Genomic DNA, 57,671 nt, shown 5'->3' on the forward strand with positions numbered 1-57,671 from the left:
GGCACACGGTAGGATTTGCTGCCGTGCAGTCGACTGTGGCTGGAGAGCAACCCGAACGCGCACCAGCGTTTATAGACGTGCGCCGGAGCGGTATTTTCAAAGCCGCCGATATCGTGGCTCCAGAAACCAAAGCCAGACATCCCGATAGACAGCCCACCGCGCAGGCTTTCTGCCATCGATTCGTAGTTGGCATAGCAGTCGCCGCCCCAGTGAACCGGGAATTGCTGCGCGCCGACCGACGCTGAGCGCGCAAACAGCACCGCTTCTTGCTCACCGAGTGTGTCTTTCAGCACGTTCCACACAAGCTCGTTATAGATGAACGCATAATGGTTGTGCATTTTCTGCGGATCGGAGCCGTCGTGCCACACCACGTCCGTCGGGATACGCTCACCGAAATCGGTCTTGAAGCAGTCGACGCCAATATCCACCAGGCCTTTCAACTTGTCGGCATACCACTGACACGCTTCCGGATTGGTGAAATCGTAAATCGCCAGCCCCGGCTGCCATTTATCCCACTGCCACAGCGAACCGTCCGGGCGTTTGAGCAAATAACCTTTCTCTTTCAGCTCTTTAAAGATTGGCGATTTCTGACCGATATACGGGTTAATCCACACGCAGATTTTCAGCCCTTTGGCTTTCAGGCGGCGGATCATCCCTTCCGGATCCGGGAATGTCACCGGGTCCCACTCGAAATCACACCACTGGAAGGCCTTCATCCAGAAGCAGTCGAAATGGAACACATGCAGCGGCAGATTGCGCTCAGCCATGCCGTCGATAAAGCTGTTGACCGTCGCTTCGTCGTAATTGGTGGTGAACGAGGTCGTCAGCCACAGGCCGAATGACCACGCAGGCGGCAGCGCCGGACGCCCGGTAAACTGCGTATAGCGGTTCAGCACGTCTTTCGGTGTCGGGCCATCGATCACAAAGTATTCGAGATGTTCGCCCTCGACGCTGAATTGCACTTTCGACACCTTTTCGGAGCCGACTTCGAACGACACGCACTCCGGGTGATTCACCAGCACGCCGTAACCGCGATTCGTGATGTAGAACGGGATATTTTTGTATGACTGTTCGGTGCTGGTGCCGCCGTCGCGGTTCCAGGTGTCGATGGTCTGGCCGTTGCGCACCAGCGCGGTGAAGCGCTCGCCGAGGCCATAAACGGTTTCACCCACGCCCAGGTCCAGACGTTCGAACATGTAATTGCGGTCGGTATTTGCGTCCTGCACGTAGCCGTTGTTTTTCACCTGGCTGCCAGTGATGCGCACGCCGTTACGCAGAAAATCGAGCGACCAGAACTCACCTTTGGTCACGCGCACGCAGAGATTGCCGCTTTTCAGCTCGGCAAATTCGGCGGTGTTTTGCATCTCGACTTTCACGTCCGGCTGCACGTTCAACGGGTAGTGTGGCCCGTTATCCAGCGCGCCCTGGAAGTGCTCAATGCGCACGCCGACCACGCCTTCTTGCGGGGAGAAAATGCGCAGCGTAAACAGCGGCGTATCCAGTTGCCAGGTGCGCTCACGGACATCACGCGGCGCGGCGTACACCACCATTTCGTTGCCTTGTTGTTCGACGTCGAACACCTGCAACGGGTGGATAAGATTCAGGCCAGGTTGAATGAGCCAGTTTCCATCACTGATTTTCATGCCTTGTTCCTCTTAGTTCGGTAATTCTTTGCTGACCGGAGCCTGCTCAAATTCTTGCTGATTACGGCGCGCGCCCTGCGCGATATCCGCCATGATTTTGCTTAACAGTGGGGATTTCAGCGTGTAGTAGCGCTTGGCGATAATGGCACTCAGCAGGTAACAAGCGGCTGGCACCAGGGTAAACAGAGCGATGATGATGCTGATCGTGTCGCTGTTTTGGGTTTTCGCCCCGGCGTCGTAACCGCCCGCCGCCAGCATCCAGCCAATCATCGCCCCGCCCAGCGCCAGGCCGAGTTTCAGCACGAACAGCGTACCCGCGAAGCTGATGCCGGTCAGGCGTTTGCCGTTGCACCATTCGCCGTAGTCGACGGTGTCGGACATCATGACCCACTGGATTGGCGTCACCAGCTGGTGCAGCACGCCAATCACGAAGATGAAGCCGAACATCACCAGATTGGCCTGAATCGGCACGAAGAACATCGCCACGCTCAGCACCGTCAGCGCTGCGTTGGTCCACCAGAACACGCTGACTTTGCATTTCCAGTCGGTGAGCGGTTTCGCCAGCGCCGAGCCAATCAGGTTGCCGACGCAGTAAGTGCAGAGGAACGCGGTGAACAACCCGGCGGAACCCATTATCCATGTGGCGTAATACATCATCGCGCCGCCGCGCACGCAGACCGCGAGGATGTTGAGGATGGTCAGCAGGCCGACGATGCGCCACTGATCGTTCTGCCAGATGTCGCGCAAATCTTCCCGCATCGACGAGGTGCTTGGCGGCACCTGAATGCGCTCTTTGGTGGTGAAGAAGCAGAAGGCCAGCATCAGGAACGCGACCACGGACAGCACTGCAATCCCGCCCTGGAAGCCAAAGGCTTTATCGTCGCCGCCAATCAGGTTTACCAGCGGCATCATCAATACCGTGGAGAGCATGCCGCCCGCGGTGGCCAGCACGAAGCGCCAAGATTGCAGGGAGATGCGTTGGGTTGGGTCGTCAGTGATCACACCGCCGAGCGCGCAGTAAGGGATGTTGACGACGGTGTAGAGCAGGGTGAGCAGCGTGTAAGTGACGGCGGCGTAAATCAGTTTGCCGTTGTGCGTGAGGTCTGGCGAGCTATATGCCAGCACGCAGACAAGGCCAAACGGGATGGCGCCGAACAAAATCCACGGACGGAATTTCCCCCAGCGGCTGCGGGTGCGGTCTGCCAGCAGCCCCATGCACGGGTCGGAAATGGCATCCAGCGCGCGGGCGAGCAAAAACATGGTGCCCACGAAACCGGCAGGAATACCAAAAATATCGGTATAAAAAAACATCATGTACAACATGACGTTATCAAAAATGATATGGCTGGCGGCGTCTCCCATGCCGTAGCCAATCTTCTCCTTCACGGACAACACTTCACGGGTCATTTTGAAATCCTTAGCGAGTCATCTGACGCGGTAACCGGTTACATGTTTGTAATCCATCGTCCGCGCCGATGGAATTCCGATATCTCGTTAGCGGATTACGTTTCTTGTTTTCTGTGATCGTGGTTCCGAAGAAGAATGTGTAAAAATGTAACTTGAGGATTTTGTGAGGGTTTATGGCTGATTCGTGGGGTACTGCTCAGTTAAAGTGAAATATTTACATCAAAGAGTGGGGTAACTGACTGAAAGTAGCTATAATGCGCCCCGCCTCCATGTAGCAATCGAGGCGCGGAAGGTCGTCGTCTCCGGTGAGGCGGCTGGACTTCAAATCCAGATGGGACCGCCAGCGGCCCCGGGCAGGTTCGACTCCTGTGATCTTCCGCCAATTTGCCTCTCCTGAACTCCACTGTCTCAAGTAAATCCCCTATAATACCCGCAATTACTGCTGATTATGTTCTCCCGAGGTCAACTGTCTCTACCAGAATCAAGTGCATTCTGGGGGCATAATGGGGGGCATGATTTATAGCCCCATTTTGAGATGCCCCCAATGAAGCTAACAGTCAGACAAATCGACACAGCCAAGCCCAAAGAGAAGCCGTACAAGCTATCTGATGGTGGAGGCCTCTACCTTGAAGTAACCACCAACGGCTCACGCTACTGGCGTTTAAAGTATCGTTATGCGGGTAAAGAAAAGCGCCTTGCTTTCGGAGTTTATCCTGAGGTTTCTCTCGCTCAAGCCCGTGAAAAGCGTGAAGCTGCGAAAAAGTTACTATCTGCTGGAAGCGATCCCGGAGAGCTAAAGAAAGCTGAGAAAATTGCTCAAAAACTCAACTATGAAAATACCTTCGAATCTATTGCCCGTGAATGGCATCAGCTGAGAGCAGACCGTTGGTCATTACGTTATCGCGATGAAATTATTGATACCTTTGAAAAGGATATTTTCCCCTACATCGGTAAGCGTCCCATAGCTGAAATTAAGCCCATGGAATTGCTGGAAACCCTTCGTCGTATGGAAAAGCGTGGTGCATTAGAAAAGATGCGCAAAGTCAGACAACGCTGCGGTGAAGTATTCCGTCATGCAATCGTGACCGGACGCGCTGAATACAATCCTGCACCCGATCTCGCTACAGCCCTCGCAACACCAAAGAAAACACATTTTCCTTTCCTGACTGCCGAAGAGCTCCCTCACTTTCTTAGAGATCTTGCAGGCTATACCGGGAGTGTTATTACCAAGACTGCAACTCAAATCATCATGCTTACAGGGGTACGAACTCAGGAATTACGTTTTGCCCGTTGGGATGATATCAATTTTGAAAAACGGCTGTGGGAAATCCCTGCTGAAGTGATGAAGATGAAACGGCCACATATCGTTCCAATGTCGGATCAGGTTGTCGCACTTTTTGAGTCACTGAAGCCTATTACGGGGCTATACCCGCTGGTATTTGTCGGACGTAATGATCGTACAAAGCCGATCTCAAAAGAGAGCGTTAATCAGGTGATTGAGTTGTTGGGATATAAAGGAAGGCTGACGGGGCATGGTTTCCGCCACACGATGAGTACCATTCTTCATGAAGAAGGCTTTAACTCAGCGTGGATAGAAACGCAGCTAGCGCATGTGGATAAGAACGCGATACGTGGGACTTACAACCATGCGCAGTATTTGGAGGGGCGTAGGGAGATGATGCAGTGGTACGGGAATTATCTTAACAATCTTATTGTTGATAGAGATAGTTCAATATCCTTTCCACACCTAAAAACCATCAATATGTAATGTGTTAATTATCTTTATTAATGCAGAAACCATTGATGATATTTAAAGCAGATAAAAATAAATATGGTGCATATTAAAATATGCACCAGTATTTCCTAACGATAAAGACCCTCTAGTTGGGGCAACTTGAAAAAGTAAGATGCTTCAGACTTCTTAAATGCCCCAGTCGAGTTTTGGCGTAACTCTGCATTAATTAATACGCAGCATTTCTCAGCTCTTGTAATACCAACATAATGAAGGTTTGTTTCTTGCGGAAGGCTGGGATATAGTGCTGTATTTCTATCAACTTCATTAATTGATCTATATGGAAAAGACCATTCATCCATATCCAAATGCAATACTATTTTAAATTCAAGCCCTTTAGACTTGTGAAGTGTCATTACTTGAACTTCATTTTTATCTAATGGCATAAACTGCTTTAAGTAAATATCGTTTGATATAATGTCCAAAACTGCATTATCATTAGGTATAGAAAACTGAATATTTAGCATTTCAGAGATTTCGTGGAACTTATTAATTAGTTCCTCATCTGTTAGTTTGCTCCTGAGAGTTTTAATTTTTTTTCTTAATAAAAACTGATGATTGTCATTTATAATCAAGCCATCAAATACTTTATTAATTAACTCTTGCGCAGTGCCTATGGCCTTATACCTATACGCTAGAAGGTCTTTATATAAATCTGAGCATTCTGTGCCCAACTTATCTAATGGCGTATCAATATAAACTCTAAAATTTGATGTTAATCCTGAGCATAGTAATAGCAATGATTGCTCTTTTCTTGCAAAAATAGCTATTTGGTTAGCTTGCTCCAACCCCCATTTTCCTTCATTTAACCATTTTGAAATCCATGATGATATTGTCATCGAAACATCTTTTAGGTTCCCTGATAATCTCTTTCTGTAAACATTGATGCTTTCGCTTGGTAATAACACAAAATTTGAATCGAGTAACCTAGATGCATAATTAATTATTGATGGATGACACCTATGATTTAAATTTATTTCAAAATGTGCAAACACCTGCTTATCTCTAACCAAGTCAAGTAACAGCTCAGCATTTCCACCTCGAAACTCATAAATTGATTGCCAAACATCACCAACAGCAATAGAGCATAAACCAAGTTCATTTATTTTTAGAAATAATTGATGCTGAGATAATGATGAATCTTGATATTCATCTATAAATATATGGCTATATCTCGCTTTAATATATCGCGTTGCTGCAGGAGATTCATTAAGTATTTTTAATGCTAAGGCAGCAAATGAACTCATCCAAAGCATTCCTTCATCGTACAGTTTCTTATAACCGGAATCTTCATTGATATTAACGACTGATGGTGTGCCAATAAATTTTTCCTTGAGGTAATGTTTATATGGAGACTCTAACCTCTTTAATACTTTGCATTCTGTTGGTTTACCCCCCCATATTCTTGGAAGAAATGGAATGATTATCTCCTTTAAGCAAAAACTATCAATCGTACCAAAGAAACTGTGTTTTGTATCGTGTCCTTCTGCCTTACATCTACGCTCCAGTTCTGAACTTGCTTTCCTTGTGAATGTAATTGCAATGACCCCTTTATGCTCAGGAAGACAGCCGGTAATATTTCTAATTTTTTCTTTTATAACTGTAGTTTTTCCACTTCCAGGACATGCTGTTATTACCATACTTTTAGGGTAATCAATAGCTAATATTTGCTGAGCAGTTGGAGAAAAAATACTCATTTCATTCACCTTTAACTATTTTTACAAGGTGGTATAGCGGTTTAGCCAAATCATCCGAGTTAAGATTATGAAGGTCTTTTTTGATTTTTTTCAGAAGCATACGCATTCTTATTGCTTTTTTCTTTTGTAAGTATTCAATTGCGCTTTGATTATCTTTTTTATCTAACGCATCTAATATTGAAGCACTCAATTCCTCGACAAGATCGGTTTCTAAATCAATTTTTGATAAATATACTCCCGATTTATTTATTTCCTCAGAAACTGTTTGCCAGTCACCGTTGGTAAGAGTATCTAGAGATGTTATTTTTTTGTCGCTATGCTCAAACTTTTTGATATCAACTATATCTAAACATCGGTTTATACCTGCATAGTTCCACTTCTCTTGACCTTTTAGCTTTGATATATCGTTATCAGTTCGCATTACCCATGGAATTTCTAAAGCATCAAGTATTGCTGCATATATTTTAAATGATATTCCATCCACTGAAATTAATGAAATGTTCAAATAATCTAGATCAATATTTAAACTTTTAGCCAAGGAATGGTAAAATAAAATTTCGGATGGCCCTTCGATTAAGAAAACACCATTTGAAAAGAATGATTCCGCTGGTAATATACTCATCCGATAGCTCATATCTTCCCAGCCATCTGAAATACCTTTCGAGCATCCTTCACTTGCGGCTACAGTGTGTCCATCCCGGTCAAGCAATCTTATTATTGAGTCTGGCTCGAAGTTTACCGCTATTTGGGGGGAGTGGGATGAAATGATTGTTTGACCTGGAAGTTCAGCTATCAAATAATCAGCTAATTTTCTTTGTTGATGAGGGTGTAGGTGTGCTTCAGGTTCTTCGATAACATAGAAGATAACTTCGTTATCGATATCATGTTCCTTAATACTTTTCGCTTTCCATAATGCCAGTAAGATTTGATTGTTTCGTCCGTCTCCTCCAAGCATTACGTTAGAACCATTTGTATTAGCTCCAAGTTGTAGGTTATCAATGAAGTCATTTATTCCAATTGCCCCAGTATCTAACTGTACAGAATACTCAGAGTAATGATGTGCAAGTTTTTTGAGCTCATCGTTAACTTCTTTTGTTGCTCTTTCTACATATATAAGCTGAGATATCTTATCATTAATTGACTGTAAATCTGAACTTATCTCTCCTAACAAATCGTCATCTTCTTCTCTTTCATCAGAGTTCAATGATTGTTGCGCTATTTTTAAGAGTTGCCTTTTTTCTTTGCGGATAAATCTCTCCAAATCTCGTTGTGACTGAATATATTTTAAATTAACGAACTTAAGATAATAGCGAGAGTTAATTTCTTGCAAAGACTCTAAAGAATCACCAATAAAAAGTTTGTAGCTTAGATCAGATTTTTGTGCAACGTACTTAATAAACGATTCACCTGAGTCACTGACATTCCCTTTCAAAATTGAAAGTACTGCATCTTCAATGATATCTTTAAAATGAATGATAATTTCAAACTCTTCACTAGAATTTCCATTTTCTAAATGAAAATCAAGTTCATTTGGTTCAATTTCTGAATCTGATACACTTTTATCTAATAGCATTCTTAGCGAATGCAGCATATTACTTTTGCCAACATCATTAGCTCCGATGATCAGAGTATTAGAATTAAAATTGATGTGTGCATCTTTAAAATTTCTAAAACCTGTGAGTTTCAGAGATGATATTTCCAACTTAAAATCCCTCTTTAAAGTATAAAATCTTTTTCATGATGAGGTTTCATGTAAAGTTTGCAACTGAATTGTGCTCATTTTTTGCGGCAGATCTACCCAGAACGGTTAATTACCCTAAAATGATGTTCAGACAAGTTATGCTTCTGGCACAGAGTGATAGCAGAAGGCAGATGCGCATCTTGACTCATCACCAAGTGTTATAGAAGAGTCTGAGACAGTATTGGGTACACTACATGCGGCTGAGTCCTTTCCGCTGTTTTGATGATGTTGTGATCGCACCCCATACATCCTCTGTTGATGAGGTGATGAACACAACCTGACGGATAAAGTGTAACTGCTGGTGCGATCAAGCGCAGGCCAAACCGAAGCACTTTAGTGTGCTTCGGTCTGGCGAATTTTATTTCCAACTATCCCTGTCTTCCCAGACGCTACGCAGCATTCCTGTTGTAGGTACTCTTACACTAAACCAGTCATAACTGAACACTGCCTTCTGATCGTCATCAAGTGAATCATCACCTGTTAGCACAACTTCACTTCCCGGTACACGAGTACTTTTGTTAACAACGATGCAGTTGATGGGTGGTAAGCCATTTTCAAGGCACAAATTACCCAAGATGCCCAATTGTCTCGAAAGAAACAATCCGGCATTTGGTTCCTCACGTTTCATGCAGGAAGCGACTTCACTGTACGTGATAGGTTGCACCCATCGTGGGCGGGGGTTACTGAGTTTGGAGCTTTCGATATGGCTAACCAGAATTAACCAGATTTGTTGAGCTTGCACATGAATCCTGTCACCTTTCGCAAAATGTTTTAGTTCGTACAAGTTATTCATAATAGCCACCCGTTCTTTATTGAACAAATTGTTCTATATCGACCATAAAGTTCAATATTGCACAATCCATTCTTTATTACAACATGTCAAGCCGGGTTCTGAAGACTGTTTCTGACACGACGCGGCCACGCTTAAGGGACATGACGTTTGCTGTGAGCGAGAGGCAGAAATTTATAATTGTCCCCACAGTGATGTTGAAAATATTGACATTGCTGTGTGGTACCAAGCAGGGATAAGGTCGCCAAAATCGTGCATACAGAATGCAAGCACACATGATGTCTTTCCTTTTCCTGTGACTAGGTATTGCCACATTAAAGATGACAATACCTAGAAGTGCACATTACTCAGGGGGTTGTGCTGAGACACTAGATTCAGAGTCTGACAGGTACTGGTACAGAAATACGTGGCTGTATCTCAATCAGACGAGCATCAGACTGAAGAATGCCTGCGAAAATTTCCGGATTTTTGGGGGCTTCTAGCGAAACGACGAATGCATATCGAATGCTTGCAGCTTTCGCACCGTCAATTTGATCCCCACCAGCGCGTGCCATGTAATGGATCTCAAAGCTGGGAGCGACTAAGCTCTTACCTCTTTTATTAATCTCAGCGCTTAACACCGACTCCCATTTACCCGCATCAGCACGCAGCTCTGCTTCTGTGGCGACAGATTTCTGCTTAAAAAAGGACTGAGTTTTTTCAGGATCAGGTCGAAACGTTATTTCGACACCTGCTCGCGTATACATGGACGTATCTTGCGGATCCACAGGGCTGGAAAAACAGCAGGTTGCTTTGATTTTAACGTCGCCTGTAATGCCAGTCTCCGGGATGGGGAGAGGAACGCGCAGATATTTCCCTGGTGTCAGCTCACCTTGATAAAGAATGCGGGCTGTACCTACAGGAGATTCAATTATCTGGCCAAGATCCTCTGGAATTTTTCCCCAGCCGACATCGCCTTTATCATGGCCAGAACGGTCGGCTGCATTGATCAGGAGCGCCTTGATGGCTAGTGGGGAAATATCATGACCTAATATGGCGCGAATACCCACCGCGTAACGTAATAGATAGGGAGCAGAGAAACTAGTGCCGCATGTCGGAACCAGCTTTGCGGGGTCACGATCGCTTGGCACGTGAAAATACTGGCGAGGGGTGCCACCAAATGCCACCAGATCTGGTTTGACCAACCCTGGTGATCGACCAGGCCCCACCGCGCTGTAGGAAGCACGCTTCCATCCATCTTCGATCTGGTTGGTCGCACCGACAGCTAATGCATTTACACAATCAGAAGGGACTTGTATGCGATTGAGACTCAGTGAGCTCTCACACTCACCGTTATTCCCTGCAGCAATCGTCAGGAAGGTATCCCCATCTGCCAGATAGGTGTCAATCAGCGATGTCCATGGATGGATCTCATCATCATCGATTGGTAATGCAGGACCGAGACTGAGATTGAGAAACTCATACTGACGCGACAGTAAAATGTCTTCGAGGTGGCTCAGAGTGCGATAAAGCTCATATTGGTCCTCGCCATCAATGTTATTATCGAGAATACGGTGATGGTCAACGTACGAATATGGTCGGCTGGCTGTCTCCCCTGGCCAGAGCGGGCCAAAGAGAAATGCAGAAGTCACACCTAGACCGTGCGCCGGTCCATCCGGGTGATCGTCAGCAGAAGTATCTGCATGTGAATAATTGCCTATCCAACGTTCTAGTACATGTTTATCAGGTAAACCTCCGTCAAGAATAGCCACACGTACGTCTGAGGCGTAAGGCTGAACGTCTGGCAGGTCTAGGTTCGCCCCTACAGGCACACCACGGGTAAGAGGACGAAACGAACGTAGCGACGGAAGCGGTCTCACAACACGCAGGAATGCAAAGGTGGCAAGGCGATTAAGGTCACACTCGTTACCCGCAATAGGCATAAACCAGAGGCTGCCTACCTCAATTGCCATTTTATTTTTGACAATGAATCCCAGTTCCTGCGCATAATTGATGAAAGCAGCTTTAATAAAATCATTGTTTCCGAGCGGCATCAGCTGTAGCCCCACCTCCCAAAATCCCTCAAACCCTTCCGCATTCTGCTTAATTTTTTCTGAAACGTCAGGCTCGGCAACGCTCCAGATACGAAACAAATCTGCTGCACCGCGTGTTTGCTCTGAGAAGTTATCCAACTCCTGACTGAATTCCGTCAGCCGGTCGCGTTTGCCCGCCACAAAAATCTTAGTTGTTGGGGAAGGCACGGGCTCCCCAACACGCGTCCAGCGATCAGGAAGAACATCGACGCCCTTGCTACCAATCGAGCGCACCGACATTTCTTTAAACAGAGTTCGGGGAAAATGCCCCTTCGCTATGTAGGAAGGATGAAGGGTTATCGCCGCAACCGCAAAATCTTTAGGACAAGCATCATCATCAAGCTTGTTCAGTTGACTTACCGTGTGTTTGAACTGAGGTTTAAGTCGGTCCATCACTTCAGAAAAGGTATAGATAGGCACCGAATTTGGATTCATTTTCGGAGGTGGCTTTAATGACGAGAGCAGTTCCGCTTTTCCGATTATATAATTACGTTTTTCAGCCATTGGTTAACTCCTTTGTCGCCAAACGTTTACGTATTGTTTCCCTGCTGACATTTGCAATTTTGGCCGCTTTTTGCTGTGCAAGCCCAAATTCACGTACTAGCCTGACAGCAAAGCTGATTTTTTCTGCTTTGGTTTTTGTCCCAACATCAAAATCAAGCTGCGCGATTAGGTCCGCTTCAAAACTTTCCGGACGAAGTAAGTGTAACCTGCGTAATTGGGATATCTCGCGCTTAATGTTGCTATATGACTGACCCCGCAGGCTTTCTTTCAGAAGATCATACCAAGGGGCAAAGGTTGGGAAGTCCTGAGCGGCAAAGAGACGGATCGCCTCTGCCACCTGCGCCTCATCGGGCAATTCAAAGGTCACCTCAAGGTCAAATCTGCGCCATAGGGCAGGATCCACTAACTCAGGATGGTTTGTCGCTGCTACCAACACACCGCTGCTCGGCCAGTCCTCAAGCTCCTGTAGCATGATCGTAACGAGACGCTTCAGTTCACCCACATCAGACTCATCCGTACGCTTTTTGGCGATGGCATCAATTTCATCCAGCAAAAGTATGGAGGGGTGAGATTTGGCATAATCGATCACGCTACGCAGGTTGCTACCTGTACGACCGAGGAAGCTACTCATGACCGTGGTTAGGTCAAGTGTGTAAAGGGGAAGCTCTAACTGCTGAGAGAGCCACTGCGCCGTCATCGTTTTACCCACGCCTGGAGGCCCGCTGAATATCAGTGATTTCGTTGGTATCAGGCCATGGCGTGCAAGTAAATCGCTTTTCTTCCTTTCCAGTAATACCTGCTCAAGCTGGTTCTTTACCTGACTCTGTAGCAACGGTGATTCGCAAGCGTGTTCGGTAGCAGGGACTTTAAGCATTGCCTGGGGAGACGCATCATCATGAGCGCTCCCTGGGAATTCAAATGAAGAAGCCCCTTTTCTCATGACATCATGAGAACGGGCTGGACTGAGCTTAAGCAGCTCTTCAATTTTAACAGCCATCTGCGGATCAGTTTTTCGGAGGGAGCGAATATGTTTCGCAAGATAGAGCCGTAAATCTTTATCGTTCCCTTCCAGGGATAGTTTAACTATGTTGACTAAATCTAGTTCCATTTTCACATCCTGGGCAGCACTGATTATAATCTATTGAAATAAATGAATTTAAATAACTCAACTCAATGCGCATTTTGACAATTTTATAGCATTATAGTCATTACCTGTATGGAAGTCAGTAGGTGCTGTATTTTTTTACAGTGTTACAGTTTAGGTGTTTGCGAGGAAGGTAATTGCTGTCTAGGCAGACGGAAAGCTGTAGAAGGTGGGCCTGAACTGCTTTCCCCCTTTAGCGTCTTCAGCCCAACTGCACAAAGCAGCAATGCGAGTATTCATGAGACGTCCTTCAGCAAAGTGCCGTAGTATGTGGGTGCATCAGGAGCGGTTAAAAAAGCGTCCGCTCCTGACACAAAGTAGTCGATACAGCCATTTACGCATCAGTCGCATAAATCCAGTCAGCACATTGAGGACATATCTTCTCCCCATGCCAGCAGACATGGCACCAGCAACATCGCCATTGCCGTATAGTAGTGTTAACCGGTAGAAGGCGCTTTTCTGGAGGCGGTATGGTTTGTGATGAGGTTTGCTCTTGCACTGTCTGGCGCTTGTTGAATCGACATTTTTTAAGTCGAGCGACATTGTTGATATGCCCCGGAAGGTGCACAAACGTTTTTGTAGTTGTCAGAGGGTCAAACTGAACACCGATCTGCAGTTTGCAGTAAATGCAATGCAATGAATCAAAATCAACCTGTTGAACAGAGTCTGGTGTAACCCATTCACCATTTATGGTGACGGCGTGAGTGGCTAAAACGAAATAATTCATCATGAACTCCGCAACAAATGAAAAAAACCAGCATGGTTAGCTGGCTTTGTGGACAGATGGGGGAAGGAATTACTAGCGTCTTGTACAGCGGGTTAGATTTACCGGCTTCTTTTTGTTCTCTTCCTGTTTTTCAATGAACGTACTTCTCCGCGACCAAAGGTTCTGGCATTTCCAGGGAGAACCAGACGTGCGCAGGCATCGATTTTGGTGATGTAACTTAGCGCCTTAAGCAATCCCTTATCCTTACTACTGTCACCGCGTTCCAGTTTGCCGAGGCAGCAATCCTCATAACGCGCTTTGTTAGCGTTGCAGTTGTAGTAGATGCCTTTACCTTTAGTGATGGTGTGTTTCCAGTATTCACCGAAAGCATGAGCAATCACGCCATCCTGCTGTGCCTTGTTGCCATTTAAGATAAATAGCATGTGGTAATGAAATTTACGTTGTGGTGCATATTCCAGTTTCCACACGGTCCCGAGAACATGTCGAAACAATGGATTCTTTTGCATATTGCGGAACAGTTGCTGACGGTGCTTACGGGCGTCATCAGCTGTGATATCAGCTTTATGCTCATTCGCCCATGATAAATCAACACGCAGAACCAGCAGCCGGGAATGATGCTCCTGTAGGTGTCTGATGTAATTCATCACTCCCTTCAGGTTTTTAACTGAAGCACGTTGATACTTTCTGCACGTCTGTTTAAAACCTGCCTGACTTGCAGCGAATCGGTAATCCTGTACCAGCTTGTTCAGCATTTCTGCAGTGGTTACTGTATCTGCTCCCACTATTTTCCCGTTATAAACACGTGTATATAAATCAGCGTTATTAAATAAATTCTGAAATGTAGCAATACGTGGATTAGCCATTCGTACTTTCATCGCTTCTTGCGGCAGCATATTAAGATAACGGATTGCATCAAGAATGATGACTGACTCTGCATTCTCTTTATAACCTGAACGGTTATAAAGAACGGTGAAAGGTAACTTACGTCCTCTACTGATAGTTTTAAGGCAGCTATCCAGTTGTTCTAATCTGAATCTAAACTCATTGTCATCGCATATGATGAGATGAGGGTTGTTATTCTCAATGTGATACTCAGCATGAGATAGCAGTATTGATTCTGGTAAGTCCATAATGTATTTCTCTGAAGCCAGTCAACTATTGTTGACTGGCAATATGTCAGCATAATTATTAGATGAATGTCTTTATCTGATACTAAGTATGAATAGCAATATCAGAGATTCTGCTTGTGTGATATCAAAACGTAGATGTATTAGAGTGTAGCTAGTGCGATATGAGGTGTTTGTCTGGGTTGGTGATGATTGGCTCTTGAGAGTATTAATAAATTACTGGTTAAGTAGTAATACAATAATAAATAAACCGGCTTTATAAATCACATCAAATCCATACAACGTAAGGCATGAGAGTACAAAAATATAGTGTAAAGTTAGTATCCCTTGTCATTACATCTTTAGCAGTTTTTTATTCTATCGAGTCATTAACACGAGCTTCCAGCCACTCTTTTACTTCACGCTCAATCCAGCGGGAGCTACGACCAAATTTAACAGGTTTAGGGAACTTCCCTTGCTGTGCCATTTTATAAAACCACTTATCAGATAACTTAGTCAGCTCAGTGATGAAGGCCATATCGACGAATTTGTCGTTGTGAATGTCAATCGTTTTCATACCTATCTCCAGAAGTTTGTAGTGAGAGCACCTGTCCGGCACTCCTTCACAGAAATAAGAGAAATATGTTCGATTTTACATTTTCAGCCTCCACAGCTTTCAGAACCCTACCTCACCGTGATATATCTTTATCATAGTAAACTTACCATGCTGGCATCTGTTTCATGATGCATCCACTCGTGACATCAGATCATTCAATGCGGTATGGATATATTGCCATAAAAGCCAGTTATCACAGTGTATGACAAGTAATTTAGCACTATGATTTTTACTATGATGTTTGCTATGAATTGTTGTTTGATTTAAAATGCAATTAATATTTAATACAGTAGTGAGGGCTTATTGTGATTGAGCTGCCTTGGATAGACATAAAAAACAAAAGGGATCTGGATTTCTTTCTATGGAAACATAGTAATGATATTGCCATATTCAATTACATTACGGCTCAAAATCGTTCTTTTAGTTATGACGATATTTTTAGAATGAAGCCAAAGTTGGCGGTCCTTGCAATAAATGAAGCTTATAAACTATTTTATCTGGACTCTGAAATACATAGGCTCCATGCCAAAGAATTAACAAAAATGCAAAAATTACAACTCCCTCTCAAAGAATTTGATTGGTTAAAAAGTTGCCATAATGCTTGTTACTTTGCCTGGATAAGCATTCGCACATACGGAAATAAAAACCATGAAATAGAAACTTATATTTATCACGAAGACTGTTTTTTCTATCCACGCACGCAATATTATTATCTTGGGTGTGAACTATTCCCTGAGAATCATCGCAGCAGAGTTGAGTCTATCATTGCTTTTTTTGATAGGTGTACAATGAATTTTCAGAGCAAAACTGAGTTAATTAGAAAAATTAAGTTAGAATGGCAAGAACGTAGCAGGACAGTAAGAAAGTTACCATTAAAAAGCAATGAAAAGAAAAAAACACAATGGACATGGGAGTATATTAATAAAAATAAAGGCTTGGTTGTTCATGGGCATCGTAAAAGAGAGATTCATGCACAACTGGAAAGAATAAATGAAATGGGGAATAGGCTATATAGCAAGATTATATTGACAGAAAAGCTAAGTGAAGAGATTGAACGTGACTTTACAATAGCTGGACGAGATAAGTTAACAGGCGTACATTCTGATATGTATTCCTTAAGAAAACAATTGGCCGCTGAGATAAACAATAAAAAAAGTATGGAAGTGATAAGAAAAACACATTTGCATTCACCATCATTCTTGGGTTTTTTTATGCCTGCCAGCCCTAGTGAAATGTACTTAAGCTTGGTTTGTATTTATAACTTCCTCTATTACAAAGATCTTAATTTTATCCCGAGACTATCAAAAGCCTGGGAAGCACACTCCTATCGAAAAACAAAGAAGAAAAACATAGGTCTTCATGTGAAAAGTAAAAATCAGGCTGAACTGATAAGCGATGAGCTTATTAATATTAAACTGGATGAATTGGTAGATGCGGCAATAGAAACAGAAAAAGAATTAAAAAGAGAAAAAGCTCAAGAAATAATTAATGAAATTCTTCGTAACGCACCAACGCATTCAGAAAAGCAGGATAATGATCCATTATTAGATTCCGATGCTAACCCATGGTTTGGTTAGGGACTATAATTTTGAAAGATATCCTTTCGGTATGTCAATGCGAAGTGATATACCGAACACCCTTTAATGCAGAATACTATTCCCAATTTTTTTCACACCTATATAACCCATGTGTAGCTGCGCCAGATTTTGTTACTGGTATGGCTGTTCTGCATTGATCTGTAAGACCGATCGATGTTTTGTTTGTGATAGATAAAAACTATTGAATTTAAATTATTGATCGGGATTGCAATAGATTACAACGATCAATTTCTGGAAACTGATCTGTAGTAACGATTATCCCATTCCCTCTCAAATGCATACGATCAGGTGGCCTTTTGTACAGCAAAGGGCCATTTTTCGTTTGTAAAACAACAGTAAGGAATCTCTATGTTGAAGGTCACTTCTGCACTCTTTCTCAGTGCAACCTTGTTCACCACGACTTCGCAAGCGGCCATCCAGGAACAGCAGTGGGGTAACTGGTTTGGTAATACCAGCGGAATGGAATTTTCAATAAACGCCGACAATGATGTCGGTGAGCGCATAACCCTCACCTGCACCGAAGGCCACCTGGGCATCACCTACAGCGTCCCAGCAAAGAACTATTCCATTTCTTCTGGTGCCGGGCTGAAAGAGCCGGGGCTGAACATCAACTCAACCCACTATCAATTAGGTGAAGCTGCATTTATGGCGCTCAAAAACACCAGGGATGAAGGCGTGCTGGAAGTCACTGAAGCCAGTAAACCATTGTCCAAACCGTTCAAAACCGCAGGTCTTCAGGAAGCGCTGAAAGAGGTGACCTGGCAGGACTGCATCAGCCGTTAAGCACCATTCTTCGCCTATTTTTCATAACAGCACAGTTTGCTGTTTTAACCACTTCTTGCTGGAGTTCGGATACGTCCAGCAGAGCCAACAACAAACTTCCTCAAGGTGTCACTATGACAGAGTTTATTTCACGCTTATTTATTATCTCAGTGTTTTCGTTTCCTGCTCTAAGTTTTGCCATCACCATTCCCGGTAATATTCATCCAGAGCGATACACGTTCTTTCTGACAGATAACGGCGGTGAAATGCTTCGCGAAATGAATGATGCGGCAGTCAGCGTAAAGCTCAACAATAAAGTGGGGTTTAGCGCTGAGGCACAGAGCAAGGCTGCTGCTGCGAACATATCTCCTTTGCTGTATGCAGCATCACCGCTTGAACAGAACTTTATCCGCTATGACGGTAAACCGGTTAAGGCTCTGACCTGTCTCACCACTACCCGCACGATGCCGGGTCAGAATAAAAATTACTCATGGGAGGAAACCTACTGCCTTGATGAAACCGGTGCTGCCTACATCGGCACAAAAGGCTGGCCATCACGCACCATTGTTGAAAAGAGCTGCGAGGTGGGTGCCTCCGGTTGTCCTGTATATCTTGGTCTGAACAATGATCCACCGATCCTGCGGAATGATGCTGCGCAATATATTCCTTACAGCAGTAAACGTGTAAATGGGCAGAAAGAAAGTAACTCTCAGGCAAAACCAGCAACTGGAGAAATAGTCGCAGAGCAGGATGGTTATGTGGTGAATTATGTCAAAGGTAGCAGTTGTGCTGGCAATAAACTGATTGTCAAAAACACAAGCTCCGGGAAAACCGCCGCAATTACAGGATTAAATGGTTGCTCTTTTGACCCGAAGAATAATGCCGTAATTATCTTCCCTCTAAATGAATACGTCGGCGTTTACAGTGGCCCCACAAGCGCTTCTGAGGAAATAGCCTCCGTCGATCTCCCCTAATTACTCACCCGGTCCGGTATACGCTTCCTGCGGTGCCGGACGTCTTATGGCCAGACCTATGAAAAGCCACAAACTCCCGGACGATACAGCGCTAGATACAGCGCCTCTGGATCTGACCTGGCCCGTTGTTTTCAGCGTCACGGGACTCACTCTACTAAGAAGTAAGTCGGTCGTATGCCAGACAATCGGAGCCAGCCTGATGACCTTCAGTCTGATAAGACTCATAAAAAAACTCGCCACTCTTGCCTGAAATCTGATTCTCGACAAAAGCTGAAGTGTTGCGTTGTCAAAGGGCTGGCTGCGATAGCAGAGGACCGGATTAATGATGATGCCTTTGTTTTATCTGTATGCAGCAAAGCGTATGAACACCTGCCTCCCGTCATAAGGCGAGTCGTGAAGTACGAATGGTGCTTTCGATGCTTCCAGTACGGTAAGCCCTTCATTCTGCGTCAATTACAACATCACCAGATCGACAAGCTAATCCTGCCGACATTACCTGACAGTGAACTGTCACCACAGCAAGAGCAGCCACCAGCTTCTACCTGAACATTTTCTCTTCCATCCATCGCCACTCTACTGGAGTGGCTTTTATGCCCATTTTTAAAGGAATTAACTATGACCCGTTTAGCCAGCCGCTTTGGTGCGGTCAATCTTGTTCGCCGCGACCGCCCATTAACCCGCGACGAACTGGCGCATTATGTGCCAAGCGTCTTCAGCGAAGAAAAGCATGAATCCCGTAGCGATCGCTATACCTACATTCCGACAATTACCCTTCTCGATAACTTGCAACGCGAAGGCTTCCAGCCATTCTTCGCGTGCCAGACAAGAGTCCGCGACCAGAGCAAACGAGAGCACACCAAACACATGCTGCGCCTGCGTCGCGAGGGCCAGATCACTGGCAAACAGGTGCCAGAAATCATCCTGCTTAACAGCCATGACGGTTCAAGCTCATACCAGATGTTGCCAGGGTTATTCAGATCGGTTTGCCAGAATGGGCTGATTTGCGGTGAATCTTTCGGAGAGGTACGCGTGCCGCATAAAGGCAATGTGGTGGAGAAAGTCATAGAAGGGGCTTACGAAGTACTGGGGATATTTGACCGCGTAGAAGAGAAGCGCGATGCCATGCAGTCGCTTTTGTTGCCGCCACCCGCTCAACAGGCAATGGCTAAAGCGGCATTAACCTACCGTTTTGGAGAAGAGCATCAGCCGGTGACGGAATCGCAGATACTTTCCCCACGCCGCTGGCAGGATGAAAGTAACGACCTGTGGACCACTTATCAGCGCATTCAGGAAAACCTGATTAAAGGTGGGCTGTCCGGTCGAACGACCAAAGGTCAACGCTCCCATACACGCGCCGTTAAAGGCATCGACGGAGATGTGAAGCTGAACCGTGCCCTTTGGGTGATGGCCGAGAATATGCTGCAGCTTGCCTCATGAAGCTTTTTACCAACCCTATCTTCACGCCCTGCCACTAAATCGGCGGGGCTTTTTGATTTAAGGAGCAATTATGTCCGCACTCAATTTATCCCCGGTATTCCTGCCAAATGAGCAACGCGTTATCCGTCGGGCGTTACGACTGCTGGAAAAGTATCAGCGCCAGCGGAATGATTCTTTTACCTCTACCTGCTTCATTAAGATCTGGCTTCAGCTACAAATGGCTCACCAGGAGCGGGAAGTTTTCATCGTGATGTATCTCGACAATCAGCATTGCCTGCTGGAGCGAGAAACACTGTTTACCGGCACGCTCAGCCATACCGAAGTACACCCCCGAGAGGTGGTGAAGTCAGCCCTAAAACATAACGCTGCTGCGGTCATTCTGGCGCACAACCATCCGTCCGGCACAACAGAAATCAGTCAACAGGACAAACATATTACTCAAAGGATTATGAAAGCTCTGGCACTAGTGGAAGTGCGCGTGCTGGATCATCTTGTGGTGGGAAACGAGGTGGTGTCTTTTGCTGAACTTGGTTTGCTTTAAAGGGAGGTTTTCATGTCATTAACACCAGCCCATGAATGGGGGCTAAAAAGCGATATTGTTCCACGTTTTGGTGCCAGATTAATTCAGGAAGGCAACCGGCTGCATTACCTGGCAGACAGGGCCGGGTTGAAGGGGAAATTTACCCCTGAGCAGCTGCAGGATTTAGAGCGATCTTTCCCTGCGATCACAGAACAACTTGAAAATCTGTTGCGTACTGGCGAGCTAAACCCGCGCCAGCAACACCAGGTAGTAGTTCATCTTGCCGGGTTTACCTGCATAGCAGATACCTGTGGTAGCTATGGCTACGTTTACATCACTATTTATCCTTAGCCTGGCGACAGGTAACGCTCTTCTCAACTCTTTCTTATCAGGACCCAACATGCAAATTTCAACTGCTCCGAACACCGTGCCGGTTTCGCCACGACCATCTCCTGTCAAAGTATGGCAACAATTATTAACATACCTTTTAGAGCATCATTACGGCCTGACGATCAAAGACACACCGTTCAGTGACGATACGGCGATTCTGGAACACATAGAGGCGGGAGTGAATCTTACCGATGCCGTTAACTTTCTTGTGGAGAGATTCGAGCTTGTGCGCATTGACCAGAAAGGTTTCTCCTGGCAGGATCAAGAACCTTGGCTAACACCATTGGATGTTCATCGGGCACAGTTTAACCTTGGCTTGAGGCGTTCATAAAACAGCCAGTTGGTCAGCAAGGAAAAACATGTGGGGGCACAATTGGGGGCATTAATCAAAATCGCATCTAAAAATAATCAATAAATTCAATGTGATTATCTATCAAATGCGACTCCTGTGATCTCCGCCAATTTGCTTCTACTGACGTCACTCTCTTAAATAAAATTCCTATAAATACGGCCAGAATTTCAGTCAGCGTTGGCATTTCGTCGGATTATCTTTCGCTATAATTGTAATCTGTTAATATTCCTTTATTAGAAAAATTAAGCAACAGATCCTGTTTACGGTCATTAATAAATGGGATAAGAAAATAAATACGTCGGTCAACGGTTTCCGAATGATAATGCCAATTGTCTGCATTATTATAATCAGTAGGGCTTGCAGGAACGCCAAATGCAATCAGTGCATCTCTGCGTGATGTAATTTGTGGAGTGAGTTTGCCCCTGATATCTTTCTCTGAATATTGGGCAAGCGTTGTTTCTTTTGTTTTGTCTATGTTGGAAGCACAAGAAACAATCATCAGAGAAAGACTTGCAATGATTAATTTAGATGATGTTTTCATTTGGTGATATCCTTTTCAACATACACACCGTTGATTTTATCCATGACAACTTCTTTTAAATAGAGAACACAGTATCCCGTTTTATCGCCATAACTGATATGTGCCTCATACATTTTAGCTTTACCGGGCTTGAAATCGAGGCTTACATGGCATCCTTGATATAATGAATGATAGATTGATGTATCCATATCAGGTTGGATATATGTTTCAAAATAATCATCCTTATAGTTTTTACCCGATATTTTCGGTAATCCTATATCTTTTGTTGAGCCTAAGAACGGGTTGAAATATCGACTGTGCTTTTCAACCCACCCGCCGGTTTGATTATTATTGCTATCTTTCTGATAGATCGCATAACTCATTGGTGGACCAATTAGCCTGATTTTTGCAACATCAGCATTATCCATAGGAGGTACGTAGGTTTTCTGCTCTGGGAAGAGAGAGTTACATCCTGACAAAACCACAATAATTGGTAGGAAACATAGTTTATTCATGATAATTCCATTTAAGGTTAATTGATTATAAAGTTTTGAGGTTTTTTTTGTAGATTACGAACACTGTTTATGTATCAAGGCCGACCGCGCTGGCATCGCTATCGATCGTTCTAAATCTTTTCTATACGCTTTCGGTATTGACACTTTTTGTGATAGTGCTTCGTTCTTACCTCAAAAAAACTGCTGCATACCTGCCTTCGCCATTTTATACTTGCGACCTGAGATGATGCTCAATATATGACGATTGATGTCTATACTGAACGCTATAGGGTGCGCTCTTACGCTAACCGCCGGGAGACCAAAGAGCAGCGCCCGGTTGTAGAGTTGCTAGAGCATAAAGGGCGTAGACCGATTTTCAGAATACACTTTAAGTGGTGCAGAATTAATTCTTTTTTAATGATTAAATGGCGATTATTCGGTTGAACCCATAAAAACGTAATTTAAGCTAAATTCAGATTTAAGTTTTGCCCTTCTCTGGTCGCTCTTAACCGTATTATTCGATGGAGCGCCCCACATGAAAAGATTACTCACCCTACTTTTTCCTCTCCTGCTGACCGGCTGCGCCACGATAGTGGGTGACGACGTGGAGCGGGTCTCTATTGAGAGTACCCCTAACGCGAGTTTCACCATCACTGATAACCACGGCCAGGTGGTGGCGAGCGGCACTACGCCTCAGACCATCACCCTGAAAAAGTCCGACGGCAGCTATTTTGGCAAAATGAATTACACCTTAATGCTGAAAGCGGAAGGATATAACTCGTCGATTGTGCCGCTCAGCATGCGCTTTAGCCGTTGGTATACCTTCGGCAATATCATTTTCTTTGGTGTGCCGGGCTGGCTGGTTGTCGATCCGTTCTTTGGCGGGATGTATACGTTCAAGCAGGACAAGGTGAAAACCTATCTGCGCCCTTGCCCGCGAGGGCCGTATAACTATATGTGTTCGTAGAAATGGACTATGGTCTTTAATCAGTTCATTTAGAGCGCTTAAAAATCATTGTATATCTGAATAGACTTCCCAGTTATTACTTGGGAAAGTCTATTTTTATTATATGCACTCAATCATTTATGTAATCAATAAATTTAAAGTGTATATATAAAATAAAAATGTATTCAATTACGAAAAAGGGTCATTCATCACAATTATTCTATAGGTATCAAATTACCATGACCTTTCAATTCATAAGGGGAAGTTCTATGGAAAGATATGCAAACCGTGATGGTGACTCAGGTGTTATAGCTTACGAGGTAACAGCAGACGCTATTAAGGTTCAATTTAGTGATCGTAAAATTTATGTCTATAATTCTATTCGCCCAGGGACTGCAATTGTGAATGAGATGAAAAACTTGGCTAATGCTGGGAGAGGTCTCAATAGCTATATAAATCGAATAGTCCGTAAAAACTACTACGCGATAGAGTATTAATCCACTCATATTAATTATAAAGAGTGATGCATATTAGCATCACTCTTCAATAACTTTCTAAGTTTTGCGCCTCATCGCTCAGCGCCTGCATGATGTCCTGGCTCTCATGTTCGCGCTTATTTTTATAGGTGATCAAGTCTGAGAACAAAATCCTGCGATGACGGCCGATTTTATGGAATGGAAGGTGACCTTCTTCAAGCAATTTAACCAGATGGGGGCGGGACACGTTGAGAATATTCGCCGCCTCTTGGGTGGTGAGTTCGGCGTGCACCGGGACAACTTGTACGGCATTGCCAGCCGCCAACTCACCCAGAATTTCAACCAGCATCGTGAGCGCGCTAGTGGGCAGTTCAACGGTAAGCGTTTCGTCGTTTTCACCCACGATGGCAATGCGTTGCGTTTCCAGGCGTGTCGATAAAAACGCCGTCAGCGCCTGCTGACCACGCTGAGCTAATTCGCTTTCACGACTATCAGGAAGATTAATGGTGGATTTTGATGTCATGGTCATTTACTCGGTTTGCTGCATCTGACTACAGATTAATCGAAATAAACGAAACACACAATATACGAAATAATCGAAATACATGGAGAGGAACACAAATAAATCGGGCCAGCGTCCTGCTGGCCCTTGTCGCTACGGGTGACTCACTCATTCCCAGCCGGGCACGGCCCCGCCGTTAAAGATTTTTTCTGCCGCTTTTGCCACTTCCGGTGACTGATACGACTGCATAAATTCCTTCACGTTCTCCGCGTCTTTGTTGTCTTCGCGGGTGACGAGAATGTTTACATATGGCGAATTTTTGTCTTCGATAAACACGCTGTCATGGACTGGCGACAGACCGGTCTGTTGAATATAGGTGGTGCTGATGATCGCCACATCCACTTTCGGGTCGTCGAGCACGCGCGGCAGCTGCGCACCTTCCATTTCCATAATAGTCAGCTTATGCGGATTGTCGCTGATATCCAGAGAGGTCGGCAGTAAACCTTTGCCCGGTTTGAGGGTAATTAGTTTCTCTTTTTGCAGCAGCAACAGCGCGCGCCCGAGATTCGTCGGGTCGTTAGGAATGGCGATGGTTGCGCCGTCTTTCAGTTCGGAAACGGATTTAATCTTGCGGGAATAGCCCGCCATCGGGAACACGAAGGTGTTGCCCACGGCGACTAAGTGGAAGTTATGCGCTTTGTTGTCCTGTTCCAGGAACGGACGATGCTGGAACACGTTGGCGTCCAGTTCTCCCGCGTTGGTGGCATCGTTAGGTAACAACGAACCGCTGAATCCGACTAACTCGACGTCGAGGCCGTATTTCTCTTTAGCGACTTTCTTCGCCACTTCGGCGACGTCCTGTTCTGCGCCGTTTATTACGCCGACTTTGATATGTTTGCTGGAATCACTTTTTTGGTCGCAGCCTGCCAGAAGAAGGCCAGCCAGCAGCAGTGCGCCAAGATGAGGAAGAGTCAATTTCACGCCAGAGTTCCTTTTTAAACAGTCCGTTAAAACAAGGTGTGCCTGAATGAAAAATGACTATAGCGAGTTTGTGAAAGCGGGGATAAAAACGAAAAGGAATGAGACAGAAGAAAAGATGATAAAGCGGAAATAACGCCCGGTGGTGCTTCGCGGACCGGGCCTATGCGTTGGGTTCTGTAGACCCGGCAAGCAACGCGCCGCCGGGCGTGAAGGATTATGGCTTGGCGAGCGTGTTGGCGATGGCGTTATACATTAGCGAGGCTTCCAGCGGCTGCGCGCTGAATGAAGGCTCGGCTTTCGGCCATGCAGACCACTGAACGATCACCAGCTTTTGCGCCGGATTAACCACAATCACCTGACCAAAAATACCCAGCGCCCACATCGTGTCCTGACTCGACAGACCCTCTTTTGGGCCGACATCTTTGGCATTCACCGGCACACTGTTGTTCCACCACTGGTAGCCATACATGCCGTCCGGGTGTGCTGCGGAAACAGATTTTTCTGCGGTGTTCCAGGTTCTGGCGTCTTTTACCCAATTATCTGGCAACGTTTGAGTGCCATTCGGCAGTACGCCGTTGTTCATGATAAACAGCCCGAATTTACCCCAGTCCTGAAGCGTGGCGTTAAAGCCGTGTGCGCCGACATCGTGTTTACCTTGCTGATAGCTGTGCCACACGCCGTCATGCACCATGCCGTACGGTTGCCAGATTTTCTCTTGCAGGTTTTGCGCCAGAGATTTGCCCGTTGCTTTTTCGAGCGTATCGCCCAGCAGCCACGCGCCGCCGGAAGAGTATGACCAGGCCGCGCCCGGTTTGGCATAAGCGGTGCGTTTCGGGTCTTTGACCAGCGCGTTCACGCAGTCGTAGGTGTCTTTGTTGGCTTCACATTGCGTCAGTTTCGCGAAGTCAGACTGCGGGTTGGTGTAGTCCTCATTCCACGTTACGCCGGAGGTGTGCTGCATCAGTTGGCGCACGGTCACGTGTTCCCACGCGGTGCCTTTTACGTCCGGGTTATATTTGACGAGTTCATCATCCAGCGAGGCGATTTTGCCCTCTTTCACCGCAATGCCAACCAGCGTAGATACCACCGATTTGCCGACCGAACGCGAGGTCCACAGCGTGGTGGGCGTGTTGCCGTGGCTGTAATACTGATACGCAATTTTGCCGTCTTTGATCACCATCATCCCGGTCACATCGTTACGTTTGAGGTAATCCTGTAAACCGTAGCTGTGGCCCTGATAGTCATATTTTGCCGCGCTTAACGAGCGTGTCATGACCGGGATCGGTTGGGCGTTGCCTGCTTTGAAGACATCGCCCACATAAGAGCGATAGTCGTTACGAAAGCCAATCACGCGCTGCTGCTGGTTCCAGGTCAGCATGTCTTTCACGTCAGGCAGTTTGGCATCTACAGGGGCCGGGCAGGTGGTCAATTGTGGTACGCCACACTCATTGGTGGATTGAGCCGCACTGGCCTGTAACGACACGCCGAGGCAAAGAGCGAGGAGACAGAGGGAAGTGTTCATCTTGCGCATAAACGTACCTTTCATCGTTTTGAATTATGAGATGTCGGGTTTTACTTTAGGCGAGATGCGGTGGCGAATGCAGTCAGTCTGCGGGGGAAAAACCCCCGCTGTTTGTGACAAACCCAGCGCGGGTTTTCCGGTTGACGCTTAGTGATGCGACTTTTTCAGCGGCGCTTCTTTCAACAGCCATGACAGCGCAAAGGCCAGCACCATAATACAGGCCGCCATCATGAACGCCGCGTGAATAGCTGCGCCGAACGCATCAAGATAATCGGTTCGCAGCGCTTCTGGCAGATGATGCACGGCCACCGGGTTCATCCCTCGCGGCATTTCCGCGCCTTCCGGCATCAAGCGGGTCAGATTCGATTGCAGAACGTGGGTAAATACCGCGCCAAACAGCGCCACGCCAATCGAACCGCCAATCGAACGGAACAGCGTGACGCCCGAGGTGGCAACGCCATACAAATTCGGCGCAACCGAGTTCTGCACCGCCAGCACCAGCACCTGCATCACCAGGCCAAGGCCCATACCCAGCACGCCGGTAAACAGATACAGATGCCAGGTCGGGGAATCAATGGTGATGCGGGTCAGCAGCAGCATGCCGATAAAGCCAAGCAGCGTCCCGGCGATAGGGTACAGGCGATATTTGCCGGTGCGACTGATCAGGCGTCCGCTGATAATTGACGTCACCAGCAGGCCACCCATCAGCGGGATCAGTTGTAGCCCGGCCTGCGTCGGTGTCGCACTTTTCACCACCTGCAAATAGAGCGGCAGGAATGTGACCGAGCCAAACAGCGACATGCCGATGATAAAGCCAATCAGGCTGCATAACAGGAAGCTGCGATCGCGGAACAGCGACAGCGGGATAATCGGCTCGAATGCCAGCCGTTCTTCATAAATAAACCCGGCAATGCCGACCAGGCCAAACGCCAGAATGCACCACAGCTGCGGGTCGCTCCATTCACGAACCGTGCCGCCTTCGGTGGTAAACAGCGTGATGCACAGCAGCGCCATGCTGAGATACAGCGCGCCCAGCCAGTCAATCTGATGCACTTTACGTTTGTTGGTACTGTGGAATACGGCGCCGATCACCAAAAGGGCGAACAGCCCCAGCGGCAGGTTGATGTAGAAAATCCAGCGCCAGGATGTGTGTTGCACGATGAAACCGCCAATCAGCGGGCCAATCACCGTAGCCAGACCAAACACCCCGCCGAACAGGCCTTGATAGCGCCCGCGATCGGCGGGGGGAATAACGTCTGCCACGGCCGCCATGCTGATTACCATCAGCCCACCACCGCCTAAACCTTGCAGCGCGCGCATCAGCACCAGTTGGGTCATGTTCTGCGCCAGACCGCACAGTGCGGAACCAACAAGGAACAGCACGATGGCGATTTGCAGCACCCGCTTGCGCCCAAACAGATCGCCGAATTTACCGTACAGCGGCACGACGATGGTCGACGTCAGAATATAAGCAGTGACGACCCACGACAGCTTATCGAGGCCGCCGAGTTCGCCAACAATCGTCGGCAGCGCCGTCGAGACAATGGTCTGATCCAGGGCCGACAGCAGCATCACTAAAAGCAGCGCGCTGAACAGCAGGCGGATGGATTTCACGCCCGTTGCCGGAACGTGTTGCGGTTGAGTCGTTGGAGACTCCATAACAGGCTCACTTGAAATTAATTAAATACCTAATTAATATTTGTGTAGATCACTGTTCAGGTCAAGAGATAACGCGGAAATGAAAGCACAGAATGGCAAAGAAAAATCCGAGAAACCCCGCCGCCCAGGGCGACCGCGTGGAAAAACGGCTGGGGCCGATAACCGCGAACAGTTGATGGATCTCGCGCTGGCGCTGTTCGCCCGTCAGGGGATTGCGCGTGTCTCATTGAACGCGATTGCCAAAGAAGCAGGCGTGACACCAGCGATGCTGCACTACTATTTCAACTCCCGCGAAGCGCTGATCGACCAAATCCTTGAAGAACGTTTTATGCCGCTGCGCAACCGCATCAGTACCGCCTTTACTGAACATCCTGATGACCCCGTTACTGCACTCACCATCATGGTTCGAATACTGGCGGAACTGGCAGAACAAAACGCCTGGTTTGCTCCGCTGTGGATGCAGGAAATGATCGGTGAAATGCCGGTGCTGCGTCAGCATATGCATGCGCGTTTTGGTGAAGATAAGCACCATAAATTGCTCTCTACCGTTATTCGCTGGCAGGAGAGCGGCAAACTCAATCCCGAGCTTTCGCCCGAACTTTTAATCACCACATTGATAAGCTTGGTATTGGTGCCGTTTTCTCGGTTGCGCACGGATGAGCGCATGAAATCGGTTTCCCCTGACGTCATTGTGCGTCACGCCTTGGCGATGATGGGCCAGGGGATTGGCGCTTAGAACGGTTTGCTCAGGTAGTGGCGTTGCATGCCCGCGTGCGGGAAGTCATCGAGGGAAAGTTTGAGGGTAAAGCCGTACTTCTGATAAAACGGTAGCGCCTGGAAACTGGCGGTATCCACCAATGCGTGACTGCAGCCCCATTCACGGGCACGGTTTTCCGCTTCGCGGATCAACTCACTGCCCAGTCCTTTACCGCGTGCAGTTTCGCTCACCCATAAATAGTCGATGCACAGCCAGTCGCCTTTGCGTTTACCTATCAACCCGCCGAGCATTTTACCCTCTTCATCGCGGGCATAGACCCCCAATTCAAACCAGTTGCTGGTATCAATAAACTGGCTGTTATAAGCGCGCAAACCGGTAAACAGTTCTTCCTGATCCTGTTGAGTGACTTTTTCGGTTACTTCAATTTTCATGGTCTCTCTCCGCGTTTGGGGTTATCAATTTTGTTCCATTATTGAGTGTGACAACGAAGTTCTCAATGACTAAAACCAGGTGTATTGAACGCGACCACCGCCCGTATTTAATGCCTTGTGCTATCATCGCGGGCAAAGAAATCAGGTTGTTGAGGAAAAGATGGGCTCGAGCAGAAAAGGGATGCTGAACGTTCTGATAGCCGCAGTGCTGTGGGGAAGTTCTGGCGTTTGTGCGCAATACATCATGGAGCAGAGCCAGATGTCATCGCCGTTTTTGACTATGGTTCGTCTGCTGTTTGCCGGGTTCATTCTGTTGATGCTGAGTTTTGTTCATGGCGATCACATTTTCCGCATCATGAAGAGTCGAAAAGATGCGCTCAGCCTGCTGCTGTTTTCGATTGTCGGGGCGTTAACGGTACAACTCACGTTCCTGCTGACGATTGAGAAATCGAACGCGGCCACGGCAACCGTGCTCCAGTTTCTCTCCCCGACCATTATCGTCGCCTGGTTTGCCATCGCGCGAAAATCGCGCCCCGGTATGCTGGTGTTTGCCGCTATTTTGACATCGCTGATAGGCACTTTTTTGCTGGTCACGCACGGCGACCCGACGTCACTGTCTATCTCGCCTGCCGCCTTGTTCTGGGGCATTGCATCGGCTTTTGCCGCCGCGTTCTACACGACCTATCCGTCAACGTTGATTGCCCGTTACGGCACGCTGCCGATTGTCGGCTGGAGTATGTTTATCGGCGGGGCGATTTTACTGCCGTTCTACGCCGGGGAAGGAATGCACTTTGTGATCAATGGCAGTCTGGTGCTGGCATTTTTCTATCTCGTGGTGATAGGCACGTCGCTGACATTCAGCCTGTATTTAAAAGGCGCGCAGATGATTGGCGGGCCGAAAGCCAGCGTTCTGAGCTGCGCCGAACCGCTGAGTAGCGCATTGTTATCCGTGTTGTTGCTGGGCGTGAGTTTTGCGGTTCCGGACTGGATTGGCACGTTGCTTATCCTGTCCTCAGTGGTGCTGATTTCGCTCGATTCGCGTCGTCATGCGCGCTTGAGCTAATTACATACAGCCCGCACAACTGGTACAACGCCAGTCGTCACGGTTTACCGCGCGGTAAAAGGCGCGGTAATTTTCTGCTTCCAGCGCAATGCCATTGTCAAAAAAGAGATCGGTCAGCCACTCGACGTTTTCAACAATCCAGTCGTCTTCATGCTGACCTTGAGCAAAGGTTTCATCTTCCGGGTCGATTATCGAATAAATTCCCCACGTTCCCATGTCCTTTTCGCGACGAGGTTCCGGTAGTTCGATGGGTTTTCCCTGCCATTCGAGGATCCAGTGTCCGTGGCAAAGCAAATTCCCGCCTCGACTCCAGCGGGCGGTGAAAGGGTTTAGTTCAGGCAAAACAAGCGTCTCCGGCAGAGAGTGAATGCTCATCACCTTACGCCCAATTTTTATGTGGAAATATTGACCTTATGGGGTAGATACCGTGGACTGCGCCAGAGACTGTCAATCATGCCTTCGCACGATAATTTCCATAATTGACTGATTTAGAAATAAATTATTTTTTACGCGTTTGCGTAGCGGCCGGCCAGCACATATAGTTGAAGGTACGATGTTGCAACAGAAGGGATCCCCTATGAAAGCCATTCCAGTTCTCTGTCTGCTGGCCTGCCTGGCAGCGCCTGCCGTTTATGCCAGCACTCCGTTGAAAGGGTTGCAGTTTGAGCAGCAAAAACAGCAGGTGATGAAAGACGTCAAAAAAACCTGCACGCCGAGCAAGAACATGAGCGACAACGACTTCGGCAATAAAATTCTCTCGAATGAGGACAACAAACGTCACGTGCAGGACGCGACGGTGGCGCTTGAGCGCAATAACCAGAAGTACTACTGGGACGCCATCGGGCAGATTCAGTGCCCGGATATGTGATCCGAGCGGCTGGATTATTTGTTTCGCACTTTTGTCGCGACTAACAGCGCCGTGAGCAGCATCAACGTGCCTGATAGCATTAACGGCGACAGCAGCCCAAAATGATCCAGCGCCACACCGCCCACGGCAGCGCCGCAGGTATTTGCTAACTGAATGACAGCGACCTGAATAGACCCCGCTTTTTCTGCCTGATCGGACAGTGAGCGGGTGATCCACGTTGACCAGCCTACCGGGATCAGCGCAAAGGCAAAGCCCCAGACAATCGCCACTGTTGCTGCCACCCATTTTTCACTTCCCCACAGCACTAACACTGCGGCGCTGATTGCCAGGATAAGCGGCGCGCACGCCAGCGCGACTTTGACTGAACGTTTTAGGATAACTGCCGACAGTGATGTGCCGACAAAACTCGCAATGCCAAAGCTCAGCAGTACCAGTGTCAGGCCATCGACATCAAAGCCTGCCAGAGTCGTGAACACCGGGCGAATGTAGGTAAAGAACGCGAACTGTCCGGCGAAGGCCATAAAGATGGCGCTCATCCCGGCGAGCACGCCAGGGCGTTTTAACAAGCCGAACATATTCGCTTTCTGCCCGGTTTCCCCTGGTAGGGATGGCAGCGCTTTCCAGACCCACACTACGCACAGCAATCCCATCAGCGCCGCGCCGTTAAAGACGTTGCGCCAGCCGATAATCCCGCCTAAAAAACTGCCGAGCGGGGCGGCAATAACTAGCGCGATAGAGACCGCACCGAATATCACCGAAAGCGCTTTTGGCACTAATCGGGCCGGTACTAATCGCATCGTCAGCGAGGCAGACATCGCCCAGAAGCCGCCAAGCGCCAGCCCCAGGCATGCGCGTCCAAGCAGTAACAGGCCGAAACTGGAAGCAAAAGAGACCAACAGGCAGGAAATGGTCAGTAATACGGAAAACAGGATCACGATGTAGCGGCGGTCGGTGCGACCAATCACATGCGTCACGAACAGACTGGCAAACATCGCTACGAAGGCCGTTGTGGTCACCGATTGCCCGGCAACGCCTTCGGTAATACCGAGTTCTTGCGCCATCGGCGTCAACAGACTCACAGGCAGAAATTCAACGGTAATCAGGCAGGCAACGCAGAACGCCACGGCAAAAACCGCCGACCAGTTCGGACGGGTGAGTGTCTCTTGTCGGGGGAGTGTTTCAGTACATTCGCTCATGGGGACCTGCGCAATTTCGGTGAGAAAGTTGCGCAGTGTAACATTTTGTTTGTGACGTATTTAACGTTTTGGCAACTATAGCGAGGGATTCCCTCTCCCGGCGAGAGAGGGAGATGGGTTACTGAGCGAGTGGAGCAGGCGTTGGAACAGAAGCCGGTGCTGCGTTCGTTGGCGCAGGCGCCACGGGCTGCGGCGTGCTGACTTCACCGTTAGTCATCGTCTGCGTCACTTCTTGTTTCGCCATGTTCGTCGCATGCAACTGCCCGTTGACCGTCGGTTTTAGCGGTGCGCTGGCCTGAACAGTACCCTTGGCACGCAGTTGAAGATTACCGTCACCGGTAATCGGCAAGACCGGCCAACCCCACTGTTGCAGAATATTTAACGGCACGCCGCGTCCATTAAGGCTGATGGCCGTCTGGCGTTCAGGTTGCTGGGAAACGGCCGCGGTGGCTTCCAGAATGCCTTTCTCCGTAAACGCGCTCAGTTCGTTGATGTTGACCACCGAACCGTTCGCCGTCAGCTTCACAGAAGGACGGCGAACATCCACGCGGTTGAATGTTGCCGCTGCAGCGTTCAGCGCGGCGTTTCCGTTCCAGACACCCCAGTTACCGTTTTTCGCCAACTGTAAGTTATCGCCGTAGCCATCAAGCGATGTGATTTGCCACGGGAACGCAGGATCGATGTCAATAACCAGGTTACGGCTGGCGGTGAATTTACTCAGCGTCACGTTTTGCAGCCAGTCTGGCAGTGATTCCATCCACAGCTGTTTCCAGTTAGGCGGCAGCGTGTATTCCAGCCCGGCGATAGCTGTATCGTCGAGCACCAACGCATCACCGTTGCGTAACCAGTTGCCGGAAGTGCGCACCATCCCGCCTTCCCAGCGCGAAGTAAACTGGCGCAAAGCGACGCCTTTTGGCGAAAACTCTGCGTTAAAAATAGGGTCCGTCAAATGCAACGAGCCGTAGATAAATTCGTCGGCATTCATCGACAAACGCCCACCATCGCTGTTCCAGCCGCCTTTGCTCAGCGTGATATTGCGCAGGCTGAGATCGAGATCGGCTATCGCCCAATCAGGGCCTTGCAGACGCGCATCGGTGACTTCCAGGCTACCGATAGTGAGTGACGGGACGGTGGTTAACGGGGCGAAGAAATCCGCCAATGATTTTTCGCTTTGCATACGGATGTCGGTCAGGCGCAGGCTGTCGACCAGCCAGCTGCCGTCGGCGTTACGTTTGGCGTTGCCCGTCAGCGAGCCGCGAGCGATATCCGCCCCGACGGTGCCAAGCGTAACCACCCCGTTGTCGATGCTGCCCTGCACCAGAACGTTCGTCGCAGGCATACTATTAAGCGTCATCGAACCAGCGCTCATCTGAATTTGCGCTTGTTTACCCAGCACATTGCCCGCTTCGGGTAGCCATGGCGAAACGCCGCCGGTCACGCGCTGCGCGCTGAGATCCCAACCGGTTTCCGGGCTGTTAAACGCCATATTGCTGAGCTGCAACGTATCGGCTTCAAACGGGAACGGCGCAGTAGACGGTGACAGATTCAGCGTTCCGTCCTGCAAGGTAATGGTATCGGCGTGTAGCGGATCGGTGAGCTGGCGGCTGCTCAGGCCAATATCCACCGTTTTGGCAACCAGCGTTGCGGGTTTGCCGTCACGACCAAAGGTGACGTTTTTCAGCAGAATGTGTGATGGAGAGGAAAAACGATGATCCATCGCGTCGAACGCGATGTGGTAATCGGTGTTGCTGGAAATCCAGCCGCTGACTTCACGCGCGCCCCAGCGTGTTTGCAGTAAAAAGTAGAACGCTACCACAACCAGCAGCAGGGCAATCAGCAGCCAAAGAAGCAGCTTCCCGATAAATTTCATCGTCTTCCATCCAGTGAAGGGCACATAAAGGAGTTATGCACGATTTGTGCGCATTCCTCAAGGAAGGATTCGTTTAATAAGGTTTCACGGCGGCGGTTGACACCACCGCCGTGACGGGCGTCAGCTCTTCTCTGGGGGGAAAACCAGATTCAGAACAATCGCGGTAATACCGCCCGCAGCGATACCGGAAGAGAGCAGATTTTTCAGCCAGTCAGGTGCGAATTGCAGGATCAGCGGCTGCTGAGAAACGCCAAGACCCACCGCCAGCGACAGGGCGATAATCAGGATCGCGCGGCGATTCAGCGGCTCACGGGAAACAATACGTACGCCGGAGGCCGCAATGGTGCCGAACATCACCAGCGTTGCGCCGCCGAGCACTGGCTCAGGAATGTGCTGCACAAAACCACTTACCGCAGGGAACAAGCCGAGCACGATCAGCATCAACGCCACCACGAAACCGACGTAGCGACTGGCCACGCCGGTCAACTGGATAACGCCGTTGTTTTGTCCGAAACAGGAGTTTGGGAAGGTGTTGAAAATGGCTGAAACGCAGGAGTTCAGGCCATTCGCCAGCACACCGCCTTTCAGACGTTTCATGTATAACGGGCCAGAGACGGGCTGCTCGGAGACATCGGAGGTGGCGGTGATATCACCGATGGTTTCCAGCGAGGTGATCATAAAGACCAGCATCAGCGGCAGCAGCAGATTCCAGTCGATACCGAGGCCGTAATAGAGCGGCGTTGGCACCATGATAACCGGGCTGTTGGTGGGGGCCGTTTCCGGAAGCATTCCCATAAACCACGCCGCGGCATAGCCTGCTGCCATCGCGATCACCAGTGAAGCGATGCGCAGATACGGGTTACGTTGGCGGTTAAGCACGATAATGATCGCCAGCACGATACCGGCCAACAGCAGGTTTTTCGGCGCGCCAAAAGTATGATCGGCCATCGCGGCGTAACCCCCACCGATGGACGTCAGGCCGACCTGAATCAGCGACAGGCCGATAATCATCACCACCACGCCGGAAACCAGCGGGGTGATGATACGCCGCGCCAGATGCAGTACACGGGAGAGCGCCATCTCGGTGAAACTGGCCAGCATCAGCGTGCCGAACAGCGCCGCCATCATGGTTGGTACATCCGCACCACCGGTTTTCAGCGCGGTTCCGCCCATAATTAACGGGGCGACAAAGTTAAAACTGGTGCCCTGAATCGACAGCAGCCCGGAGCCGACCGGGCCCCACGCTTTGATCTGAATAACAGAAGCCACACCGGACGCGAACAGTGACATGCTGATGATGTGCTGCGTATCGTCAGCCGGTAAGCCGAGCGCCTGGCAAATCAACAGTGCGGGCGTGATCACCGCCACAAACATCGCCAGCAGGTGCTGAAAGGCCGCAAACAGCGTTTGCGCCATCGGCGGTCTGTCTTCAAGGCGGTAGATAAGCTCGCTGTTATGCATAGGCGCAATCGGTTGCGCATTTTCGGCTTCTAAGGTGTTCACTGACATTTTCAGAGGCGGTCCGGTGGTGGGAAAGGGAGGATTTTAGCGGACTGCCAGGTAAAAGCAAACGGTTGCTTTTAATATGTTAACTATGAATAAGTACCCAGGTTTTTATGCTGTTTTTGCATGTTTTGTCGCAAAAATCGCCGCTACCCACAATTTTTCCTGTCATTATTCACTGCCTTTTGCGTAAAATCCGGCTCCTGATAATTATTGATGAGAACAATTCGCTATCGGTCACCCCCACGCGAGTCATTGGATTATGCGCTAACAAGGAGCTTTTATGTTTCATCTCGATACCTTATCGACGCTTGTTGCGGCAACACTGGTGTTGCTGTTAGGACGCAAACTGGTCCATACCGTTCCCCTCTTTAAAAAATACACCATCCCCGAACCGGTTGCTGGCGGCCTGCTGGCTGCGCTGGCGTTGCTGGTGCTGAAAAAAAGCATGGGCTGGGAAATCGACTTTGATATGAGCCTCAAAGATCCGCTGATGCTGGCATTCTTTGCGACCATTGGTCTGAACGCGAATCTCTCAAGCCTGCGTGCAGGCGGCAAAGTGCTGGGCACTTTCCTGATTGTGGTTGTCGGGCTGCTGCTGATGCAGAACGCCATCGGGATTGGCATGGCGAAAATGCTGGGCCTCGATCCGCTGATGGGTCTGTTGGCTGGCTCCATCACGCTTTCCGGCGGTCATGGCACTGGTGCGGCTTGGAGTAAGCTGTTCGTCGAGCGCTACGGTTTTGCTAATGCCACCGAAGTGGCGATGGCCTGTGCGACCTTTGGTTTAGTACTGGGCGGCCTGATTGGCGGCCCGGTGGCGCGTTACCTCGTGAAGCACTCGTCTACGCCGAACGGTCAGCCGGACGATCAGGCTGTGCCAACCGCGTTCGAAAAGCCAGAAGTGGGTCGCATGATCACTTCGCTGGTGTTGATTGAAACCATCGCGATGATTGCCATCTGTCTGACCATCGGCAAAATCGTTGCACATATGCTGGCGGGTACAACCTTTGAGTTGCCGACCTTTGTTTGTGTGCTGTTTGTTGGGGTGATCCTCAGCAACGGTCTGGCACTGCTGGGTTTTTATCGCGTCTTTGAGCGCGCCGTGTCGATTCTCGGCAACGTCTCATTATCGCTGTTCCTGGCGATGGCGCTGATGAGTCTGAAACTGTGGGAACTGGCTTCTCTGGCGCTGCCGATGCTGGCCATTTTGACCGTGCAGGCTGTGGCGATGGCGTTATACGCAGTGTTTGTGACGTATCGTATGATGGGTAAAAACTACGATGCAGCGGTGCTGGCGGCGGGTCACTGCGGTTTTGGTCTGGGGGCGACGCCAACGGCGATTGCCAATATGCAGGCGATCACCGAACGTTTCGGGCCGTCACACATGGCGTTCCTGGTCGTGCCGATGGTCGGGGCATTCTTTATTGATATCGTGAATGCGCTGGTGATTAAGCTCTATCTGCTGCTACCGATGTTCGGTTAAATCCCCGTCATCTTCCTGTGATCCGAAATCCATAGGGGATTTTGATGTTTTGATGTGTTGTACGCCCGGTCAGCGATAGCGCCACCGGGCGTATCCAGCAAAACCTTACTCGTGCTCTTCCCACGCCATTGCGCGTTTCACTGCTTTTTTCCAGCCGCTGTAACGGTAGTTACGCTCGGTGGTTTCAATCCCCGGACGGAACTCACGTTCAATCACCGCTTTTTCCTTAAGCTCATCCAGATTCTGCCAGAAGCCCACCGCCAGACCGGCGAGATACGCCGCGCCTAAAGCCGTCACTTCACGCACTTCCGGACGCTCTACGCGCGTCCCGAGAATGTCTGACTGGAATTGCATCAGGAAATTATTGGCAACTGCACCGCCGTCGACGCGCAGGGCGTGCAGACGAATACCGGAGTCAGCCTGCATCGCTTCCAGCACATCACGGGTTTGATAGGCGATGGATTCAAGCGTGGCGCGAATAATGTGGTTCGAGTTCACACCGCGCGTCAGACCGAAAATCGCACCGCGAGCATACGGGTCCCAGTACGGTGCGCCGAGGCCGGTAAACGCCGGAACCACGTACACGCCGTTGGTATCGTTCACTTTGGTTGCGAAATATTCGGAATCGAAAGCGTCGTTAATCAGCTTCATTTCATCACGCAGCCACTGAATGGATGCGCCCGCCATGAATACCGCGCCTTCCAGTGCATAATTTACTTCGCCTTTCGGGCCGCAGGCGATAGTGGTCAGCAGGCCGTGCTCTGATTTCACCGCCGTTTCCCCGGTGTTCATCAGCATAAAGCAGCCGGTGCCGTAGGTATTTTTCGCCATCCCTTCTTTCACACACAGCTGGCCGAACAGTGCCGCCTGCTGGTCACCAGCGATCCCGGCGATAGGAATACGCGTGCCGCCTTTACCGCCGATGTTGGTCTGACCGTACACTTCGGATGATTTGCGCACTTCTGGCAGCATCACGCGCGGAATATCCAGCGCGTCGAGCATCTTGTCGTCCCAGTCCAGGTCATGGATGTTGAACAGCATGGTGCGCGAGGCGTTGGTGTAATCGGTGACGTGCACGCGGCCCTGCGTCATACGCCAGATGAGCCAGGTGTCGACGGTGCCGAACAGCAGTTCGCCGCGTTTAGCGCGTTCACGCGCGCCTTCTACATGGTCGAGGATCCACTTCACTTTGGTGCCGGAGAAGTAAGGGTCGATAACCAGGCCGGTCGCTGAGCGCACATAGTCTTCCATGCCGTCGCGTTTTAGCTGCTCGCAGATTTCTGCGGTGCGGCGGCATTGCCAGACGATAGCGTTGTAAATCGGCTTGCCGGTTTCTTTATCCCACACAATCGCCGTTTCGCGCTGGTTGGTGATGCCGATAGCGGCGATTTCATCAGAACTGATGTCGGCTTTCGCCAGCACTTCAATCAGCGTAGAACTTTGTGAGGCCCAGATTTCCATAGGGTCGTGCTCGACCCAGCCAGGCTTTGGATAAATTTGTTCGAATTCGCGCTGTGAAACGCTGACGATATTAGCGTCGTGATCCATGACAACGGCGCGGGAGCTGGTTGTACCCTGGTCGAGGGCAACGATGTATTTTTTGTCAGTCATAATGCTAAGTCCCGTAGTCAGATTACAGCGAAGCGTTGTGTTGTGTGGTACTGGTGGAGGTTTTCTCTTCCACCTCGCAGACGTCGCACGGCAAATTGCGGCCAATCAGTTTGCGATAACCGAAGGCACCCAGCGATGCGCCGACAATCGGTGCGAACAGCGGCACCAGGAAGTAAGGAATATCTTTGCCGCCGGTAAAGGCCACGTTGCCCCAGCCCGCGAGCCAGGCGAACGTTTTCGGGCCGAGATCACGCGCCGGATTCATCGCAAAACCAGTCAACGGCCCCATCGACGCACCGATAACCGCGATCAGCAGGCCAATCAGCAGCGGTGCCATCGGTCCACGAGGCACACCGTTACCGTCATCCGTGAGCGCAAGAATGACACCCATCAGAATAGCGGTGATCACCATTTCTACCGCGAAGGCCTGCATAAAGTTGATATGCGCGTTCGGGTACGTCGAGAAAATACCGGCCAGCTCCAGACTTTCAACGCTGCCGCGCACCATATTGTGCGTGTGTTCGAAGTCGATGAAAAGGTTGTAATAAAGCCCGTAAACTAACGCGGCTGCGCAAAATGCACCGGCAACTTGCGCAATGATATAGGGAACCACTTTACGCCCGTCGAAACAGGCAAACAGCCAGAGGGCAATCGTCACTGCGGGATTGAGGTGCGCGCCGGAAACCCCTGCAGTCAGGTAAATGGCCATCGCCACGCCCAAACCCCAGATAATACTGATTTCCCACTGACCGAAGCTCGCGCCTGCAACTTTCAGCGCGGCAACGCATCCAACACCGAAGAAGATCAACAACCCGGTACCAAGGAACTCGGCAATGCACTGGCCTTTTAAGGTTGATGTTTGACTCATGATCGGATCCTGAAGACAGATGAATGATTATTGTGAACATGGTGGTCGAAGACGACCATGCTGCCATGTAGGTATACTGTTAATTTATCGTTAACGAACAAAAACGAGAAATATCGAAATCAAAATCTGTGTGCTGAGTCAATAAAATGAGCGTTTTCGCGCCATGAAGTGCGTGTTTTGACCGTTGTCAATCTGCTCGGGTAATCATTTATTTAACGAATGGGTTAACAATTTAGGGGTATTTGACGCGAACGCTCCAGGTATAGACTGAAATGTGTTGTAAACCGCGATAGGTGCGCCCTGGCGCTGGACAGTTAGGGCGGCGCTCCATACAATCGGATGCATAGCGGTATGCTTATTTTCGTTAAGGCGTCGCCGGGGTTCCGGGACGAGATCAACGCCTTGCAAATTCAGGAGAGGTATGACGATGTCATTAGAAGTATTTGAGAAACTGGAATCTAAAGTTCAGCAGGCGATTGATACCATCACCCTGCTGCAGATGGAAATTGAAGAGCTGAAAGAGAAGAACAACGCGCTGTCGCAGGAAGTGCATAACGCACAGCACGGTCGTGAAGATCTTGAGCGCGAAAACAACCAACTGAAAGAACAGCAGCACGGCTGGCAGGAACGCCTGCAAGCGTTGCTGGGCCGTATGGAAGAAGTTTAACGCTTCCTCTCCCTTCCCCCTGACTGCTAAGGGGAAGGGAATATTCATCGGTGTAAGCTCACACCACTCTTCGATAATTTTTCAATTTTTCTCGTTGTACTTGTACGCATACGGACTGTGGCCGTAGCGGTAATAGCTGCTCGCTCGCTTTTGGATTCCATTCAGGATCCAGCCTTTTACCTCAATTCCGTTTTGCTCAAAGCGACGCATGCTGGTCATCACTTCTTTGACCGTGTTTTCCTCGAAGCGGGCAACCATCAAAACAGTATCGGCATGACGACCCACGATAGTGGCATCGGTGACGGCCATGATCGGCGGTGTATCGATGATGACCAGGTCATAAAGCGGCGATATTTTTTCCAGTAACCTTTTGAATTGATTGCTAATCAGGAGTTCTGCAGGGTTAGGAGGGATATGCCCGCGAGCGATGAAATCAATCCCCATTCCTGGAGGGGTCACTACCGCCTGTTCAAACGTCTTTTTCCCGCAGAGGATTTCAGCCAGGCCCGTCTTTTCCTCCAGGCCCAACAGACTGTGCAAATAGCCTTTACGCAGATCGGCATCAATTAGCAGGACTTTTTTCTCCGTTTGTGCAAAGACGGCGGCCAGGTTGCTGCTGATAAAGGTTTTTCCTGAACCTGGGCTCGTGCCAGAGATCATTAACACATTATTTTTCGCCTGCATCATCGTGAAATAAAGACTGGTGCGCAGGCCGCGCAGAGACTCAATTGCCGGGTCAGCTGGGTTTTGTACAGCCAAAAGGACGTCGGATTCGTTTTGACGGCTTTTGTTGTTATGCTTACTTAACCACTCCGAATAGGGAATGCAGGCGTAGACGTCAACGCCTTTGTCTTCCAGGTCGTCCGGTGACACAATTCCCTTATGCAGCGCGGCTTTCAGCAATACGCAAGTAATGGAAATAAATCCGCCAAACAGCAGGCCAATCATCACAATAAGCGCTTTTTTGGGTTTTATTGGCTTCGGTAACGTGACCGCATCATCAATGATTCGCACGTTGCCGATACTGCTGGATTTTGTGACGTTTAACTCCTGCTGGCGATTAAGGAGTTGTTGATAGACTATTCGATTGGAATCAACATCGCGACTCATGCGCAACACTTCCTGCTGCGTTGACGGCATTGAACTGACCCGTTTAGTCAGCTTCGCCTTCTCGCCTTGCAATGTCTGGCGTTTTTCCATCAATGCCCGATAGGTCGGGTGGTCTTTTTTGTAGAGCTGTGACACTTCGGCTTCCCGGAAGGTCAATTCATTAAGCTGATTATCGACATTAACGATCTGCTCCAGGACGGACTTGGCTTCCATGTTTAGATCGACAGAATCTTTCTGCTTTCGATAGTCGTTGAGCTTCCCTTCGGCAGCGTCGAGTTCACTGCGAATTTTGGGCAATTGAGCGTTAAGAAACTCAAGGCTCTTCTCGTCTTGTGCCGCTTGACGGGCAATATTCTGCGCAAGATAGTGGTCACTGATACTGTTGAGTGTGTCGGTGATGAGTTGCGGGTTTTCTCCGGTCATCGTCAGGTTAAGCATACCAGTATCACGGCCCCGATCGGCCACGTTGAAGTTTTCCTGTAGATCTGCAATCGCCTTAAGGCGGGTTAACCAAGTGACGCTGAAACGGGCACCTGGCTCAGCATCAATTTGCGTGACGAGTATCGATACGCCCTCTTTTTGCAGGCGTTCGCCGACGTGGGCCTTTAGCTCAAAGTCTTTTCCGGAAAGGCGATAGGTATCCTTTGACATTACCTCAAGAGTGGCGACCGCGTTGTCCGCGTTCCCGGTTGGTAATTGCAGCTCTGCTATTTTAACGTTACCCGGTTTTTCATCGGTCAGCTTTGCCATCAGGCTACCGATAACCGGGGTATAGCGGCGTTTGATTTTGATTTGCAGGCCCAGATCATCAATCGTTTTACCGAGGATCATCCTTGACTGGAGCAGTGTGATTTCAGGCGCCGACTGTGGTTGGCTATCCGGCAATATCTGGCTCAGATTATTCAGTAATGAGTTCGCTTGTTTTTGTTCTATCTCAATCAGCGCATTGGCCTGATAAACGGGGGTGACGGTGAAGGCATAGAACAGTGCTACAAGCGTAAAAAAAGCGCTAATGGCAATAATCAGTTTATAGTGATCAACTAGTTCACCAAGCAACTCCCCGAGATTAATTTCCTCAGGGTTTTTCTGTGGGTAGTGTGCTGTATTTGTCGAAGACATCGAGTTGTGACCTAAAATTTACCAACGAGTTTGCTGACCCATGCCTGGCATGCCCGATCGATAAGCTGATAAGCATGATCAAAGGCCTCATCGCTTTTATGCCAAGGGTCCGGAATTTCTATTTGATTGAACCAATGGCCGAGTAGCATGGTTTTACTTCGCGCTTCAGGGGCGATATGAGTGATGTGCCTGACATGTTCTTTTTCCATCACCAGGATCAAGTCATAGGCCGCGCTGAGTGTAGGGGTAAACTGGCGGCCGCGATGTCCCTCAAGAGACACGCCAAATTTTTTTGCAATACGCAGCGCGTCCATGTCAGCGCTATGGTCGATCAGGGCGGCAGTGCCCGCGGAATCAATCTTTTTCTGCGGTAATCGACTTTGCAGGAACCGCTCACCCATTGGCGATCGGCAGATATTACCCGTGCAAACGATCAGAATAGTATTCAGCATCAGTGTGGCCATGTTCTGAAGTAACGGACGGCTTCTGTCATATCGTGAACGCCAGTAATCGTTGGGACTAATTGAGAAACCACACGATTCCATCTAACGAGTGGAGCCGTCGTGACATAGACAATATCGTAGGGTTGCAGCTGGAATTCGGTGCTCAATACCATGGCGGAGGCGTCTTTCGCATCCAACTGGTAAATATTTGCGAGGTCGCCGTTCTCCGCTTTAGTATTATTCTGGCGAATGACAAATATCCCCGAGGCATCCGCCATTCCTTCGTTAATGCCTTCGGCATTGCCTATTGCTTCCGCAAGCGTCATGCCGCTGCGATCCATTTTTAGCGTCCTCTGTTTGGTCACTTCACCCATAACGAAAACTTTCAGATCGTCGTTACGTGGCACGAAAAGAATATCCCCTGGGTAAAGCAGGTGGTTTTGCGTGAGATCGCCACGCTGCATCAGTTCATAAAGCGAAACAGGGATGTCGGTGCCGTTGTGCGTAAGCACCACGTTGCGCCAGTCGGCATCGGCCGTTAAACCGCCCGCCGCGTTAATGGCATCCATCACGGTAAGGGGAACGTTGGTGATGGCCTGCTGGCCTGATTTAGCGACTTCACCGGTGACATAGGCTTTCTGCGAACGGAACGAGGCTACGCTCACATCGACCTGTGGGCTTTCGATAACGCTGTCCAGACCACGAGTGACCTGATTACGAATTTCCTCCAGTGATTGACCTGCGACCTGCAATTTGCCGATGTAAGGATAGAAAATCGTACCGTCAGATTTTACCCAATTGCCCGTGTCGCTTCCGCTGCGGTATTGCCCCGCCGGGGTTGTCAGCTCAGGGTGATCCCAGACGGTCACCATTAAGACATCGCCGACTCCTACCTGGTATTCATAGCGTTTGAGGAGAGCTTCAAGTTCAGGATTTTGACGTGATGTGACTGGTGCCTGACGCAATTGTTCTACGAGCTGCGGCGTTAAAGGGTAAACGCTGATCCGTTTATCCAGATCGAAATGGCTGTCCGCCGTTTCCACCTTTTTTTTCTGGGAGAGACTGAGACCCTGACCGGGAATAATCGTGCAGCCCGCCAGCACCGTGGAAAGAAATGCTATTACGGGAAATATAAAATAGACTTTTTTCATGATGTTCTATCGTTAATAGTGTATGCGCGCTTTCACGGCAGGCTTTTTTACGCATTGAAATTCATAAAAAAAGACTGATGATCGCCGTCCATGGTTTTAATACGAAGAGTCACCACCCTACCAGTAGCCACTGCCACAGTAAGAGGGTATTTTTTGGTTTTTTAGACTCCGAGAGTACTATTGATGTTATCAATTTTTAAATGTCTGGTATTTAATCTTTGTGGTCTATTTTTGGATTATATATTTAACCTATTAATTTACATGAAAATTATAGTTGTTGCATTAATGTGCAACGACATCTCTATTCTCAGAGTCGGAAGATTATCTTTATTTAGGTGTTCATGAGATGAATTGAATAATCAAGATGAATAGTGTGTATATTTAGATGGTGTGCATTTCTTTTCTTTAGAGATCAGTAGGAATACCCACCATGGTAATAATGTCCATATTGTTGATAGGCTGCGTGGAGCCCATCATGGAATGAGAAAATGATTAGAATAAAAAGGGTAATGGCGCTTCTGCCTTATCACGTAAAGTTATAGCCAATCTTTTTTTATTCTTTAATCATCGGTTCTGTTTCTGGCAGGCTACGCTCAACAACACATCAATTAAGAGAGCGGTCGATGAACAAGTTAGGCTTGGGGTTAACGCTTTTGCTGGCTTCCGCTGGCGTTCTGGCAAAAGACATTCAGCTACTGAACGTATCGTACGATCCAACACGCGAGCTGTACGATAACTACAACAAAGCATTCAGCGCTTACTGGAAACAGCAAACGGGCGATAACGTGGTGATTCGCCAGTCACATGGCGGCTCCGGTAAACAAGCAACGTCGGTGATTAACGGTATCGAAGCCGATGTGGTCACCCTGGCGCTGGCTTATGATGTGGATGCTATTGCCGAGCGTGGTCGCATTGATAAAAACTGGATTAAACGCCTGCCCGATAACTCCGCACCTTACACCTCGACCATCGTGTTCCTGGTGCGCAAAGGCAACCCGAAAAAAATCCACGACTGGAACGATTTGGTAAAACCTGGTTTATCGGTGATCACGCCGAACCCGAAAAGCTCCGGCGGAGCGCGTTGGAACTATCTGGCAGCCTGGGGTTATGCCCTGCATCACAACAACGGCGATCAGGCAAAAGCACAGGACTTCGTGAAGGCGTTGTATAAAAACGTGGAAGTGCTGGATTCCGGCGCGCGCGGCTCCACCAATACCTTTGTTGAGCGTGGCATTGGCGATGTGCTGATTGCCTGGGAAAACGAAGCGCTGTTGGCGACGAACGAACTGGGTAAAGACAAATTCGAGATCGTTACGCCGAGCGAGTCGATTCTGGCAGAACCGACCGTTTCTGTGGTCGACAAAGTTGTCGACAAGAAAGGCACCCGTTCGGTTGCAGAAGCCTATCTTAAGTATCTCTACACCCCGCAAGGTCAGGATATTGTGGCGAAGAACTACTATCGTCCTCGCGACCCGGCGGTAGCGAAAAAATACGAAAGCGAATTCCCGAAACTGAAGCTGTTTACCATCGATCAGGAATTTGGCGGCTGGACGAAAGCGCAGAAAGAGCACTTCTCCAACGGCGGGACGTTTGACCAGATTAGTCAGCGATAACGGCGTTAACAGTGACGGCCCTGCGGGGCCGTTTTTCTTTGGTCATGATTTTGCGCTACCCTTTCGCTTCTGAGCTTTCACAGGGACCGAAAAATGAAGCGTATCAAATATGTGATTCTGGCAGTGATTGTCGTGGTCGCCGGGGCAGCCGCTGGTGGCTGGTACTGGCTACATTCCGGTAATCCCGATGCTTTACGCCATTTTGTTATCGATAAGTGCGTCCCCAACCAGCAACAGCATCAGTCGCCTGCGCCTTGCACCACGGTGAATCTGAAAGGCGGCTATGTGTTGTTTAAGGACCGCAATGGGCCGCTGCAATACCTGCTGATGCCGACTTATCGAATCAACGGGACTGAAAGCCCCTTGCTGTTGAATGCGCAAACCCCCAATTTCTTCTGGCAAGCGTGGCAGAACCGCCAACTGATGAGCAAACTCCACGGTTCGCCTGTGCCGGATTCAGCGGTATCGCTGACCATCAATTCGCGCACCGGGCGCACGCAAAACCATTTCCACATCCACATCTCCTGCCTCCGCCCAGATGTGCGCCAGCGGCTCAACGCCAGCATGGCGTCGATCAGCAGCCGCTGGCTACCGTTGCCGGATGGATTGCGCAATCATCAATATCTTGCGCGTCGTGTCACGGAGAGTGAGCTTGTGCAGAAAAGTCCGTTCATGATGTTGGCAGAAGAAGTGCCGGAGGCGCGCGACCATATGGGGCGTTTTGCGTTGGCTATGGTGCAACAAAGTGATGGGACGTTTGTCTTGCTGGCAACGGAGCGCGATCTGCTGACGCTTAACCGCGCATCTGCGGAAGAGATTCAGGATCATCGTTGCGAAATTCTGCAATAAAAAACCCGGAGGCGTGATGCCGACCGGGTCTAAATGCTGTCGTGCTAAAACGGCGATTAAGCCTGTTTTGCCGCTTCTGCTGCTTTAACGATCACCGCGAAAGCGTCAGCTTTCAGGGAAGCACCGCCAACCAGCGCACCGTCGATGTCAGGCTGGGTGAACAGTTCAGCCGCGTTAGCTGCGTTTACGGAACCGCCGTACTGAATGATGACTTGCTCAGCCACTTTCGCGTCTGCTTTAGCAATGTGATCACGAATGAATTTGTGAACCGCCTGAGCCTGCGCTGGGGTGGCAGATTTGCCAGTACCGATAGCCCATACTGGTTCGTAAGCGATTACCACGCCTTCGAATGCCGCTGCACCCTGAGTTTTCAGAACTGCATCAATCTGACGTGCGCAAACTTCTTCGGTTTTGCCCGCTTCGTTTTCTGCTTCGGTTTCACCGATGCACAGAACCGGAATCAGACCTTGCTCTTTCAGCACGGCGAATTTCTTGGCGATCAGTTCGTCAGATTCTTTGTGGTAAGTACGACGCTCTGAGTGACCGATGATGATGTATTTCGCACCGATATCTTTCAGCATTTCCGCAGAGGTTTCACCAGTGAATGCGCCAGACAGGTTCAGGTCAACGTTCTGTGCACCCAGCTCGATGTGGCTGCCGCCAGCGGCGCGAATAGCCAGGTCGATGTACATTTCCGGTGGCGCGATAGCAACGCCACAACCGGTCACACCGGCCAGCTCTTTACGCAGGTTAGCAACCAGCTCGTTTACCATGTGGCGGCTGCCGTTCAGTTTCCAGTTACCCATCACTAAAGGATGTCGCATTTGAATTCTCCACGCTAAGAAAGCGAATTAAGGAAGATGGCCGCCCTTCAGGGCAGCATGGTCTGTGAAACAGTATAGAGATACAGCGCTGGAAAGGCTTTGCTTTTTGTCATTTATTGTTGCTTTCAAGCGTCTCAGATAGCGCCAGCTTAATCGGTTCAACAGCGAAGGTCAGGCCCTTTTCGCCGTTATCTGCCACCACATACGAAAGAGCACCTTCTCTGGTGGAGTAGTAGCGTTTGTTCTTTCCGGCGGCGAGAAGCTTTTGCAGTTTTTGCAGGCTTTGTGCTTTGGTGATGGCTGGTGTGAAGACGCGTAAAACCGCGCTCATATACTCCAGCGCTTTGGCTTTGGCGGCCTTTTGTTCCGGCCCCTGAATCGGCAGCCAGGTTATCTGCATCGATTTAATCTTTAGTGTTCCACGCTCAAGTGCCGTGGAAGCGTAAAGATTTTCATTAATTTTACTGGCTGCGCGGGTGAGCGTGAGCTGGTCGCGGCTGGTGGTGATGGAGCGGAATTCGTTCAGCGGCAGCGTCGGATTGTCGGCGTTAAACTTCTCGCGAAACTGACTGATAGAGAGATCAAACGTGGGTGAACCCGAGAGCAAATAAGGCGCGGTCGTGGTTTCGCCTGTTTCAGCCGACAGCGCGCTCGGGCCGACAGCAAGCGTTGTCAGCCCAATAAAACACAAAGTCAGCCATTTCATCATATCCAGCACCTAAAATTATTTTCTGAGGACGATTAAAACGGTAAACCGCCCCGCTTGTCAAAAAGAGACCACTTCAGGGTAAACTACGCACCATGACAATGATAAGGAATTTCCTATGACCCTGCAGCAGTGGTTGTTCTCAATTAAAGGGCGTATTGGACGCCGTGACTTTTGGATCTGGATGGGCATTTGGCTACTGGCGATGATTGTCCTGTTTACCCTCGCGGGCAGCGACTGGCTGAGTCTGCAAACCGCCGCATTTGCACTGGTGTGCCTGTTGTGGCCGACTGCCGCCGTGACGGTAAAACGTCTGCACGACCGTGGTAAATCAGGCATCTGGGCGTTATTGATGATTCTGGCGTGGATGCTATTGGCCGGGAACTGGGCCATTCTGCCGGGTATCTGGCAGTGGGGTGTGGGCCGGTTTATCCCGACCCTGATTATCGTCATGATGCTGATTGATCTGGGCGCATTCGTTGGCACTCAGGGTGAAAACAAATACGGCAAAGATACCCTGGATGTGAAATACCGCTGATTACCAGTAATGTTCGGCGGTCATATGGCCCGGCCGGCGACGTAAGTGTTTAGTCATCTGCCGGGATTCTTTCAGCAACTGCTGAGTGTCACGCACCATCTGTGGGTTACCGCATAACATCACGTGACTGTTTTCAGCGGTCATCGTCAAACCGGTTGCCGCTTCCAGCTCACCGCTTTCAATCAACGCCGGAACGCGACCCGTTAGAGAGCCAGGCACATTTTCACGGCTTACTACGGTCTGGATCTTGAGCTTCCCTTCATAACGCGTTTGCAATTCAAGCATCAGCGGCAGATAGCTGAGATCAGCGGCGTAGCGAACCGCATGAACCAGCACCAGGTTTTTAAATCGCTCCAGATCTTTACCTTCCTGCAAAATCGACAAATACGGCCCCAATGCGGTGCCTGTCGCCAGCATCCACAGCGTTTCACAATCCGGTACTTCATCCAGCACAAAGAAGCCCGCAGCCTCACTGACCAGTTGCACTTCGTCGCCGGGCTTTAACGCAGCCAGCCGTGGACTCAGCTTGCCATCAGGAACAGTGACGAGATAGAACTCGAGATCGGGATTATTCGGCGCATTAACGTAGGAATAGGCGCGCTGGACGCGCTCGCCGTCGATTTCCAGCCCCAGTTTCGTGAACTGTCCGGCAGTGAAGGGGTGAACGGGGGCATGCACGGTGAGGCTGAACAGGGCGTCTGTCCAGTACTCGATTTTGGTAACTTTACCTGTAACCCAATCCGCCATGATCTTCTCCTCGCTACGTTGATAAACCTATCTTCGCTACCCGAGGCAAAGATTTCCAGCCCCGGGAGGCTGGAAAGCTCTATTGATCAAATAAATCAGAGAATGTGTAGCTGGATTTCCGGATCTTTACGGTCGAGATAGTGAATCGACTGAATACGACGGATGGTGCGTGATTTACCGCGGATCATCAGCGTTTCGGTGGTGGCGATATTCCCTTTACGGGTAATGCCGTCGAGCAGGTCGCCTTTGGTGATGCCTGTTGCGGAGAAAATGACGTTATCGCTCTTAGCCATCTCATCAAGACGCAGCACTTTACCCGCCTCGATACCCATCGCCGCGCAGCGTTCAAGTTCGTTTTCGCCAATGCGGCGGTTTTCAGGTGAGTCGCCTTTTACATCGTGACGCGCCAACAGACGTCCGTGCATATCACCGTCCAGTGCGCGAATAACCGCAGCTGACACCACGCCTTCCGGCGCGCCGCCGATCCCGTACAGCACGTCTACTTCACTGTCTGGCATGCAGGTGAGAATTGATGCCGCAACGTCACCATCAGGGATCGCGAACACACGCACACCAAGTTTTTGCATATCGGCAATCACCTGGTCATGGCGTGGTTTGGCGAGAATCGTGACGGTAAGTTCTGTCAGCGGTTTGCCCAACGCAATGGCGACGTTGCGCAAATTGGTTTCCAGCGGCAGATTGAGGTCGATAGCGCCTTTTGCGCCCGGGCCAACAATCAGCTTTTCCATGTACATATCTGGCGCGTTCAGGAAGCAGCCTTTGTCGCCGACCGCTAATACTGCCAGCGCGTTGGCCTGGCCCATTGCGGTCATGCGGGTGCCTTCGATGGGATCGACAGCGATATCAACCGCGTCGCCTTCGCCAGTGCCGACCTGCTCGCCGATAAACAGCATCGGCGCTTCGTCGATTTCGCCCTCGCCAATCACGATAGTGCCGTCGATATTGACCTTGTTGAGCATGATGCGCATGGCGTTCACCGCTGCGCCGTCGGCGATATTTTTATCACCCCGGCCCAACCATTTGTAACCCGCAAGCGCGGCGGCCTCGGTCACACGCGAAAATTCGATGGCAAGTTCTCGTCTCATAGCACACTCGTTTTGGAAGCTAAAAATGGCGCGCAGCAAACAGCTACGCGTTGGAATAACGTTCGGTTTCCGGCATCCAGCGCTCAATTAACGCCTGCGCCTGTTGCGGATATTTATCATGAATATGGCGAGCAATGCGCTGAACGTCGGGGATCATGGCTTGATCACGCATTAGGTCAGCGACTTTAAATTCGGCGGCTCCCGTCTGGCGAGTGCCGAGCAGCTCGCCGGGGCCACGGATTTCTAAATCTTTTTGCGCAATCACGAAACCGTCGCTGCTGTCGCGCAGCACCTGTAAGCGTTTTTGCGCTGTTTTCGACAGCGGTGCTTTATAGAGTAGTACACAGTGCGAAGCGACCGCGCCACGCCCAACGCGACCGCGCAACTGATGCAGCTGCGCCAGGCCGAGGCGCTCTGGATTTTCGATAATCATCAGGCTGGCATTGGGAACGTCCACACCCACCTCAATCACCGTGGTGGCGATGAGTAAGTGCAGTTCGCCTTGCTTGAAAGCCTGCATCACCGCCTGCTTTTCAGCAGATTTCATGCGCCCGTGGACCAGGCCGATATTCAGTTCAGGGAGTGCGATTTTCAGCTCTTCCCAGGTGGCTTCTGCCGCCTGCGCTTCCAGTAAATCGGACTCTTCAATCAGCGTGCAAACCCAGTACGCCTGACGGCCTTCCTGTGTGCAGGCGTTACGCACGCGTTCGATAATTTCGTTGCGGCGTGTGTCGCCGATAGCGACGGTCGTGACCGGTGTACGGCCCGGCGGCAGTTCATCAATAACGGAGGTGTCGAGATCGGCATAGGCGGTCATCGCCAACGTGCGCGGAATGGGTGTTGCGGTCATGATCAACTGATGCGGGTGAAAACCCTGTTGCTGGCCTTTTTCCCACAATGCCAGTCGCTGGTGGACGCCGAAACGGTGCTGTTCGTCGATAATCACCAACGCAAGACCGTTAAACTGCACCTGTTCCTGGAAAATAGCGTGTGTACCGACCACCATTTGCACCTGACCGCTGGCGATGGCTTCCTGCTGTGCCAGACGCGCTTTGCCTTTCTGTTTACCGGCCAGCCAGCCCACTTCAATACCCAGCGGTTCAAACCAGCTGCGGAAATTATTGGCGTGCTGTTCGGCCAGCAGTTCGGTCGGCGCCATTAACCCAACCTGCTTACCGTGGGCGATAGCGCGAAGTGCGGCGAGGGCGGCAACCAGCGTTTTACCGGAGCCAACATCACCCTGAACAAGGCGCATCATCGGAATGTCCTGCGCCATGTCTTTTTCGATCTCAGCCACCACGCGGGCCTGTGCGCCGGTTGGTTTGAATGGCAGCGCAGCTAACAGATCATTTTTCAGCTCATCTTTTACGTCGAGTGGTTCGGCGTGATAGCGCTGTGCACCCGCGCGAAGTGCCAGCATGCTCAGGTTATGTGCCAGCAACTCTTCCATAATCAGGCGGCGCTGCGCAGGGTGTTGACCCGTTTCTAAATCAGTAAGCTGCAATGTTGGTGGCGGGCGATGCAAGGTCCGGAGCGCTTCCGGCAGGCTCATCAAGCCTTGTGCCAGTTCAGGAGGCAGTAATTCGGCAATCGCGCAGGTGTCGAGTAAATCCAGCGCCTGATCGGTCAGCTTGCGCAGCGTGGCCTGGCGTACGCCTTCGGTGGTCGGATAGACCGGCGTCAGCGTTTCCTGCAACGCCGGCTCGCTCATATCGCCCTGCACGCGGTATTCCGGGTGGATCATTTCCGCGCCATACTTTCCGCGTTTGGCTTCACCGTAGGCCAGCACACGGCGGCCCGTCGCTAGGCTGTTTTTCATCGCGGCGTTGAAGTTGAAAAAACGCATGGTGAGGATGCCAGTGCCATCGCTAATCTGGCAGGTCATCATTCGGCGGCCGCCGAAGGTGATATTGCTGCTGAGCACTTCGCCTTCTACCGTGGCATAGATGCCAGGTAAAAGGTCATTAATGGGGTAAAGTTGGGTTCGATCTTCGTAGCGCAGCGGCAGGTGCAGCAGCAAATCTTGCACGTTATGCAGGCCAATTTTCGCGAGTTTACTGGTCTGCGCCGCGCCAACGCCAGTAAGCGCACTCAGCGGCACGGCATCCAGCAAACGCCCTTTCATCGCTTACTTCGCCGCCTGCATGGTAGACCACCAGGCTGCATCAGCCTCGATCTCACCACGATCGTTAACGTGCGGATAAGGCAATTTTTTTCGCTTCGCAACGTGCGCAAGTACCGGATAACCGCCCTCGAAAAGCAGCCGTTGCTGCTCGTCTGCCGGAAGCATACTGATTTCACGCTGATACATTCCGGCATTTTGTCGCTGGCGCTGGGCTTCATAGAGAATGAGTGCCGAAGCGACGGAAACGTTCAGCGACTGCACCATGCCGGTCATCGGAATAATGATGTCCTGGTCGGCGAGGGCTAATGCTTCCTGAGTGATGCCGGTTTTCTCCTGCCCCATCAGAATGCAGGTCGGGCGTGTGTAATCGATATCGCGGAAATCGACTGCTTTTTCAGAGAGATGTGTCGCAAGGATTTGCATGCCACGGCTTTTCAGCGTGGAAACAGCTTCAGAAATGGTTGGGTGGGTTTTGACCTGCACCCAACTGTTGCTGCCAGCGGCGGTTGACGCCATGGTGCGCATGCGGGTTCCCGGCCAAACGGCATGGACTTCGTGAACGCCAACGGCATCGGCCGTGCGGACAATCGCCGAGACGTTATGAGGCTTATGGACCTCTTCCATGCAGACCGTCAGATCAGGCTGACGCCTGGCGAGCATCTCACAGATACGTGCGTAACGCTGTGAATTCATAACACTAATTTCGGTTACGGGTGACTTTAATCACATCCGGCATAACGCGAATCTTGCGCATGATATTGGCCAGATGGACGCGATCGCGTGTCGTCAGACGAATGAAGGCGCTGTAGACTCGACCATCTTTCTCTTCCGTATTCAGGCTCTGAATGTTGGACGAGGCGGTGTTGATCGCGGCGGTAAGATTGGCCAACGCACCCTGATGGTTGAACATATCTACCTTAATTTCGGTGATAAATTCCTGTTCCGTCTCTTTATCCCACTCCACGGCCATGAATTTTTCCGGCTCTTTCTGGTAACCGCGAATATTTCGGCACGACTCATGGTGGATTACCAGCCCTTTGCCTGGACTGACGTGGGCGATGATCGGATCGCCTGGAATTGGACGACAGCACTTGGCGAAGGTGATCAACACGCCATCGGCGCCTTTAATCGGCAGATGACCATGGCCTGATGGTGCAGGCTGTTGCGCAGCACCGGCTTCACCCTGTTGCAGGTTTTTCGCCACAACGACGCTCATGGCGTTGCCGAGACCGATTTCAGCCAGCAGATCGTCAAGGGTCGCAAGTTTCATGCGAACCAGCTCGCGGTGAATGCTTTCCTGCGGGATTTCAGCGAGTTTGCGGCTACCACCAAGGGCATGATTTAGCAGGCGGCGACCAAGACTTACGGAGTCATCGCGCTTAAGGTTTTTCAGCAACTGGCGAATTCTTGCGCGTGCTTTGGAACTGACAACAAAGTTCAGCCACGCGGCATTCGGGCGAGCGCCCGGTGCAGTAATGATTTCCACCGTCTGCCCACTGGTGAGCGGCTGTGACAGTGGATAGGGTTGTCTGTCGACACGCGCACCGACGCAGGCATGTCCGATATCGGTATGTACTGCGTAGGCGAAGTCGACTGGCGTTGCGCCTGCCGGAAGTTCGACGATACGACCTTCTGGCGTGAAAACATAAATCTCATCCGGGAAGAGATCAGATTTTACGCTCTCGATAAATTCAAACGAACTACCGGCACTCTGCTGCAATTCAAGCAGACTTTGCATCCAGCGCTGAGCGCGGATTTGCGCGGTTGTGCTGCTCTCGCCGTTCTCTTTGTATGCCCAATGAGCGGCAACACCCATCTCGGCCATGACGTCCATATCTTCGGTACGAATCTGTACCTCAACCGGCACGCCGTGTGGACCAATCATGGACGTATGCAAAGACTGATAGCCGTTCGCTTTCGGAATGGCGATGTAGTCTTTAACTCGGCCCGGACGCGGTTTGTACAGGCTGTGCATCTGCCCCAGAACGCGATAGCAGGTGTCGAAATCTTGCACGATCACGCGAAAAGCGTAGATATCCATGATCGAGTGAAAACGCTGCTCTTTGAGCACCATTTTGCAGTAGATGGAGTAGAGATGTTTTTCGCGACCACTGACGCGGCACGGAATGCCGGCTTCCTGTAAACGCCCGTCGATTTCAGAAAGGATCTTCTGAATCATCTCTTTACGGTTGCCACGAGCGGCTTTAACCACTTCTTTAATCACGCGATAGCGGTTGGGATACAACGCTTCAAAGCCCAGCTCTTCAAGCTCGGTTTTGATGTGATGGATACCTAAGCGGTGTGCTAATGGGCTGTAAATTTCCAGCGTTTCGCGAGCGATGCGGCGGCGTTTGTCCGGGCGAAGAGAGCCCAGTGTACGCATGTTATGGGTGCGGTCAGCAAGTTTGATGAGTATGACGCGGATATCCTGCACCATCGCCATAATCATCTTGCGAAAGTTTTCGGCCTGGGCTTCTTTCTTATCGCGAAACTTGAGTTTATCAAGCTTAGAGACCCCTTCTACCAGTTCAGCAACGCTTTTACCAAACAGCTGCTCCATATCCTGGTAGGTGGCGGGGGTATCTTCAATCACATCATGCAGGAGTGCTGCCATCAGCGTTTCATAGTCGAGTTTCATCTCGGCCAGAATGCAGGCAACGGCTACCGGGTGCGTGATGTAGGGTTCACCGCTTGAACGTGTCTGTCCCTCGTGAGCATCACGTGCAACGAGATAAGCCTGCTGAAGACGCTTAATCTGGTCTTCTGGCAGGTAAGTTTGAATCAGCTGATTCAGGCTCTCAAACAGATACAAGGGCGACCCGCAGAGTTAATTAACGACGACCTTCAGCAATGGCGGTTACGGCCTGCAGTTCTGCGGCTTCCTGCTCTTGCTGCTCCTGGCGATCACGCACATCGAGGATCTGATTGTTGATCAGACCATCTTCGATTTCGCGCAGCGCGATAACGGTGGTTTTATCGTTTTCTTCTGGTACCAGCGGATCTTTTCCGCCTACCTGCATCTGACGAGCGCGACGCGCGGCGACCAGTACCAGGTCAAAACGGTTACCAATTTTTTCTACAGCGTCCTGAACAGTTACGCGTGCCATATTTAAGAGCTCCACAGATGACGAAATGACTGGGCATGATACTGAATGTGGGTTCAGTCTGCCAATAGTTTGCTGATTAAAGCGTCATGGCGTTGCTTTTGACGGCTCATGCGCAGACGTTCAGCGCGAATGATGGTTTTCAAATCGCCAAGGGCGGTATCAAAATCATCGTTCACAATCAGATAGTTGTATTCAGCGTAGTGGCTCATTTCCGCTACAGCTTGCGCCATACGTTTGGCGATGACTTCTTCGCTATCCTGGCCACGACCACGCAGACGGCGGTCAAGTTCGTCTTTCGACGGTGGAAGAATAAAGATACTACGCGACTCTGGCATGGCTTTGCGGATTTGCTGCGCGCCTTGCCAGTCGATATCAAGAAACACATCTACGCCGCTTTTCAGAACCTGCTCAATGGTTTCACGCGAAGTTCCGTAATAATTTCCAAAAACTTCGGCGTGCTCAAGAAACGCATCCCGGCCAATCATCGTTTTAAATTCAGCATGATCGACAAAGAAATAGTGCTCACCGTGAACTTCACCCGGACGCGGCGCGCGCGTGGTGTGTGAAACAGAAACCTGGGTGTCGTACAACGGTTGGGTTTTCAGTAATGCCTGAATCAGGCTGGATTTACCCGCGCCACTAGGGGCAGAAACAATATAAAGCGTGCCTTGAGCCATGAGAGTCTTGTGTATGTGAGTCGAAAGAAAGTCTACATACGAGCCTATTATACACGTCGCCGCTGCGTGACGTAGTCTTTGTCACACTTTTTGCATGAGTTTCTTCCTTTTTGCGTGCTGCTTTCCCGATTTTTCTGCCTGTTGCAGCAACAACGCTGATTCCTCTGAACGCTTCTCGCAATCCGGAAAATACCGCCTCGCTTGCCAACTGCCTTCACGTTACAAACAGCCGTAATTGGGCAGGAGAAGAGATATGACAAGGATAAGAGGGATTTTACTACTGCTACTGGCTTCGCTGACATTCACTGCGCAGGGGAGTTGCCCTGAATGGTCGGATGCCCGGGCAGGTCAGGAAATTACGCGTTTGCGAGCGCAAATAGACGAATGGAATAAGGCTTACTGGCAGTCGGGCAGCAGCGAAGTCAGCGATGACGAATTCGATCAGCTCAATGCACAGTTAAAACAGTGGCAGCACTGTTTCAGCAAAGATGCCGAAGAGTCAGATGTCCCCAGACTTAACGGCACGGTTGTTCACCCTGTTGCACATACGGGGGTCCGCAAACTCAAAGACAGTTTTGCGGTTTCTCAATGGATGAACGGTAAAACGGATTTATGGGTTCAACCGAAAGTGGATGGTGTGGCGATCACGTTAGTCTACCGCAACGGGAAACTGACTCAGGCAATCAGTAGAGGAAATGGGCTCGCCGGGGAGGACTGGACGGATAAAGTCCGTCAGATCCCCGCAATCCCCAAAACCGTTCAGGGCTTGCTCGCCAATAGCGTATTACAAGGAGAGCTATTTCTTCTGCAAGAAGGGCATGTTCAACAGCAAATGGGTGGTATGAATGCCCGTTCTAAAGTCGCAGGCGCCATGCTGCGCAAAGCGGATTCAGCGCTGCTTGA

The 57,671-nt window shown here is 49.7% G+C and carries 55 protein-coding genes and 1 tRNA gene (2 of these 56 cut by a window edge); 21 read left to right on the top strand and 35 right to left on the bottom strand.

Annotation, left to right across the window (positions count from 1 at the left end; genetic code table 11):
* On the bottom strand, positions 1-1,643 hold the 5' portion of the coding sequence (yicI, locus tag VH187_RS10770; RefSeq protein ID WP_329701446.1) for an alpha-xylosidase. It extends 676 nt beyond the left edge of the window; the window shows 1,643 of its 2,319 coding nt (coding positions 1-1,643); the start codon lies at positions 1,641-1,643; its stop codon lies off the left edge, out of view.
* Positions 1,644-1,655: 12 nt separating this feature from the next.
* Positions 1,656-3,050 (bottom strand): glycoside-pentoside-hexuronide family transporter, encoded by a 1,395-nt coding sequence (locus VH187_RS10775; RefSeq protein WP_329701447.1) that lies wholly within the window; start codon positions 3,048-3,050, stop codon positions 1,656-1,658.
* A gap of 287 nt (positions 3,051-3,337) precedes the next feature.
* Between VH187_RS10775 and VH187_RS10780 the strand changes: the two genes are divergently transcribed.
* Both VH187_RS10780 and VH187_RS10785 read left to right on the top strand, forming a co-directional pair.
* A tRNA-Sec gene (locus VH187_RS10780) sits at positions 3,338-3,432 on the top strand.
* Between the two features lie 162 nt (positions 3,433-3,594).
* Positions 3,595-4,818, top strand: coding sequence for a tyrosine-type recombinase/integrase (locus VH187_RS10785; protein ID WP_329701448.1), 1,224 nt, complete (start codon positions 3,595-3,597; stop codon positions 4,816-4,818).
* Positions 4,819-4,913: 95 nt separating this feature from the next.
* Here the strand turns inward: VH187_RS10785 and VH187_RS10790 are convergent, their stop codons facing one another.
* The 8 genes from VH187_RS10790 to VH187_RS10820 form a co-directional block, all read right to left on the bottom strand.
* Entirely contained in the window at positions 4,914-6,539 is a 1,626-nt protein-coding gene (locus VH187_RS10790; protein WP_329701449.1) for an ATP-dependent helicase, read from the bottom strand.
* Between the two features lies 1 nt (position 6,540).
* Complete coding sequence (locus tag VH187_RS10795; RefSeq protein ID WP_329701450.1) at positions 6,541-8,241, bottom strand: ATP-dependent nuclease; 1,701 nt, start codon at positions 8,239-8,241, stop codon at positions 6,541-6,543.
* 397 nt (positions 8,242-8,638) lie between these two features.
* Entirely contained in the window at positions 8,639-9,073 is a 435-nt protein-coding gene (locus VH187_RS10800; RefSeq protein ID WP_329701451.1) for a hypothetical protein, read from the bottom strand.
* Positions 9,074-9,444: 371 nt separating this feature from the next.
* Positions 9,445-11,646 (bottom strand): S8 family peptidase, encoded by a 2,202-nt coding sequence (locus tag VH187_RS10805; protein ID WP_329701452.1) that lies wholly within the window; start codon positions 11,644-11,646, stop codon positions 9,445-9,447.
* The gene (locus VH187_RS10810; RefSeq protein ID WP_329701453.1) at positions 11,639-12,754 is read right to left on the bottom strand and encodes an AAA family ATPase; all 1,116 of its coding nucleotides are present in this window, start codon (positions 12,752-12,754) and stop codon (positions 11,639-11,641) included. The genes VH187_RS10805 and VH187_RS10810 overlap by 8 nt, the downstream gene beginning before the upstream one ends.
* Before the next feature lie 370 nt (positions 12,755-13,124).
* The gene (locus tag VH187_RS23565) at positions 13,125-13,520 is read right to left on the bottom strand and encodes a putative zinc ribbon protein (protein ID WP_473964787.1); all 396 of its coding nucleotides are present in this window, start codon (positions 13,518-13,520) and stop codon (positions 13,125-13,127) included.
* Positions 13,521-13,615: 95 nt separating this feature from the next.
* The gene (locus tag VH187_RS10815) at positions 13,616-14,647 is read right to left on the bottom strand and encodes a YagK/YfjJ domain-containing protein (protein ID WP_329701454.1); all 1,032 of its coding nucleotides are present in this window, start codon (positions 14,645-14,647) and stop codon (positions 13,616-13,618) included.
* A 349-nt stretch (positions 14,648-14,996) separates the two neighbouring features.
* On the bottom strand, positions 14,997-15,200 hold the full coding sequence (locus VH187_RS10820; protein ID WP_329701455.1) for a helix-turn-helix transcriptional regulator: 204 nt from the start codon (positions 15,198-15,200) through the stop codon (positions 14,997-14,999).
* 344 nt (positions 15,201-15,544) lie between these two features.
* Between VH187_RS10820 and VH187_RS10825 the strand changes: the two genes are divergently transcribed.
* The 8 genes from VH187_RS10825 (at position 15,545) to VH187_RS10860 (ending at position 21,251) form a co-directional block, all read left to right on the top strand.
* The gene (locus VH187_RS10825) at positions 15,545-16,816 is read left to right on the top strand and encodes a hypothetical protein (RefSeq protein ID WP_329701456.1); all 1,272 of its coding nucleotides are present in this window, start codon (positions 15,545-15,547) and stop codon (positions 16,814-16,816) included.
* Between the two features lie 369 nt (positions 16,817-17,185).
* Positions 17,186-17,620 (top strand): hypothetical protein, encoded by a 435-nt coding sequence (locus VH187_RS10830; RefSeq protein ID WP_329701457.1) that lies wholly within the window; start codon positions 17,186-17,188, stop codon positions 17,618-17,620.
* Between the two features lie 113 nt (positions 17,621-17,733).
* On the top strand, positions 17,734-18,573 hold the full coding sequence (locus tag VH187_RS10835; RefSeq protein WP_329701458.1) for a hypothetical protein: 840 nt from the start codon (positions 17,734-17,736) through the stop codon (positions 18,571-18,573).
* 393 nt (positions 18,574-18,966) lie between these two features.
* Positions 18,967-19,119 (top strand): hypothetical protein, encoded by a 153-nt coding sequence (locus VH187_RS10840; RefSeq protein ID WP_329701459.1) that lies wholly within the window; start codon positions 18,967-18,969, stop codon positions 19,117-19,119.
* A gap of 69 nt (positions 19,120-19,188) precedes the next feature.
* Entirely contained in the window at positions 19,189-20,010 is an 822-nt protein-coding gene (locus VH187_RS10845) for a DUF932 domain-containing protein (protein WP_329701460.1), read from the top strand.
* A gap of 70 nt (positions 20,011-20,080) precedes the next feature.
* Positions 20,081-20,551, top strand: a complete 471-nt coding sequence (gene radC / locus VH187_RS10850) for a RadC family protein (RefSeq protein ID WP_329701461.1) — start codon at positions 20,081-20,083, stop codon at positions 20,549-20,551.
* A gap of 12 nt (positions 20,552-20,563) precedes the next feature.
* On the top strand, positions 20,564-20,881 hold the full coding sequence (locus tag VH187_RS10855; protein WP_329701462.1) for a type IV toxin-antitoxin system YeeU family antitoxin: 318 nt from the start codon (positions 20,564-20,566) through the stop codon (positions 20,879-20,881).
* A 49-nt stretch (positions 20,882-20,930) separates the two neighbouring features.
* A complete protein-coding gene (locus VH187_RS10860) occupies positions 20,931-21,251 on the top strand; it encodes a TA system toxin CbtA family protein (protein ID WP_329701463.1) in 321 nt (106 codons plus the stop codon).
* 214 nt (positions 21,252-21,465) lie between these two features.
* On the opposite strand, the gene VH187_RS10865 is transcribed toward VH187_RS10860, so the two are convergent.
* Together VH187_RS10865 and VH187_RS10870 are read right to left on the bottom strand one after the other, a co-directional pair.
* Positions 21,466-21,813 (bottom strand): hypothetical protein, encoded by a 348-nt coding sequence (locus VH187_RS10865; RefSeq protein WP_329701464.1) that lies wholly within the window; start codon positions 21,811-21,813, stop codon positions 21,466-21,468.
* A complete protein-coding gene (locus VH187_RS10870) occupies positions 21,810-22,307 on the bottom strand; it encodes a hypothetical protein (RefSeq protein WP_329701465.1) in 498 nt (165 codons plus the stop codon). The genes VH187_RS10865 and VH187_RS10870 overlap by 4 nt, the downstream gene beginning before the upstream one ends.
* A gap of 514 nt (positions 22,308-22,821) precedes the next feature.
* On the opposite strand from VH187_RS10870, the gene VH187_RS10875 reads away from it, so the two are divergent.
* Entirely contained in the window at positions 22,822-23,253 is a 432-nt protein-coding gene (locus VH187_RS10875) for a hypothetical protein (protein ID WP_329701466.1), read from the top strand.
* 248 nt (positions 23,254-23,501) lie between these two features.
* Complete coding sequence (locus VH187_RS10880) at positions 23,502-23,729, top strand: hypothetical protein (protein WP_329701467.1); 228 nt, start codon at positions 23,502-23,504, stop codon at positions 23,727-23,729.
* 46 nt (positions 23,730-23,775) lie between these two features.
* Here the strand turns inward: VH187_RS10880 and VH187_RS10885 are convergent, their stop codons facing one another.
* The 4 genes from VH187_RS10885 to VH187_RS10900 all read right to left on the bottom strand — a co-directional run bounded on the left by VH187_RS10885 (position 23,776) and on the right by VH187_RS10900 (position 28,372).
* On the bottom strand, positions 23,776-24,237 hold the full coding sequence (locus VH187_RS10885) for a helix-turn-helix domain-containing protein (RefSeq protein ID WP_329701468.1): 462 nt from the start codon (positions 24,235-24,237) through the stop codon (positions 23,776-23,778).
* Between the two features lie 141 nt (positions 24,238-24,378).
* Positions 24,379-25,191 carry a lipoprotein NlpA gene (nlpA, locus tag VH187_RS10890; protein WP_329701469.1) on the bottom strand — a complete coding sequence of 271 codons (813 nt, stop codon included), beginning with the start codon at positions 25,189-25,191 and terminating at the stop codon, positions 24,379-24,381.
* Between the two features lie 214 nt (positions 25,192-25,405).
* Entirely contained in the window at positions 25,406-26,722 is a 1,317-nt protein-coding gene (locus tag VH187_RS10895) for a serine hydrolase domain-containing protein (RefSeq protein ID WP_329701470.1), read from the bottom strand.
* A gap of 138 nt (positions 26,723-26,860) precedes the next feature.
* Complete coding sequence (locus VH187_RS10900) at positions 26,861-28,372, bottom strand: MDR family MFS transporter (protein ID WP_329701471.1); 1,512 nt, start codon at positions 28,370-28,372, stop codon at positions 26,861-26,863.
* Between the two features lie 79 nt (positions 28,373-28,451).
* Here VH187_RS10900 and VH187_RS10905 point away from each other — a divergent pair, with 79 nt between their 5' ends.
* Positions 28,452-29,108 carry a TetR/AcrR family transcriptional regulator gene (locus tag VH187_RS10905; RefSeq protein WP_329701472.1) on the top strand — a complete coding sequence of 219 codons (657 nt, stop codon included), beginning with the start codon at positions 28,452-28,454 and terminating at the stop codon, positions 29,106-29,108.
* On the opposite strand, the gene VH187_RS10910 is transcribed toward VH187_RS10905, so the two are convergent.
* Positions 29,105-29,521: a GNAT family N-acetyltransferase gene (locus VH187_RS10910; protein ID WP_329701473.1), complete on the bottom strand. Its 417-nt coding sequence runs from the start codon at positions 29,519-29,521 to the stop codon at positions 29,105-29,107. The two genes, VH187_RS10905 and VH187_RS10910, sit on opposite strands and share 4 nt — an antisense overlap.
* 160 nt (positions 29,522-29,681) lie before the next feature.
* On the opposite strand from VH187_RS10910, the gene VH187_RS10915 reads away from it, so the two are divergent.
* Complete coding sequence (locus VH187_RS10915) at positions 29,682-30,584, top strand: EamA family transporter (protein WP_329701474.1); 903 nt, start codon at positions 29,682-29,684, stop codon at positions 30,582-30,584.
* Here the strand turns inward: VH187_RS10915 and VH187_RS10920 are convergent, their stop codons facing one another.
* Positions 30,585-30,959, bottom strand: coding sequence for a hypothetical protein (locus VH187_RS10920; RefSeq protein WP_329701475.1), 375 nt, complete (start codon positions 30,957-30,959; stop codon positions 30,585-30,587).
* A 202-nt stretch (positions 30,960-31,161) separates the two neighbouring features.
* Here VH187_RS10920 and VH187_RS10925 point away from each other — a divergent pair, with 202 nt between their 5' ends.
* A complete protein-coding gene (locus VH187_RS10925; RefSeq protein WP_329701476.1) occupies positions 31,162-31,452 on the top strand; it encodes a YicS family protein in 291 nt (96 codons plus the stop codon).
* A gap of 14 nt (positions 31,453-31,466) precedes the next feature.
* On the opposite strand, the gene nepI is transcribed toward VH187_RS10925, so the two are convergent.
* The 3 genes from nepI to VH187_RS10940 form a co-directional block, all read right to left on the bottom strand.
* The gene (nepI, locus tag VH187_RS10930; protein WP_329701477.1) at positions 31,467-32,648 is read right to left on the bottom strand and encodes a purine ribonucleoside efflux pump NepI; all 1,182 of its coding nucleotides are present in this window, start codon (positions 32,646-32,648) and stop codon (positions 31,467-31,469) included.
* A gap of 118 nt (positions 32,649-32,766) precedes the next feature.
* Positions 32,767-34,518, bottom strand: coding sequence for an AsmA family protein (locus VH187_RS10935; protein ID WP_329701478.1), 1,752 nt, complete (start codon positions 34,516-34,518; stop codon positions 32,767-32,769).
* Positions 34,519-34,638: 120 nt separating this feature from the next.
* Positions 34,639-36,027, bottom strand: a complete 1,389-nt coding sequence (locus VH187_RS10940) for a nucleobase:cation symporter-2 family protein (RefSeq protein ID WP_329701479.1) — start codon at positions 36,025-36,027, stop codon at positions 34,639-34,641.
* A gap of 277 nt (positions 36,028-36,304) precedes the next feature.
* On the opposite strand from VH187_RS10940, the gene gltS reads away from it, so the two are divergent.
* The gene (gene gltS / locus VH187_RS10945) at positions 36,305-37,507 is read left to right on the top strand and encodes a sodium/glutamate symporter (RefSeq protein WP_329701480.1); all 1,203 of its coding nucleotides are present in this window, start codon (positions 36,305-36,307) and stop codon (positions 37,505-37,507) included.
* Positions 37,508-37,612: 105 nt separating this feature from the next.
* Here the strand turns inward: gltS and glpK are convergent, their stop codons facing one another.
* Together glpK and VH187_RS10955 are read right to left on the bottom strand one after the other, a co-directional pair.
* Positions 37,613-39,118, bottom strand: coding sequence for a glycerol kinase GlpK (glpK, locus tag VH187_RS10950; RefSeq protein ID WP_329701481.1), 1,506 nt, complete (start codon positions 39,116-39,118; stop codon positions 37,613-37,615).
* 22 nt (positions 39,119-39,140) lie between these two features.
* Positions 39,141-39,986: an MIP/aquaporin family protein gene (locus VH187_RS10955; protein ID WP_329701482.1), complete on the bottom strand. Its 846-nt coding sequence runs from the start codon at positions 39,984-39,986 to the stop codon at positions 39,141-39,143.
* A 421-nt stretch (positions 39,987-40,407) separates the two neighbouring features.
* Between VH187_RS10955 and zapB the strand changes: the two genes are divergently transcribed.
* Entirely contained in the window at positions 40,408-40,653 is a 246-nt protein-coding gene (gene zapB, locus VH187_RS10960; RefSeq protein WP_329701483.1) for a septal ring assembly protein ZapB, read from the top strand.
* 81 nt (positions 40,654-40,734) lie between these two features.
* Here zapB and VH187_RS10965 read toward each other — a convergent pair whose 3' ends face one another.
* From VH187_RS10965 to VH187_RS10975, 3 genes are read right to left on the bottom strand one after another with little or no spacing between them, the layout of a single operon-like run.
* Positions 40,735-42,882 (bottom strand): polysaccharide biosynthesis tyrosine autokinase, encoded by a 2,148-nt coding sequence (locus tag VH187_RS10965; protein WP_329701484.1) that lies wholly within the window; start codon positions 42,880-42,882, stop codon positions 40,735-40,737.
* Positions 42,883-42,893: 11 nt separating this feature from the next.
* The gene (locus VH187_RS10970; RefSeq protein ID WP_329701485.1) at positions 42,894-43,334 is read right to left on the bottom strand and encodes an arsenate reductase/protein-tyrosine-phosphatase family protein; all 441 of its coding nucleotides are present in this window, start codon (positions 43,332-43,334) and stop codon (positions 42,894-42,896) included.
* On the bottom strand, positions 43,334-44,476 hold the full coding sequence (locus tag VH187_RS10975; protein WP_329701486.1) for a polysaccharide export protein: 1,143 nt from the start codon (positions 44,474-44,476) through the stop codon (positions 43,334-43,336). The genes VH187_RS10970 and VH187_RS10975 overlap by 1 nt, the downstream gene beginning before the upstream one ends.
* Positions 44,477-45,099: 623 nt before the next feature.
* On the opposite strand from VH187_RS10975, the gene VH187_RS10980 reads away from it, so the two are divergent.
* Positions 45,100-46,089, top strand: coding sequence for a sulfate ABC transporter substrate-binding protein (locus tag VH187_RS10980; protein ID WP_329701487.1), 990 nt, complete (start codon positions 45,100-45,102; stop codon positions 46,087-46,089).
* Positions 46,090-46,182: 93 nt separating this feature from the next.
* Positions 46,183-46,938, top strand: a complete 756-nt coding sequence (locus VH187_RS10985; RefSeq protein WP_329701488.1) for a CDP-diacylglycerol diphosphatase — start codon at positions 46,183-46,185, stop codon at positions 46,936-46,938.
* Positions 46,939-46,994: 56 nt separating this feature from the next.
* On the opposite strand, the gene tpiA is transcribed toward VH187_RS10985, so the two are convergent.
* Both tpiA and VH187_RS10995 read right to left on the bottom strand, forming a co-directional pair.
* Positions 46,995-47,762, bottom strand: a complete 768-nt coding sequence (tpiA, locus tag VH187_RS10990; protein ID WP_329701489.1) for a triose-phosphate isomerase — start codon at positions 47,760-47,762, stop codon at positions 46,995-46,997.
* A gap of 109 nt (positions 47,763-47,871) precedes the next feature.
* On the bottom strand, positions 47,872-48,471 hold the full coding sequence (locus tag VH187_RS10995; RefSeq protein ID WP_329701490.1) for a DUF1454 family protein: 600 nt from the start codon (positions 48,469-48,471) through the stop codon (positions 47,872-47,874).
* A gap of 115 nt (positions 48,472-48,586) precedes the next feature.
* Between VH187_RS10995 and VH187_RS11000 the strand changes: the two genes are divergently transcribed.
* Entirely contained in the window at positions 48,587-49,006 is a 420-nt protein-coding gene (locus VH187_RS11000; protein ID WP_329701491.1) for a DUF805 domain-containing protein, read from the top strand.
* Here VH187_RS11000 and fpr read toward each other — a convergent pair whose 3' ends face one another.
* The 7 genes from fpr to gmk form a co-directional block, all read right to left on the bottom strand.
* Complete coding sequence (gene fpr / locus VH187_RS11005) at positions 49,007-49,753, bottom strand: ferredoxin--NADP(+) reductase (protein ID WP_329701492.1); 747 nt, start codon at positions 49,751-49,753, stop codon at positions 49,007-49,009.
* Between the two features lie 95 nt (positions 49,754-49,848).
* Entirely contained in the window at positions 49,849-50,859 is a 1,011-nt protein-coding gene (glpX, locus tag VH187_RS11010; RefSeq protein WP_329701493.1) for a class II fructose-bisphosphatase, read from the bottom strand.
* Between the two features lie 43 nt (positions 50,860-50,902).
* On the bottom strand, positions 50,903-52,984 hold the full coding sequence (gene recG / locus VH187_RS11015) for an ATP-dependent DNA helicase RecG (protein WP_329701494.1): 2,082 nt from the start codon (positions 52,982-52,984) through the stop codon (positions 50,903-50,905).
* 3 nt (positions 52,985-52,987) lie between these two features.
* Positions 52,988-53,677, bottom strand: a complete 690-nt coding sequence (gene trmH / locus VH187_RS11020; RefSeq protein ID WP_329701495.1) for a tRNA (guanosine(18)-2'-O)-methyltransferase TrmH — start codon at positions 53,675-53,677, stop codon at positions 52,988-52,990.
* 4 nt (positions 53,678-53,681) lie between these two features.
* Entirely contained in the window at positions 53,682-55,796 is a 2,115-nt protein-coding gene (gene spoT, locus VH187_RS11025) for a bifunctional GTP diphosphokinase/guanosine-3',5'-bis pyrophosphate 3'-pyrophosphohydrolase (RefSeq protein WP_329701496.1), read from the bottom strand.
* 19 nt (positions 55,797-55,815) lie between these two features.
* Positions 55,816-56,091 carry a DNA-directed RNA polymerase subunit omega gene (gene rpoZ, locus VH187_RS11030; RefSeq protein WP_329701497.1) on the bottom strand — a complete coding sequence of 92 codons (276 nt, stop codon included), beginning with the start codon at positions 56,089-56,091 and terminating at the stop codon, positions 55,816-55,818.
* A 53-nt stretch (positions 56,092-56,144) separates the two neighbouring features.
* On the bottom strand, positions 56,145-56,768 hold the full coding sequence (gmk, locus tag VH187_RS11035) for a guanylate kinase (protein WP_159769047.1): 624 nt from the start codon (positions 56,766-56,768) through the stop codon (positions 56,145-56,147).
* A gap of 253 nt (positions 56,769-57,021) precedes the next feature.
* Here gmk and ligB point away from each other — a divergent pair, with 253 nt between their 5' ends.
* On the top strand, positions 57,022-57,671 hold the start of the coding sequence (gene ligB, locus VH187_RS11040) for an NAD-dependent DNA ligase LigB (RefSeq protein WP_329701498.1). The gene runs 1,030 nt beyond the window's last position; only the first 650 of its 1,680 coding nucleotides appear in the window; the start codon lies at positions 57,022-57,024; its stop codon lies beyond the right edge, outside the window.

Source organism: Scandinavium sp., from assembly GCF_036271055.1.
GTDB lineage: Bacteria > Pseudomonadota > Gammaproteobacteria > Enterobacterales > Enterobacteriaceae > Scandinavium.

What these genes read in the sequence shown, in the direction of transcription:
- VH187_RS10810 (WP_329701453.1), bottom strand. Translation starts at nt 12,754, where the DNA reads ATGGAACTAGATTTAGTCAACATAGTTAAACTATCCCTGGAAGGGAAC.
- VH187_RS10985 (WP_329701488.1), top strand. Translation starts at nt 46,183, where the DNA reads ATGAAGCGTATCAAATATGTGATTCTGGCAGTGATTGTCGTGGTCGCC.
- VH187_RS10895 (WP_329701470.1), bottom strand. Translation starts at nt 26,722, where the DNA reads ATGCGCAAGATGAACACTTCCCTCTGTCTCCTCGCTCTTTGCCTCGGC.
- VH187_RS10820 (WP_329701455.1), bottom strand. Translation starts at nt 15,200, where the DNA reads ATGAAAACGATTGACATTCACAACGACAAATTCGTCGATATGGCCTTC.
- gmk (WP_159769047.1), bottom strand. Translation starts at nt 56,768, where the DNA reads ATGGCTCAAGGCACGCTTTATATTGTTTCTGCCCCTAGTGGCGCGGGT.
- radC (WP_329701461.1), top strand. Translation starts at nt 20,081, where the DNA reads ATGTCCGCACTCAATTTATCCCCGGTATTCCTGCCAAATGAGCAACGC.
- VH187_RS10870 (WP_329701465.1), bottom strand. Translation starts at nt 22,307, where the DNA reads ATGAATAAACTATGTTTCCTACCAATTATTGTGGTTTTGTCAGGATGT.
- VH187_RS10965 (WP_329701484.1), bottom strand. Translation starts at nt 42,882, where the DNA reads ATGTCTTCGACAAATACAGCACACTACCCACAGAAAAACCCTGAGGAA.
- VH187_RS10995 (WP_329701490.1), bottom strand. Translation starts at nt 48,471, where the DNA reads ATGATGAAATGGCTGACTTTGTGTTTTATTGGGCTGACAACGCTTGCT.
- VH187_RS10855 (WP_329701462.1), top strand. Translation starts at nt 20,564, where the DNA reads ATGTCATTAACACCAGCCCATGAATGGGGGCTAAAAAGCGATATTGTT.
- VH187_RS10885 (WP_329701468.1), bottom strand. Translation starts at nt 24,237, where the DNA reads ATGACCATGACATCAAAATCCACCATTAATCTTCCTGATAGTCGTGAA.
- tpiA (WP_329701489.1), bottom strand. Translation starts at nt 47,762, where the DNA reads ATGCGACATCCTTTAGTGATGGGTAACTGGAAACTGAACGGCAGCCGC.
- VH187_RS10955 (WP_329701482.1), bottom strand. Translation starts at nt 39,986, where the DNA reads ATGAGTCAAACATCAACCTTAAAAGGCCAGTGCATTGCCGAGTTCCTT.
- VH187_RS10845 (WP_329701460.1), top strand. Translation starts at nt 19,189, where the DNA reads ATGACCCGTTTAGCCAGCCGCTTTGGTGCGGTCAATCTTGTTCGCCGC.
- VH187_RS10785 (WP_329701448.1), top strand. Translation starts at nt 3,595, where the DNA reads ATGAAGCTAACAGTCAGACAAATCGACACAGCCAAGCCCAAAGAGAAG.
- VH187_RS10880 (WP_329701467.1), top strand. Translation starts at nt 23,502, where the DNA reads ATGGAAAGATATGCAAACCGTGATGGTGACTCAGGTGTTATAGCTTAC.
- VH187_RS10800 (WP_329701451.1), bottom strand. Translation starts at nt 9,073, where the DNA reads ATGAATAACTTGTACGAACTAAAACATTTTGCGAAAGGTGACAGGATT.
- VH187_RS10900 (WP_329701471.1), bottom strand. Translation starts at nt 28,372, where the DNA reads ATGGAGTCTCCAACGACTCAACCGCAACACGTTCCGGCAACGGGCGTG.
- VH187_RS10920 (WP_329701475.1), bottom strand. Translation starts at nt 30,959, where the DNA reads ATGAGCATTCACTCTCTGCCGGAGACGCTTGTTTTGCCTGAACTAAAC.
- glpK (WP_329701481.1), bottom strand. Translation starts at nt 39,118, where the DNA reads ATGACTGACAAAAAATACATCGTTGCCCTCGACCAGGGTACAACCAGC.
- VH187_RS10970 (WP_329701485.1), bottom strand. Translation starts at nt 43,334, where the DNA reads ATGCTGAATACTATTCTGATCGTTTGCACGGGTAATATCTGCCGATCG.
- VH187_RS10940 (WP_329701479.1), bottom strand. Translation starts at nt 36,027, where the DNA reads ATGTCAGTGAACACCTTAGAAGCCGAAAATGCGCAACCGATTGCGCCT.
- trmH (WP_329701495.1), bottom strand. Translation starts at nt 53,677, where the DNA reads ATGAATTCACAGCGTTACGCACGTATCTGTGAGATGCTCGCCAGGCGT.
- VH187_RS10875 (WP_329701466.1), top strand. Translation starts at nt 22,822, where the DNA reads ATGAAAAGATTACTCACCCTACTTTTTCCTCTCCTGCTGACCGGCTGC.
- zapB (WP_329701483.1), top strand. Translation starts at nt 40,408, where the DNA reads ATGACGATGTCATTAGAAGTATTTGAGAAACTGGAATCTAAAGTTCAG.
- nepI (WP_329701477.1), bottom strand. Translation starts at nt 32,648, where the DNA reads ATGAGCGAATGTACTGAAACACTCCCCCGACAAGAGACACTCACCCGT.
- VH187_RS10915 (WP_329701474.1), top strand. Translation starts at nt 29,682, where the DNA reads ATGGGCTCGAGCAGAAAAGGGATGCTGAACGTTCTGATAGCCGCAGTG.
- VH187_RS10865 (WP_329701464.1), bottom strand. Translation starts at nt 21,813, where the DNA reads ATGAAAACATCATCTAAATTAATCATTGCAAGTCTTTCTCTGATGATT.
- VH187_RS10980 (WP_329701487.1), top strand. Translation starts at nt 45,100, where the DNA reads ATGAACAAGTTAGGCTTGGGGTTAACGCTTTTGCTGGCTTCCGCTGGC.
- gltS (WP_329701480.1), top strand. Translation starts at nt 36,305, where the DNA reads ATGTTTCATCTCGATACCTTATCGACGCTTGTTGCGGCAACACTGGTG.
- recG (WP_329701494.1), bottom strand. Translation starts at nt 52,984, where the DNA reads ATGAAAGGGCGTTTGCTGGATGCCGTGCCGCTGAGTGCGCTTACTGGC.
- VH187_RS10815 (WP_329701454.1), bottom strand. Translation starts at nt 14,647, where the DNA reads ATGGACTTACCAGAATCAATACTGCTATCTCATGCTGAGTATCACATT.
- VH187_RS10805 (WP_329701452.1), bottom strand. Translation starts at nt 11,646, where the DNA reads ATGGCTGAAAAACGTAATTATATAATCGGAAAAGCGGAACTGCTCTCG.
- glpX (WP_329701493.1), bottom strand. Translation starts at nt 50,859, where the DNA reads ATGAGACGAGAACTTGCCATCGAATTTTCGCGTGTGACCGAGGCCGCC.
- VH187_RS10860 (WP_329701463.1), top strand. Translation starts at nt 20,931, where the DNA reads ATGCAAATTTCAACTGCTCCGAACACCGTGCCGGTTTCGCCACGACCA.
- VH187_RS10790 (WP_329701449.1), bottom strand. Translation starts at nt 6,539, where the DNA reads ATGAGTATTTTTTCTCCAACTGCTCAGCAAATATTAGCTATTGATTAC.
- VH187_RS10905 (WP_329701472.1), top strand. Translation starts at nt 28,452, where the DNA reads ATGAAAGCACAGAATGGCAAAGAAAAATCCGAGAAACCCCGCCGCCCA.
- VH187_RS11000 (WP_329701491.1), top strand. Translation starts at nt 48,587, where the DNA reads ATGACCCTGCAGCAGTGGTTGTTCTCAATTAAAGGGCGTATTGGACGC.
- VH187_RS10975 (WP_329701486.1), bottom strand. Translation starts at nt 44,476, where the DNA reads ATGAAAAAAGTCTATTTTATATTTCCCGTAATAGCATTTCTTTCCACG.
- VH187_RS10830 (WP_329701457.1), top strand. Translation starts at nt 17,186, where the DNA reads ATGTTGAAGGTCACTTCTGCACTCTTTCTCAGTGCAACCTTGTTCACC.
- VH187_RS10835 (WP_329701458.1), top strand. Translation starts at nt 17,734, where the DNA reads ATGACAGAGTTTATTTCACGCTTATTTATTATCTCAGTGTTTTCGTTT.
- VH187_RS10775 (WP_329701447.1), bottom strand. Translation starts at nt 3,050, where the DNA reads ATGACCCGTGAAGTGTTGTCCGTGAAGGAGAAGATTGGCTACGGCATG.
- VH187_RS10925 (WP_329701476.1), top strand. Translation starts at nt 31,162, where the DNA reads ATGAAAGCCATTCCAGTTCTCTGTCTGCTGGCCTGCCTGGCAGCGCCT.
- VH187_RS23565 (WP_473964787.1), bottom strand. Translation starts at nt 13,520, where the DNA reads ATGATGAATTATTTCGTTTTAGCCACTCACGCCGTCACCATAAATGGT.
- VH187_RS10935 (WP_329701478.1), bottom strand. Translation starts at nt 34,518, where the DNA reads ATGAAATTTATCGGGAAGCTGCTTCTTTGGCTGCTGATTGCCCTGCTG.
- VH187_RS10910 (WP_329701473.1), bottom strand. Translation starts at nt 29,521, where the DNA reads ATGAAAATTGAAGTAACCGAAAAAGTCACTCAACAGGATCAGGAAGAA.
- fpr (WP_329701492.1), bottom strand. Translation starts at nt 49,753, where the DNA reads ATGGCGGATTGGGTTACAGGTAAAGTTACCAAAATCGAGTACTGGACA.
- rpoZ (WP_329701497.1), bottom strand. Translation starts at nt 56,091, where the DNA reads ATGGCACGCGTAACTGTTCAGGACGCTGTAGAAAAAATTGGTAACCGT.